A 57671-nucleotide genomic window follows, 5' to 3' on the forward strand; every position below is an offset into this window, starting at 1 on the left:
GGTGCTTTGGTGGTCTTCTATGGACGGACCCAAAGCCATACCAGGAAAATACAAAGTTGCCCTGATCACAGAGGATGCAGAAATAGAAAAGGAATTCAGCATTTTAAAAGATCCGCGTTCCACGGCAACCGAGGAAGATCTGATAGCCCAATTTGACTTTTTACAGTCGCTGGTAGATAAGATCAGTGAGACCCATAACGCCATTGAAGACCTGCGCACCACAAAAAGCCAGATCACTGAAGTGCTTGAACAGATAGAAGATGTTGAAAATGCTGAAAAAGTGAAAGAGCTCGGAAAGAGCATAAAGGAGAATCTTACCGCAGTTGAAGAACGCCTGTACCAGACCAAGAACAGGAGTAGGCAGGATCCTTTGAACTACCCCATTAGACTGAACAATAAACTCGCTCACCTGAATTCCCTGATGGCGGTTGGCGATTTTAGCCCTACAGATTCTGCTTTGAAGTTTCGCGATGAGATCTCAGAAGAGATCGATGAGGAACTGAACAAAATAAGGAAGATATACCAGGAGCAGGTTCCGGAGTTCAACGAGATGGTGAAAAACCTGGACTGGAACCCGGTAGAAGTTCAGGCCCTGCCTTAGGAAATTTAAATTAAAAAAAAGAGGCTGCAATTAAGCAGCCTCTTTTTGTTTTCTAAACGGTACTTCCGGCTTCTGTCTGTGGCACTTTCAATGCCAACTGCGCCTGCTGTAGATGCCGCTGGTTGTGGTAAATGACCACACGAAAAGCATCGCCCAGCTTGAGCCTTATAAATTTAGAAATACTTGTTGGCACCTTAGTCTTTACGAGATCCACTTTTTCCGCCGCCCGTAGCAGTTCCAGCATTTGATGTTGTTGTTTTATGAATTCCGAGATCACCTCAGAATCCAGATCTGCACCAATGGGATCCTTGTCGGCAAAGGTTTTCATCCTGTTCAGTTTTTCCTTCGGCAGCATGCTCTCAGCGAAATAATTCCCCAAAAATCGGCTTTTGAACAGTGCCTGGGGAGGATAGTCGCTTTTCCTGATCTGCTTTTCGATTTCGGGAAGATAAAATTCCCCGTAAAGATTGAGATGCTCGAGACACTCCAGCGCATTCCAGCTACCGGGTGTCGGCCGTTGTATAAGGTCTGTGTAGGATCTTTTATTCAGCTCTTCGGCAATGGCAATATGTTGCCGGGTACGGGATGTGAGATCTCCAAGGAGCTCCAGAGATGATATTTTCATAATTAGAAAGACCGTTTAAGTATCGGTCTCCTTTTTTTCATAAGAAACTGCCCAGTTTACCCCGTATTTATCGGTGCACATTCCGTAGTAACTGCCCCAGAACACATCTCCTATCTGCAAAATGATCTTTCCTTCTCCTGAGAGCGTTTCAAAAAAGCGGTCTGCATCTTCCTTTGTCTTTGCAGTGATAGAAAGAGTTATGTTATTACCGGCAACCAAAGCCGGGCTCCAGTCATCGTCTGAATCGCTTCCCATAAGAATGGTCTGTTCACCAATGGGCAAAGCAATGTGAGTGATCTTGTTCATCTTATATTCAGGTACGATCACTCCTTCATCAGATTGCATGTCAGAGAACCTGCCAACTGACAGGAACTCTCCTCCAAAAACTGATCTATAGAAGTTAAAAGCTTCCTCGCAATTTCCTGGAAAAGTCAAGTAGGGATTTAATTTTTCCATTTTTAACTGAATTTCAATTCTTTACATCCTATCTAATTTACATTTTAAATTGAATTAGCGGAAAAAATTCAGAAAAAAAATGAAGAAAATTTCGTGCAACAAAAAACCCTCCGCCAGGCGAAGGGTTCATTTATTCTATTATCAAATCCCAGATCAGGAAACCGCCTTTAATCGCTTGATACCGGATTTATCCAGTTTCTCTTCGGCATATTCCCTGGTAACCTCCAGGCTGTTGCTCTTGCTCTCTGGCATTTCGAACATCGCATCGGTAAGGATGGCTTCACACAAGGAACGCAGTCCTCTTGCCCCCAGTTTGTACTCTATCGCCTTCTCCACGATATAATCCAAAGCCTCATCGGTAATGGTGAAGTCAATATCGTCCATCTCGAACAGTTTTTGATACTGCTTGATAATGGCATTTTTGGGCTCGGTAAGTATAGAGCGTAGGGTTTTCTTGTCAAGCGGGTTCATATGGGTTAGCACCGGAAGACGCCCAATGATCTCGGGGATCAATCCAAAGTCCTTAAGATCTTTTGGAATGATATACTTGAGAAGGTTCTCTCTCTCAATGGCATCATCGCTTTTAGAAGCGCTAAACCCAACGGCCTGCATGTTCAGTCTTTTACTGATATTTCTTTCGATGCCGTCAAAAGCCCCTCCGGTCACGAAAAGTATATTTTCGGTATCCACTTCTATGAACTTCTGGTCGGGATGCTTTCTACCTCCTTTGGGCGGTACGTTCACCGTGGTTCCTTCCAGAAGCTTTAGCAATGCCTGCTGCACCCCTTCTCCCGAAACATCCCGGGTAATGGAAGGATTGTCGCTCTTACGTGCGATCTTGTCTATTTCGTCAATGAACACGATCCCGTGCTGAGCCTTTTCCAGGTTGTAGTCGGCTGCCTGAAGTAAACGGGTAAGGATGCTTTCCACATCTTCTCCCACGTAACCGGCTTCGGTCAAAACGGTAGCATCCACGATCGCCAAAGGAACGTTCAGCATCTTGGCGATGGTCTTTGCCATGAGGGTCTTCCCGGTTCCGGTCTCCCCCACCATAATGATGTTACTCTTCTGGATCTCGATATCCTCATCGCTAACGGGCTGCAGCAGCCTTTTGTAGTGATTATAGACCGCCACCGAAAGCACTTTTTTGGTGTGCTCCTGCCCAATCACGTACTGGTCCAAAAAGGCCTTTATCGCCTGTGGCTTCCGCAGTTTTAATTCTGAAGAGAGCTCACTAGTACCTTCCTGTTTTGACTCTTCGATAACGATACCATGAGCCTGTTCAATGCAGCGGTCGCAAATATGCGCGTCCAGCCCGGCGATGAGCAGGTTGGTTTCAGGTTTTTTCCTTCCACAAAAGGAACATTCTAATTCTTCTTTTGCCATAACTTTTTTATTGTTGTCTCCCTTAGGAGACTATCTCTTTCATTCTTTAAAAAGGCTCTTTAGGACCTCGTTAAAATTTCATCTATCATTCCGTATTCCAAAGCCTTATCTGCCTTCATCCAGTAATCACGGTCACTATCTTCCTCGATCTTCTCATAAGGCTGACCCGAGTGCTTGGCGATGATCTCATACAGTTCCTTTTTTAGGGTAAGGATCTCACGGGCTGTGATCTCAATGTCACTGGCCTGGCCCTGAGCTCCGCCTAAAGGCTGGTGGATCATCACTCTTGAATGCGGCAGACCGCTTCTTTTTCCTTTTTCACCGGCACACAAAAGAACGGCTCCCATAGAGGCGGCCATCCCTGTACAAATAGTGGCAACATCGGGTTTTATGAACTGCATGGTATCATAGATCCCGAGACCTGCGTAAACGCTTCCTCCCGGTGAGTTGATATATATCTGGATGTCTTTGGAGGCATCTGTGCTTTCTAAAAACAACAACTGTGCCTGAATAATATTGGCTACCTGATCGTTAATGGCCGTTCCCAGGAAGATGATACGGTCCATCATCAATCTTGAGAAAACATCAAAAATAGCAATGTTCATCTGCCTTTCTTCAATGATGTTGGGGGTCATTCCCAGCGGGTTCATGCTGCTAATTATCTGGTTGTAATAATTGGAGTTGATCCCGTGATGCTTGGTAGCATATTTTTCGAATTCTTTTCCGTAATCCATTTAAAAAATGTTTTTCTGTTTTTTGTTGTTCATGCCGCTTTCAGGCAGCTGTTTTAATTGCCAAAAAAGGCGTTATTCCTGTAGAACCGGAATAACGCCCTTAAAGATAACTATTAATTTAGAAAAGTTCTATTGATAAACCTCTTTAACAAATTCTTCATACGTTACCTCTTTCTCCTTAAGGTTTACCTTCTCCTTATAGAGCTCAAGTAACTTCTGGTTCATCAATTGCTCAGACAAACGCTTCACTTCATCCTGACGGGACAAAATACGTGCTGCGATATCGTCAAGCTCTTTATCATCAGGGTTCATCTGGCCAAACTGCGCCATTTGCTCCTTGATCCTTTCTTTAGCGAAAGCTTTAAGATCTTCGAATTTCACCTGCAGGTCATGCTCGGCGATCAGTTTTCCTTCGATCAACTGGAAACGAAGCCCTTTTTCGCTTTTTTCATATTCTTCTTTAGCCTCTTCTGCGGAAAGTTCTTTTTCTCCGGCAGTCTGGATCCACTTCTGAAGGAATTCCTTCGGAAGGTCAAAAGAGGTGTTTTCGATCAACATTTCGGTCACATCGTTAAGCAACTGCTGGTCGCTTTGCTGCTCGAACTGCTTGGCCGCATCTTCCTTGATCTTTTCCTTAAGTTCGGTAACCGAAGTAACTTCTCCTTTTCCGAAGAGCTTATCGAACAATTCCTGGTCAAGGTCTGCCAATTCTTGCTGATTCACTTCAGAAACAGTGAATTCAACCTCAACATCAAGGTCATGCGCCTTGTCATGCTCCACTTGAAGGAACTCCATAAGATCGTGCTCGTCCTCAAAAAGACCTTTGGTCTTGAGTTTGATCACGTCTCCGGCTTTTGCCCCAATGAACTTGTCTTTGTTCTTCTTTCCTTTGATCTTATCTAGCGGAAGGGTTGCTCTGGCATCGATCCCTTCTTCTTCATTTTTGAAAGTACCGGTCACCTGGTCACCTTCTTCGGCAGTTTCTTTGGAAACCAGTTTCCCGTACTGCTTTTGAATGGTCTTAACCTGGTTCTCGATCATCTCATCACCGGCCACGATCTTGTAATGGGTGATAGGTTCTTTGTTATCAAGGCTTACTTCGAATTGCGGAGAAAGCCCAAGTTCGAATTCGAAGGTATAGGTTTCGCTATCCCAGTCGAAGTTTTCCTGCTCTTTAGGTAACGGATTTCCAAGAACATCCAGTTTTTCTTCGGTAAGGTACTTATTAAGGGCATCCTGAAGCAACTTGTTCACTTCGTCTACCAATACTGCCTTTCCGTACTGCTTCTTCACCATCCCCATAGGCACGTGCCCTTTCCTGAAACCGGGAATATTGGCATTCTTCCGGTAGTCTTTTAAAACCTTTTCAACTTTGCTGCTGTAGTCTTCTTTGGCTATGTCAACCTTTACTACCGCATTAAGTTCATCAATGTTCTCTCTCGTTATATTCATTATAAACTCTTATAAAAATTGGTTTGCAAAAGTACAACTTTTTTAAGAGCAAGCAAAGTTTCAATTTCCTGAAATTCAGAAGGCTTTATTTCCTTTCAGCCAAAGAGAAAAGAAGAGATTGGAAAATGGACAGCAGAATACTGAACAACACCGCGATCCAGAATCCCGATACATCAAATCCGTCCACAAAGGCATCTGCCAGGAGGATGATAATGGCATTGATAACAATGAGAAAAAGACCGAAAGTGAGAATGGTAACCGGCAGGGTGAAAAGAATAAGAATTGGCTTAACAATAAGGTTGAGCAAAGCCAGCACCAGGGCCACAATAATGGCGGTAAGATAACCGGCAACTGTCACACCGGGTAGGAATTTGGCCAGGAAAACCACTACTACAGCGGTAAGGAGTATGCGAAGAATAAAGATCATTTTGGTTAGATTTTAACCCTAAGATACACTTTCAAAATAAAAACGCCGGAAAAAATTTCCGGCGTTTTCTAATTTCAATTTTGTAGGAACCTACTGGGCAACATTGTTACTCACAGTAATTGTTCCGTAGTTGCTAATATTAACTTTAGGCACAGTGGCACCATAAGTTTCATTGATCGCATCGATCATGCGGTTAGCAAGCAATGCTGAAGCCCGCGGAGTAAGGTGGATCCCGTCAAGAGAAAAAGCACCTCCAGTCGCAAATTCTGCGGTAAGCGTACCTTCATCATATGGAATTCCTCCAGAAGCAAGCTCCTGGATGATCTCATTCACATCTACATAAGCCAATCCTTTTGATTGGGCTATTCCCTGAATCGCAGTGTTGAATTGAGTGCGAGCAGTATTTAAGATCTCCACTTCATCAGTAGTAAGCACATACCGGTCGGCCATAGGAAGGGTAATACCCCTAACAGATAATTGTCCAGCTTCTTCCTGTGACAATCCTACAGCCATCCATGCTGCTAAGACTTCCATATCTATTTCTGAAATTGCACTGGCACTGGTTAACAGAACACGATCTCCTGGAGTCGCCTGCCGAACCTGACCATATTGCTGACCATACTGCTCAGCAACAGCTTCTGGATAACCAGCCTGCATCAAAGCGCCCTTGATCTGGGCTGATATGTCAGTTAAAGACTCATCCTTTATCACTAATGGACTTGCTCCTGCCGGATCAAATTCTATAGTGAACTCAGTATCAGCGATCTTATTCCCTTCTGCGTCGAACTCTTGAGTATTTCTTACTGCTGAAATGATCTGATTAAGACCTGCAAAAGAAGCATTCAAAGTTGGGATCATAGGTCCAAACTCAGGATTTGTGGGATCTAATGGTGCATAGGGCACACGGGTAAAGAATGGCGCAACAGTAACATCGGGTACAGCATTCACCACGCCTTCTTCGGCACCGGCAGCTATAAGAGCATCTACAACCTGAGAATATACTCCTGCGAACAACTGTGAGTCTGTAATATCATCAGAATCGTAAGAAGAAGCATCTAAATTTCCTGTTTGAGCAATTCCTGTACCTCCAGAAGTAGCAAAACTCAAGATATCGTTCTTTCCTATCCATAGACTGAAGAAGGTTGGGTTTTGTGCCACGGCATCTCCAAGGATAGTGGCATTAGGAGCAGAAGCGAAACGAACGAAATATGGGTTTGCAGTTCCTGCTTCCAGATTGGCGGCATTTCCATAACCTTCAGCAAATAAATGAAAACTCTTCATCCCAGGCACCCCCATATTATTAAAGGGACCCGAAAGTACGTTTGTAATTTCAGTTGTGGGAGTTTCATTAAGATTTTTAGGCATTGGATTTCCCTCGTTGTCGAAGGCTAAAACCAATCGGGTATTGGCTCTTTGTTCACCCGCAATTAAAAATCCTCCATAGTTATCGGCCATTAAAGGCTGGGTGAAATCTCCCCCACCAACTTTAGCGAATTGCTGTGCCATGATGTTGGGATAAGATGCTTCTTGTGCACTTATGTACAAAGCATTGTCTGCATACCCTGAGGTAATGGAATTCCCTATTGCCACAAAATTAGAGAAATCTGCTTCCCCGCTTGTATACGCGTCATTCGCGTCTACCGGATTTTCGAATTCCGGCTCACAGGCAACCATTCCCAAAGCAAGAATTCCGATGTATTTTATATAATTTTTCATTGTATAGAAATCTTTTATTAAAGTTTATAAGTCACACCCAGGCCAGGAATAAAGGCCACAGATTTATAGGTTCCACCAAAAGGAGCACCCTGATATTCGGGAAACTCCTGTGGATCTGGGCTGTAAGTAGCATCAACCTCATCAAATCTTATATATGCGAATGAAGCATCTATGGCCAGTTTTGAGGTGACATCCAGAGAAAGTCCGCCGGTGAAGCCCATGGAATCATTTCTTGGAGTTTCAGGGGCAAAATACCCTTCCTGTACAGGTGATTCATCATAATAATACCCTGCTCTTAATACCAGTTTATCGGTCGCAGTATACTGTGCTCCAAATCTCCAGGTATTGGAATCTTTGTAATTACGTGGGTTTTTGGAATCCGGGATATTCGGATCTGCAAAATCAAGATCTAAGGACCTATAGACTTCCCAGAAAGTACGATTAAAATCAAATGCAAAAAGCCATTTATCATCAAACTGATAAGAGGCACCAACGGTCAATTCTGCCGGCAAAGGCAAAGAGGCGTCAAACGTGGTATCACGGAACGGAGTCATTGGAGAGTTTGGAATGTTTTCAAAATCTGCACTACCGCCTTCAGCATTCATCATGATCTCTGAACGATAGTTAACCCCAAACTTAAGATCATCACTAGCCACGAACATGGCACTCGCACTCCAACCCCATTCATTCACTCCCGAAGCATCTACAGTTACGTTTGAACGATTTCCCTCCTCATCGGTAAGGGTTCTGGTAAGGTTACGGTTAAAGTTAACGGCACCGGTCACGAAGATAGGACCACCTCCAAGGCTAAGGAAGTCGGTCACTTTTACAGAAACCAAAGGCTGTACATAAATTGCCTGTAACTCTATATTATTTACGAGGTGTGATCCTGGCCAGTCTTGCTCCCACTCAACCGTACTACCGTAAGGAGTGTAAACACTAAGACCAACAGAGACCCAGTCTCTTAATTTGTAAGACGCATTGATGTAGAAAGGAGTACCAACAGGGTTGTCTGTGCGGGCTATATCCCCGGTTTCCTGATTTTGCCAGGCCACATCGGAAAAAATAGCACTGGCCCCTGCCGATATTGTAAGTTTATTCTCAAGGTAGACTAACCCGGACGGGTTAAAGAATCCTAATTCGGCACTGTTAACGACCGCCACCCCTGTGTGTCCCATCGCCAGGGCTCGCTGCCCCTGAACACTTACGCGGTAACCGCCGGCATAAGTCACGGCACTTGCCAAAGCAAATACCGCCAGAAATAAAAATTTTCTCATAATTGCAATTGTAGATTAAAGTATGGATAATGGGTCAAAAATAGCATAAAATGGGGATTACGCAAGAATAAAGCGATTTTTATTATGCGTGCACAATAAATTGCCGGTTTATTTACAGGAACTGCATTACAGCTGTGAAAAACGCCTTTTTATCCTCAGCATGTACCCAGTGTCCGGTATTGGGAATGGAGACTATTTCCGCTACGGGAAAATGACTCAAAATATCTTTTTCATCTTCTGCCGTGATGTAGTTAGACCTCTCCCCTTTGATGATTAAAGTAGGTTTAGAATAAGTAGCATCATTGGGTAGAGCCTGCCCTACTTCTTCGATATTTTTCACCAGAGACTCAAGATTCATTCTTAAAGCCAGTTGTCCTTTGGTCTTCCAATAGAGGTTCTTCAGCAGAAAAAGCCGAACTCCCTCCTCTTTCACATATTTTGCAAGCAGATCCTCTGCGTCTCCCCGGGAAGGAAGGTGAGCTTCATCTACAGCCTGCAGACCTTCCAGGATCTGCTGATGATGCGGCGCATAATATTTTGGAGCAATATCTACCACTATCAGCTTCTCGATAATATGAGGAAACAGGGAAGCCGCCAACATGGCCACCTTCCCACCCATGGAATGACCCAGCAGGACGCAATCCTTTAGCTGATGCGAATCGCAATATTCTTTTACATCGCGAGCCAGCAGCAGGTAATTAAACTCATCACTGTGCGGGCTCCTCCCATGGTTGCGCTGATCTATCAAATGCACCTGGTATCCTTCTTCGGCAAACTGCCGACCAAGAGTCTTCCAGTTATCGCTCATGCCCAGGAATCCGTGAAGGATCAACATGGGCTTTCCTTCTCCTAATATGGTAGAGTGTAACTTCATGAATCCTTTAACAATTTTAAATATCGTTGTATCACATTTTCCAGCCCCAGGTAAATTGATTCTGCTATTAGGGCATGCCCAATAGAAACTTCAAGAAGACCGGAAATAGACCTCTTGAAGAACTCTATGTTCTCAAGCGAAAGATCATGGCCCGCATTAATACCTAATCCCAATTTATTGGCCAGTTCAGCGCATTCCACGTAAGGACGTACCGCTTCTTTATTGCCCTTGGCAAATTGACTGGCATATTCTTCGGTATACAACTCTATCCTGTCTGTACCAGTCTCCACAGCTCCCTCGATCATTTTGGGCACAGGGTCTACAAAAATGGAGGTTCGAATGTTATTTCTCTTAAATTCAGAGATCACTTCCTTTAAAAAATCGCGGTTCTTGATCGTGTCCCAGCCGGCGTTGGAAGTTATCGCATCTTCAGCATCGGGCACCAGGGTCACCTGTTCGGGCTGCGCCTTTAAAACAAGGTCAATAAATTGCTTTATAGGATTTCCTTCTATATTGAATTCAGTATATACCACCGGCCTCAGATCGAATACATCCTGATACCTGATGTGCCGTTCATCGGGCCTTGGATGGACGGTTATGCCCTGCCCCCCAAACTTTTGCACATCTTTGGCCACCTGCACCACATTGGGAACATCTCCCCCGCGTGAGTTTCTCAGGGTTGCGATCTTATTAATATTTACGCTTAATTTTGTCATTTTTAGCAAGATTTTCAAACAAAAATACAAAGTTGAAGATGCAAAAAAGTACTTTATTTTAATTAATTTGCAGGAAAAAGGAGGAGCCATGAACATTGAGCCGTATATCATTAATGACATTAAAATGCCTGGAGTTACCGACAGCATCGGGGAAATTCAGTCGCTTTTTAGTGAGCTCACCTACTCCCATATCCCTATACAGCATGACGGCCAGTATATTGGATGTATTTCTGAAAACGACATCCGCTCCTTTGACCCAGAAAAACCCGTTGAAGAATATCAATATGCGCTGGAAGGTTTCTTCGCCCGCGCACATGACAACTGGCTGGATACATTGCATGCCTTCGCAAAGAATGATACCAATCTCTTACCAGTCCTGGATGAGGAGAACAACTACCTGGGTTACGTGGAACTTCATGATATCATGAATATTTTTACCGAAGCTCCTTTTCTGAACAATCCGGGCGGAATCCTTATCATTGAAAAAGGTTATAAAGATTACTCTTTTAGCGAGATCAGCCAGATCGTGGAATCAAACGGCGCTCACCTGTTGGGGGCATTCGTGTCCGGTATGGACAATGACATGACTCAGATAACACTCAAAATAGGACAATCACCGCTCAACGCCATTCTGCAATCCTTCCGGAGATATGGCTATAAAGTGGTCTCTACTCATGAAGAAGACAGTTTTTCAACAGATCTACGAGACCGCTCCCGCTACCTCGATAAATATTTAAACATATAATGCCAGGATGAGGAAAGTAGGGATTTACGGGCAGTTCTACCACGCCAATTCAGAACTTTACATTGAAGAACTTTTGAATGTACTGGACAGGAAAGATGTCGAAGTGTGCATTGAAAAAGAATTTCTGCAGCTCATTGACGAGAACAAGTCCATTGAAAAAGAGTTTACTCAGTTCAGTACCTTTCAGGAGCTGGATGAGTCTTTTGATCTTTTTATAAGCGTTGGAGGTGACGGTACTATTCTCAAATCGGTAAACTTTATTCGCGACCTTGACATTCCTATCGTCGGGATCAACACAGGAAGGCTTGGGTTCCTAGCAACCGTGAACAAGGAAGAGATCCGCAGCACGATCGAACGGATACTGAACAATGAATACAGCATTTCTGAACGCTCCTTGCTGTGCATCAAAACCGAACCGGAGGAAAAAGATCTCTGCGACAACAACTTTGCCCTCAATGAGATCGCCGTCAGCCGAAAGAACACCACCTCGATGATCACTATCGAAACCTGGCTGGATGATGAATACCTCACCGCCTACTGGGCAGACGGACTCATTGTCTCCACCCCTACCGGCTCAACCGGCTACTCCCTGAGCTGCGGCGGACCAGTGATCACCCCCTCTACCAAGGCCCTGGCCATTACGCCTATAGCGCCTCACAACCTCAACGCCCGCCCCCTTATCATTAAAGACAACACCAAGATCGTTCTAAAAGTTTCGGGAAGAGAAGATGACTACCTGGTTTCCATGGACTCCCGCATCGCTTCCCTAAAGAACAATACTACCGTCATTATTGAGAAAGCCCCCTTCAAAATAAAAATGATAGAATTCACCGGAGACACTTTTTTACGCACGCTTCGCAAAAAGCTTCTATGGGGAGAAGACAGGCGCAATTAAACAATAAAAAACCTCTTAATCTGTTAATGAAGAACGCAGCAGGCTAATTTATTAAAGAGCAAACATATTTGCTATATTTGCAAACTTTCGACCCCATGAGGTATACAGTTGTTATGGTTTTACTATTTTTTTGCGGAAACCAGGCATATTCCCAGAATTTCGAAATAGGCCCCTTTGCAGGAGGCGCTAACTATGTTGGGGATGTGGGCAACTCTACCTATATAAATCCGAACACCACAGTCTTTGGCGGCATCTTCAAATGGAATCGCAGTCACCGCCACACCCTCAGGTTCTCTGTTATGTATGCTGAGATCAAGGCCGATGACGCCAAGTCTCACGACACCAGAAGGCAGCAAAGAGGCTACTCTTTTGTCAACAATATTACCGAAGCATCTTTGGGGCTGGAATTCACTTTTTGGGACTGGGACCTACATTCTGATAAATATCAAGCCACACCTTACCTTTACACGGGAATAAATTATTACTTTGCCAACCATTTTATGCTAAGGAATAATGCTTATACCAATCCGGCCAACAATGAATTGCTGGAAGCGGGGAACAATTGGGAATTTTCCATTCCCATGGTCTTTGGGTACAAACAGACCCTCAACTCGTTTTTGGCAGCAGGTGTTGAAATTGGTGCAAGGTACACCTTTACAGACAACCTGGATGGCAGCCAGCCATCTGAAGTTGACGGCAGCTACGGCTCCAAGGATTTTGGGAACAGCAACACGACCGATTGGTACATCTTTACGGGTGTTTACCTGACATTGAATTTTGGACCCAAATCATGTTACAACGAATATTAGAATGAATTTTAAAGAAAAGATTGATCCCAAAAACCTCCCCCAACACATTGCCATTATCATGGACGGCAATGGAAGGTGGGCAAAGAAGCAGGGATTGATGCGGGCTGTGGGGCACGAAAAAGGAACCAAGGCCGTAAGAGAAGTAGTGGAAGGCTGCAGTGAAATAGGGGTGAAAAATCTCACTTTGTATGCCTTTTCTACAGAGAACTGGAACCGCCCTAAACTGGAGGTGGATACTTTGATGAAGCTTCTGGTATCCAGCCTTAAGAAGGAGATCAAGACCCTTCAGGACAACAACATCAGGCTGAATGCCATTGGCCGCCTGGAGAATCTTCCGAAAAAAGCTTACAGCGAACTTTCCGAAGTGATCAAAAAAACCAGCAACAATGACCGTATGACCCTCACCCTGGCTTTAAGCTACGGATCAAGGGAAGAACTCACCCATATGGTCAGGGAAATTTCAGAAAAAGTAAAAAACAACGAGATTTCATCAAAAGCTATTGATGAATCGGTTATAAATGAGCATCTTTACACCCGAAATTTGCCAGACGTGGATCTTTTGATAAGAACCAGCGGCGAACAGCGCATAAGCAATTTCCTTTTGTGGCAAATAGCTTATGCCGAATTATATTTTTCAGAATTACTATGGCCAGATTATCGCAAAGACGATCTATTTGAAGCCATCTATAATTATCAAAACAGAGAACGAAGATTTGGAAAAACAAGTGAGCAACTTAGCTAGTGCAATTACAACAAAACACATTATAGCACTTTTGGCCTTCTGCCTTTTTTATAGTTTCCCCACCACAGCCCAGGATCTGCCGCTTGCAAATGGCAAAGAATACACGATAGGAGACATAGATGTCACCGGCACGGTTTCCTACAATGAACAGACGGTGATCGCGTTCACCGGGTTAAAAAAAGGAGAAAAGATCTACATTCCGGGAGACCGGATAAGTAAGGTCCTTAAAAAACTCTGGGACCTTGGCCTTTTTAGCGACATCAATATCTACGTGACCAGCATTGAAGGCGACACCGCCAACCTTGAACTGGAGATACAGGAAGTTCCTACCATGGCCCAGGTGAAGTTTCAAGGTATAAAAAAGAAGGCCCAGGAAGAGTTCATCAAGGAAAACAAGCTCACCCCGGGAGCCAAGGTTACCGAAAACCTGCTTACCACCACCAAAAATTATATCGAAAACACTTACCGTGAAGATGGTTACCTGAATACCAAGGTGCACATAAACACTATTCCCGTTGAAGATACAGTGGCCTCTAACCAGGTGAACATGGTGGTTAACATTGACAAGGGAGAACGCGTGAAGGTAGAAGATATTGAGATCGTAGGAAACGAAGCTATTTCTGACGCTAAATTGCGTCGGAAGATGAAGAACACCAAAGAGGAGAACTTCTTCCGGTTCTGGAAAAGGTCTAAATACATTCCAGAAGATTACGAAGAAGACAAGCAGAACATCCTGAAGGCCTACAAGAAAGAAGGATATCGCGATGCCCGAATTGTGTCCGATACATTAATAAAAAAGGATGCTGATGATGTTGCCCTTCGGATAAACATTGAAGAAGGAAACCAGTATTATTTTGGTAATATCGACTTCATAGGAAACAGTGTGTATACTGATGCTCAGCTTGCACGAGTACTGGGGATCAACAAAGGCGATGTTTATAATGGAGTATTGCTTGAAAAGCAGATCGCAGACGCCACCAAGCCCGATGCCAACGATCTTACCAACCTTTACCAGAACAATGGGTACCTGTTCTCGACTATCAACCCGGTAGAAACAAGGGTGTACAATGACACTATTGACTTTGAAATTAGGATAAGAGAAGGAAAGATAGCTTACTTCAATGAGATCAATGTCATTGGAAACGACAAGACCAAAGATCACGTGATCTACCGTGAAATGAGAACCAAGCCCGGGAACAAATACAGCAAACAGGATGTGGTAAGAACCATTAGGGAATTGGGGCAATTAGGATATTTTGATGCCGAGAACCTACAGCCTGAGTTCAAGAACGTGGACCCTAATAGCGGAACTCTTGATCTTGAATATTCTGTGGTAGAAAGTGGCGCGAGCCAGATCGAACTTCAGGGAGGTTACGGTGGTGGAGGTTTCGTAGGAACCTTGGGACTTTCCTTTAACAACTTCTCCCTCGCTGGAATTTTTGACAAGGAAGCCTATAAGCCATTGCCAATGGGAGACGGTCAAACTCTTTCTTTGAGAGCTCAGGCCAGTACTTACTATCAAACCTACAGCCTTTCCTTTTCTGAACCCTGGTGGGGCGGTGTGAAGCCGGTGAGATTATCTACTTCCTTCCAGCACACTGAGCAATATTTCTATGACTACAGAAGACGTGAGGCCGATAAGGACAGGAAGTTCTCTATCACCGGAGTTACTTTGGGACTTGCAAAAAGATTAACTGTGCCTGATGACTTTTTCACCCTGTCTCATGCTGTGGCTTTTCAGCACTACAACCTGAGCAATTATAATACAGGGCTTTTCACATTTGGGGATGGATATTCCAACAACCTGTCTTATACAGTAGGACTTACACGGGACAACACCTTCACAAACCCGATCTTCCCACTGGGAGGCTCCAAGTTTGAGATCATTGCCAAGTTAACCCCTCCATATTCCTTATTTAACGATACAGACTATGGGAATCTTGGTAACCAGAGAGAGTTCCAGTTGCAAAACGATGCTGGAATCCTGATCAATCGCCAGGGAAGACCATTGCGTGCCGGGGAAGATCCTGTACCCGATCAATCAAAGATCGATCAGGAGAAATTTAAATGGCTTGAATTCTACAAGATCAAATTCAACGGTACCTGGTATGAAAACCTTTATGATAAATTAGTAATGAGAGCCCATACGGAATTCGGATTCCTGGGAGCTTATAACAATGAGCGTGGAGTTCCTCCTTTTGAAAGATTCTATCTTGGAGGTGACGGGCTAGGAACCTATAGCCTTGACGGAAGGGAAGCGATCGCCTTAAGAGGATATCCAAACCAATCGCTTATTCCTGTTGACCGCGGAACATTAAGTACGGCAACAGACAATGACGGGGCAACAATTTATAACAAATATTCGTTAGAGTTAAGATACCCCATCACATTAAAACCTACTGCCTCTATTTATGCGCTTACCTTTGTTGAAGGAGGTGCGTCTTTTGACGGGTTCAAGAATTTCAACCCGTTTCAGCTGAACCGATCTGCCGGCGCAGGGATTCGTATCTTTATGCCAGCCTTCGGATTATTAGGGATAGACTTTGGTTATGGATTTGACCCTGTACCGGGTGAGACACAGGCTAACGGCTGGGAGACTCACTTCATTATAGGACAGCAATTCTAATTTGGCATGGTATTTTCTATAAACACTTGAGATATGAAAAAATCAATTCTTGTAGCCCTCGCTTTAATTTTTGCCGGTTCCACCGCAAAGGCACAGCAAACGGTGAGAATTGGTTATGTAGACATGGAGTACATCCTGGAAAACGTTCCGGAGTACCAGGAAGCATCAGCTCAATTGGACAAGAAAGTACTGCAATGGAAACAGGAGATCGAAACCGAGCTTAGCCGGATAGATCAGATGAAAAAAGACCTGGCAAACGAAAAACCACTTTTGACCAGTGAGCTCATTGAAGAACGGGAAGAAGAGATCGCTTTTGAAGAACAAAAGATCCTGGACTACCAGCAAAAAAGGTTTGGTCCAAAAGGAGACCTGATGATCCAAAAAATGCAGCTGGTAAAGCCGATCCAGGACCAGGTTTTTGTAGCGGTTCAGGAAATAGCAAAGAACAGGGACTATGACCTGATCTTTGATAAGTCGGCAGATGTGATCACCCTATACGCGGCAGATCGTCTGGATGTGAGCGATCAGGTATTGCGCAGCATCACCAGGGCCTCAAAAAGAGAGCAACTGGAGACCCGCAAAGAAAAGCAGGAACTGATAAGAGATGAGGAAAAGACCGTGGAACAAAGCGAAGCGGTAACCGAAAGGGAAAAGATACAGGAGGCTAAAAAGCAGGAAAGAGAAGCCCTTTTAAAGGAAAGAATGAGAGTGAGGGATTCCATCAGAACGGCCAAGCAAAAGGCTTATGAAGAAAGAAGGGCCAAGATCCTGGAAGAAAGACAACGTAAAAAAGATTCGATAGCCAAGGCAAGAGAACAGAAAAAAGACGACAATTAAAATCAGCCGGATATACGGCACCCCATAAATCAGGAATTATAAATCAACAATTAATACTTTAACAATGAAACAATTCAAGACCCTTTTAATAGCTGTAGCCTTAATTTTAGGAGCAACTTCATTTACTAACGCCCAAACCAAAGTGGCACACATCGCCACCCAGGAGTTGATCGAGCAAATGCCTTCCTATAAAGCAGCTATGAATCAGTTGGAGAAACTACAGAAGACGTATGATACTGAGATAAAGGATATGGTTACCGAAGCACAGAGTACCATGAAGAGATATGAAGCTGAAGCGCAAACTAAAACTGACGAAGAGAACGCTAAAAGAGCAACCGAACTTCAGCAGACCCAAAGAACAATTGGAGAGTACCGTCAAAACGCGATGCAGGAACTTCAGAAGAAAGAAATGGAGCTTTTAAAGCCTGTATTGGAGAAAGCACGTACTACCATTCAAAAAGTGGCTCGTGCAAAAGGTTACGACTACGTTCTTGATTCTACTACCGGAACCGGAGTGATCATGGCCGACGGGTATGACCTAATGCCAGACGTCAAGAAGGAATTGGGAATCTAAGAACCCAACTTTAGAAAATAATTTCAGGAAACTGCGCATCATTGATGCGCAGTTTTTATTTTTACACCAATGAGCAAAGACAGTCCCATTGGTATATTTGATTCCGGCGTGGGCGGAACTTCCATCTGGAAAGAGGTGCATAGCCTGCTCCCCCTGGAGCACACCATCTACCTTGCCGATAGCGCGAACGCCCCTTATGGTGAAAAATCACCGGAAGAGATAACCAGGCTCAGCATAAAGAACACCGAGAAATTGTTGAATATGGGCTGCAAGCTTATCATAGTGGCCTGCAATACTGCGACCACCAACTCCATCCAGACCCTTAGATCGACCTACGACGTTCCTTTTATCGGGATAGAACCCGCCATAAAGCCGGCTGCGCTTCAGACAAAAACAAAAAGCATAGGTATCCTGGCAACAAAAGGAACCCTCTCCAGTGCCCTTTTTGCCAGGACATCAGATCTTTATTCAAAAGATATAAAGGTCATTGAAGTAGTAGGAAAAGGACTGGTGCAGGAAATTGAACGCGGCAACAAAGATTCGGTCCAGGTGGAAGCCATGCTGGCCGAATTGCTCCGACCCATGCTCGATGCCGGAATCGATTACCTGGTGCTGGGCTGCAGCCATTATCCTTACCTCATTCCTAGTCTGAAAAAAATCCTCCCTAATCACGTAAGCATTATCGACTCGGGAATGGCGGTGGCAAAACAAACAAAGCTGGTGCTTCAGAGCCTCGATCTTTTGACCGAAAGCCAACAGGCCGCACCGGAATTCTTCACTAATGCCGACCCTATAATTCTTAAAAATCTTCTTTCGGAAACCGGTGAAAACCTTAAGGTTTCTTACCTGAATTTCTAACAGGTAAGAATCGTTCTAAATATCCGACTGAAAACCATCTGATTTTGTAATTTTGCAAAAAATTTGATATGTCTGAATTCACTATATCCATACAGCCCACCACCAAACCTACCATAGTTAAGTTTGAGGCCAATAAATTCCTGACCCAACACGAAAGTTTTGAGTTCCATAACATTGAAGAAGCGGCAAGGTCACCCCTCGCCCAACAGCTTTTTCATCTGCCGTTCGTAAAAACGGTTTACATCGCTCAGAATTTCGTGGCCCTGGAAAAATATAACATCGTGCACTGGAAAGACGTGCAGCAGGAAATAGCTGACACCATACAGGATTTCCTCAACAAAGGCGGTGTCGTGGTAACTCCTTCTGAAAAGGAGAACCAAAAGGTGCCGGTAACGGTTTATGCGGAAAGCACCCCGAATCCCACTGTAATGAAGTTCGTCGCCAACAAGAAGCTCGTACTTCAGTCGGTGGAATTCAAAAATATTGATGAAGCCAAGAACGCCCCCCTGGCAAAAGCCCTTTTCCATTTCCCTTTTGTGAAGGAAGTTTTTATGGATGATAATTACATTTCCATTTCAAAATATGATATAGCCGAATGGGGAGAGATCACTTCGGAATTAAGAGAGTTCATCAGAGAATATTTGGAGCAGGGAAAAGAAGTGATCACAGATGATCATGTGAATTCCTCTTCCGCAGCAGCTTCAGAAAAAGTCGAGATCAAAGAAGTTCAGCTGGATGATACTTCACAAGAGATCGTCGCCATTCTCGATGAGTATATTAAACCGGCTGTGGCCAGCGACGGCGGAAACATTCAGTTCGAGTCTTATGATGCCAATGAGAAGCTGGTGAAAGTGATCTTACAGGGCGCCTGCAGCGGATGTCCTTCTTCTACCTTTACGCTGAAGAACGGGATCGAAAACATGCTGAAAGAGATGATGCAGGGCCGCGTGGAAAAAGTAGAAGCCATCAACGGATAAACCTCCTAAAATCTAATTTTTAAGGCTGAAGAGATCGCAGGATCTTTTCAGCCTTTCTTTTTTGCATTCGCCTGAAAACTAAGGTTTAACAGTTTCTTAAAAAACATCCAGGCTTTCATTTTGTAACTTGATAATAAGCAAGTTAACCGCATTAAAAACACCAAAAACATCCAATTATGGCTACAATGAAAGTTTTAGAGATAATGGCAAACTCCGACCAGAGTTGGGAGCAGGCCGTTAAAAATGCTGTGAAGACGGCAGCCAAATCAGTTAAAAATATTCGTTCGGTCTATGTGAAAGATCAGACCGCGAATGTATCAGGCGACAGCATAACCGATTACAGGGTGATCGTAAAGATCACATTTGAGGTAGAAGCCTGATCCAAATTAATTTAATTAGTTAGCTTAAAGCTCCTGCGATTCAGGAGCTTTTTTTATCTTACGCTTTTCAGAAAAATCCTTCTAAAATGACCTTTTCAGAAGGGTTTTTATTTGTGGAAACATTTAAAATTCAAAAAAACTCTATGGAAGAATTTAACAACTTGAAAGATGTTACGGAAGAATATATCGGGCAGTTCATCAGTTTTTTACCCGATCTTTTACTGGCAATACTTTACCTGGTCATTGGCTGGTGGCTCATCAAGATGTTGATCAAATACATGAAAAAGTTCTTTGTAAAGAAGGATTATGACCCGGCTCTTTCCAACTTCCTGGCAACCATCTCAAAATGGGCTTTAGTCATACTCTTGCTGGTAAGTGTTGTGGAGACCCTTGGAGTTGAAACAACTTCTTTCATCGCTGTATTGGGTGCTGCCGGTCTTGCCATTGGTCTTGCCTTACAGGGATCCCTTTCAAACTTCGCGGGAGGAGTGCTCATTATTGGACTCAAACCCTTCAAAATTGGAGACTGGATCGAAGTGAACGGAATTTCGGGCAGTGTAAAAGAGATCTCCCTGTTCTATACCAAATTGAACACTTTCGGAAATCAACTCGCTGTCATTCCAAACGGGGAACTTTCCAACTCCAACGTGGTGAATTATTCAGGCGAAGCCACAAGAAGGGACGCGATCACCATTGGGATCTCCTATGAAAGCAATATTAAGGTTGCCAAACAAACCTTGCTGGACCTGCTTCAGGAACAGGAAGACATCTTAAAAGATCCTGCCCCCGCGGTTGTGGTGACCGAACTTGCCGACAGTTCTGTAAATCTCTCAGTTCGATTCTGGGCCCGTAATGAGGTTTTCTGGGACAGACACTGGTACACCATAGAAGAAGGAAAAAGAAGGCTGGAGGCCGCCGGTATATCCATTCCGTTCCCGCAACGGGATGTGCATTTCTTTGATCACAGCAAAGAAAAGGCGACTACGGAAAAATCGGTTTAATAGACAATTTGATAAATATAAAAGCGCCGGCCTCAAAGATATGAAGCCGGCGCTTTTTGGTATTATTCAGTTTCAGGAGTTATCCTGCCATAAAATCTTTCAGATAATACGGCTCGAAGTAAGCCACATCTTCAAATTCTTTTTTCGCGAACTTTTCCGAAGCGATAACTACCATTTCGGCAGCCGAAGGTAATTTCCCATCGACAAAGCTGGCATTTTTATGGCTACAGATTTTTTTGAACTTTTCTACCCCGTTACCAATAAAGGTCACTTTGCCTTTTTCAAGGTACTCCAGAAAAGAAGTATCATCAAGCACCTGCGCCCGGGTCTCAAAAACAGCTTCCATTCCTGAAGTGAATCCGGCAGTGTAGACTTCCATTCTGCGGGCATCTAATAGCGGGATGATGAAATCTCCCGCATTTTTATCAACCTGCAAAGCCAAAGAGGTTAAAGTAGGAATGGAAATAAGCGGAAGGTCCAGGGAAAAACACAATCCCTTTGCCGCCGAAACCCCAATGCGAAGACCGGTATAGGAACCGGGCCCTTTGCTTACAGCCACCGCGGAAAGATCGCCGGGAGTTAGGCCACTCTCTTTTAGAATTTCGTCAATATATTTATGCAGCCGCTCTGCATGCGAATAGTTATTGTTATAGTCTTCTTTTAAAGCCAGTAATTTTCCTTCTTTTCCCAAAGCTACCGAACAGTTCGTGGTAGCCGTCTCAATACTCAATATTACGTCCAAAATGCTTCTTTTTTATTCTGTTTCTTCCTTCCCGGTCACTTCAACCTTATCACCCGGTTTAAGGGTTTTGGTCACGGTATTGTAAGGACCGGTGATCACCTCTTCTCCTACTTCAAGGCCAGAGGTTATCTCAATCCTGGCATCATCCTGTATCCCCGTTTTTACAACGCGCAATTTAGCCTCTTCTCCTTTCTTAACGAAGACAGTTTCAAACTTTTTATCTGTAGCTACGGCTTTTTCCTCCACTTTTTTCTTGCCTGCAGTGGCCGAAGTATCGCTTTTCACCACGATCGAGCTGATAGGAACTGCGATGACATCATCTTTCCTGTTGGTGATGATATCAACAGTGGCCGTCATTCCTGGTCTGAAAGGAGAGTAATTTTCCGGCTTTCCTTCCAGCAGGTGCTCGTAAGATTCTTCAAGGATCCTCACCTTCACTTTGAAGTTGGTCACCTGGTCTGCAGTTTGCGCGGTATTGGCAGAATTGCTGATCTCTGTTACCAGCCCTTTGAACTGCTGCTTGAGGTAAGCATCCACTTCCACTATAGTCGAATCGCCTATAGATACCTTCACAATATCATTTTCGTTCACGTCTACCTCAACCTCCATGTTCGAAAGATCGGCCACACGAAGAATTTCTGTTCCCGCCATTTGCTGGGTCCCCACTACCCTTTCTCCCAACTCAGCACTCAAAGAGGAAATGGTTCCAGACATAGGCGCGAAAATGGTAGTTCTTCCCAGGTTTTCCTGAGCTTCGTTCACACTGGCAGCAGCGCTCTGCACATTGTAGTAAGCCGATTGCCTTCCGGCCTTCGCCACTTCATAAGCTGATACGATACGGTCCCACTCTGCCTTTGAGATGATGCCTTTTTCAAAAAGCGATCTATTCCTTTCATAATTTGACACAGCCTCTTTCAGGTTAGCTTCGGCCTGGGCCAACCCGGCACGAATGTTCTGCAGTCCGGCGCGGGAACGTTCCAGGTTTGACTGGTAAATTTCAGGATTAACCCTCACCAAAAGATCACCTTTTTCCACCTGCTGTCCTTCAACAACGGGCAGTTCTATGATCTCTCCGGAAACTTCCGAAGAGAGCTTTACCTCCACCTCCGGCTGAATTTTTCCGGTAGCCGATACGGTCTCTATAAGATCTGTCTTCTCAACCTGGGTGATCTCCACTTCTTTATAATTTCCCGATTTACCGAACCATCCGGCCTTTTTACCCACTATCAGCAGGACGATCAAAACAAGCGCGACTCCAACAATTATGAAAAGGGTCTTTTTTTTCATTCTTTAGAATTTAAGTTCGGTTACGGGAACTCCAAAGTACAGCTCCAGAACTTTTAGATTAAAAATATACTCGTACTTGGTTCTTACCACCTCGCTCTGAGCGTTCTCAAAGTTGAATTTCGCCTGACTAAAATCAAAGGCATTGGTAAGACCCACATTATATCTTTCGGTCGCATAATCATAGGCCAGCGATTGCGCCTCCAGGGCGACAAGGGCAGCTTCATATGCTTTAAGAGCACCTTTGGCATCTACGTAAGCCTGATAAACATCAGATTCCAGGTCAAGCTTGGTTTGTTCCAGCTGATATTCTGACCGCAATACATTCACTTCGCGACGCTTAACTGCGTTGCGGGTAGAAAAGCCGTTAAAAATGGGAATATCAAGCTGTACCCCGTAAGTGATACCATCATTATTTTGAAGCTGCTCAAAAAACGGCAATGGGTTGCCAATTTCTGTTACCATGTTCGGCGCTACCACGATCTCCTCGGTGCTTTCCACAAATCCGATCTGCCTGTATGGTTCATCCGGATCAAGACCTCCTGAAATGATCCTTCCGGCACCAGATTCCCTGGTATTGTAATTGAAGAATGCGGCAAGGCTTGGCCAGTAAGCTGCTTTCGCGATCTCGGTTTCTTTCTGAGCCATCTCAAGGTTCGCCTGGGCCACTTTCACCTCGTAACGCTCTTCCTTCGCGTTTTCGATAACTTCAGAAACAGGCATTTCCATCACCTCACTGCCAAAGATCTCGTAATCACGTTCGGCGATATCAAAGTTTTCATAGTCTTTGATCAAAAGCGTCTGCGCAAGCGCTATCAGAGAAACCTTCACGTTGTTTGCGGCAACGATCATTCTTTGCTCTTCATTGGCCGCTGTCGCTTTGATCTCCAGGAGGTCTCCCCTGGGCAACGAACCCGCCTCTACAAGTTCCTGAACGCGCTCCAGCTGTTCAAGGGTGATCTCATGCTGCGCCTCGATCACTTTTAGGCTTTCTTTGTTAAAAAGCACCTGCAGGTAAGCATTGGCCACGAACAAGGCAATGTCATCTTTCATCTGCTCCAGGGAATACTCGCTGGCCAATTGAGAAAGTTTAGCCAGCTGCAACCTTTTCCAGTTGCTTAAGCCTGAAGACAGGTTGGCGCTTGCCGTAGCTCCTGCGGAAAAGTTTCGGGTGGTCTGAGTTTGCAGGATCCCGGTGGTAACGTTTTGGGTTAGTCCCGTATTCCATGAGTTGGAAGCCGAAGCATTCAGCCTTGGCAGGAAGTTCCCGACAGCCTCAGCACGGTCTATCTCGGCGAGCTCCACCTCCAGCTCTGACTGTTTTATCGAGATGTTATTTTCAAGGGCGTAAGCTACGCACTCCTCAAGTGTCCATTCTTTATTTTGTGCATTTACATTAATTCCGAAGAAAAGAAAAAGTACAGGTAATAAAAGTTTTTTCATAATTGAGATTGTAAATGATAAGTCTTCCTTATCTGAAAGATGTTACAGTAGTTAATTAGCGGTAAATCCTGCAGGTTTGATCTGGTTCCACACCTTGATCTTGTCATCTTTGGAAATTCCTTCTTTCACCTCAACATATATCCCATCGCTTATTCCCAATTCCAGGTCCTGCCGCTCGAATTCCTGATCACCTTTTTCCACTTCTACATAAGGCTGCTTGGTTTTGTCATCAAACTGTACTAGGGCCTCTTTTATAGCCAGCACCTCATTGGCCCTGTCCAAAATAATGGACGCATTGGCACTCAGTCCTGCCCTGATAAAGGTGGTATCGGCCTTGTTCAGGCTTCCTTTTATATTGAACTGAATGGCCCCGTTCTCTTCCACTCCTTTTGGCGCTATATAATCAAGCACCGCGTCAAAGGTCTTGTTCTCAATGGCACCCACTGTCACCTCAAGAGGCAGGTCTTCTTTGATCTTTCCAACTTCGCTTTCATCCACCTTTCCGTCGAAGATCATCTTGTTCACATCGGCAAGAACAGCAAGGGTAGTCCCGTCATTGAAGTTGTTACTCTCTATCACCTGGTTACCTTCTTTCACCGGGACATCGAGCACCATGCCCTCAACCGTAGAACGGATAAGGGTATTGGCAGAACTTTCAAGCCCGCTGGTAGTACCTGTTTTCACGATCTCATAGTTCTCGCGTGCAGAAGTGTAATTCTGCTCCACCCTCTTGTAGGCCACTTCGGCATTGTCAAACTCATTCGCCGAGATCACCCCTTTTTCAAAAAGACTTTTTTGTCTCTCAAAGTTCTTTTTCTCATTGTCAAGATTGATCTTCGCAGTAGCCACTGCATCTTTCGCGCTTTGCAAGGCAGAAACGTTCGGGATCACCCTGATCTTGGCGATAAGATCTCCGGCCTTCACCTTGTTCCCCGCCTCTATGTAGATCTCTTCAATGATTCCTGAAATATTCGGTTTTATAAGCACCTCTTCTTTTGGCACAATATTACCCGTGGCCACTGTTTTCTTGACAATGGTTTGCGTGGAGGCTTGTTCGGTCTCATACACAACCGGGTCTTCCTGGTTCTTCTGGTACAGGTAGTAAAGGGCTCCTGCAAATCCCAGGACAATGCCTACTATGATCACGATGGTTACAACTCTTTTCATGCTGATATTTATTAAACTTTGATTTTTAATTTATTCTGTTCTTAATGCATCAACCGGTTTTACCCTTATGGCATTCTGCGCCGGAATGAGTCCCGCCAGCAATCCTGATATCACCAGAATGGCCAGGGCGGTCATCACCACCTGCAGGTCAACGCTTGGGTTGGCAAACATCATTTCTGAAGTATCCATGCCCTGCATCATGTAATTTATACCGGCAATGATCAGCGTTGCCAGAACGATCCCTGCCATTCCCGAAATGATAGTAAGGAAAACCGATTCGGTAAGCACCTGCCCTCTTATTTTCCAGGGTCCCGCTCCCAGGGCACGGCGTATGCCAATTTCGTTCGTACGTTCCTTTACAACAATAAGCATGATGTTGCTTATTCCAATGATCCCGGAGAGCAACACCAGCACTCCCACGAAATAAGCCACGCCCTTAAGTGCCACGAAAAGTCCGTTGATCTTGCTGAATTCTTCATAAAGGTCAAAATGGCCTACTGCCCTGTCGTCTTCGGGGTGAATGGAATGCCTCGATTTGATCACATCCATAATAGAGCCTTTAAGTTCGGTTATTGAAGAACCGTCATTGGCAGTTATTGCCATCCAGCCCACGTCTTCTCCACGATTAAAAGCCTGGGAAAAGGCAGTGAAAGGCACATATATCTGTTTCTGGGCCTCTTCCATATTACCGTTGTTGCCTTTCTTTTTATAAGTACCTATTACCATGAAGTTCACCCCGTTGATCTTAATATAAGATCCAAGCACTTCCTCTCCCTGGTCATACATTTCCCTGCGCACTCCGTCTCCTATGACCGCGACCTTTCGTTTCTCGTTTATATCGGAATAATTGACGAACCTGCCAGAAGTGATATCCATAGGCTCCTGCTGAATGATCTCGGGGTAATCGCCATAGACATTATAGGCTCCGGTATTTAATCCTCTCACCACGTTATTGGTTCCGCCGAAGCCTCCCAGCTGATTTCGGGGAGAAACGAAGCGAAGATCGGGGACCGCCTCTTTAATGGCAGCCACATCACTTATTTTAAAACTATACCGCCTTCCTTTGGGCAAACCTTTATAAGGCCTGGAAGCCGTTTGGGTCCACATGAACATGGAATTGGTAGCTATCCCTCCAAAACCCTGTTTCACACCGTTCTCCAAGCCTTTCCCGGCGGCCAGGAGGATCACCAGGATAAAGATCCCCCATAACACGCCAAAGGCCGTTAAGGTGGTCCTGAACCAGTTGGAGCTTAAAGCTTCTATTATTTCGTTCCAGTTATCTCTGCTGAACATGGCTATTCATCTCTAAGTGCGACAATTGGTTTGATCCTGGCTGCTCTCCAGGCAGGGAAAAAGCCTGCAACGGCTCCGGCGATGATCAGGATAAAAACGGTGCTAAGGGCAACATTGAAATTCACTGAAGGATTAGCTATGTACTGGGTCTCTATCATTGGGCCCACAAGCTCAAGAAGGGCAAGGCTTCCTATTAGTCCGACAAAACCCGCAATAGCCGTTACAAAAATAGATTCGTGCAGCACCATCATTACAATGGACCAGGGCCGCGCTCCCAAAGCTTTTCTCACCCCAATCTCACGCGTTCTTTCTTTTACTATGATCAACATGATATTGCTTACTCCCACGATCCCAGCGATGATGGTACATATTCCCACCCCCCAGAAAAAGAATTTGATCATATCCATGAGGTCATAGAACCTTTTGGCATTTTCAAGGGAATTATTGACCACTACGGCCCGGGTATCTTCGGGCGCTATGGTATGCTGTTCTTTTAGGAATTGCTGAAGTTGTTCTGAAAACCTGGTGGAAGCTGCAAGGGCCGCTTCAAAACTTTCCTCCTTTTCAAGAGTGAAAGCCATGTTGTTGATGTTGTTCGACCCGTTAAAGACTCGCTGCGCTGTAGAAAGGGGAACATACACCCGGGTTTCTTCCCGTTCTCCTCCGGGATCTGTAAATACTCCGATAACCTTAAAATTGATTCCGGAGATCTCTATGTATTCCCCTACGGCTTGCTTGCCTTTGAAAAGATCATCATTCACACGTTTTCCAATGACCGCTACCTTTTCATAACCGGAATGATCATTATGATTAATGAATCTCCCGCTCATCATCCCGCTGTTCTCCAGGAACTGGTAGTCGGGTAGCACGCCTTCAACTCTGTAAGAACCCGATTCCTTGTTATAATTGACCACTCCATTCCAAATGCGGAACATGGAGGATTTATATTCGAGCTCATCCTGGTGCTTCTGCACTGCAAAATCATAATCGGCGTTCTTCATCTGAATGCGCCGTCCGGGATTCATCCCTTTATAACCCACCGAAGTAGATCCAGTCCACACATAGAGGATATTGGCGGCGTCCTGCTCGAACTCCCTCGAAATACCGTTTCGCATGCCTTCACCAATCCCCAGCAGGATCACGAGAATAAAAATACCAGAGGCCACAGACAAACTGGTAAGAAAGGTGCGAAGTTTATTCTTACTTATCGTCTCAAAGATCTCCTCCCAACGTTCCAGATCAAACATACTGCTGCGCTTTAACCTGATCTACTAAAGTATCGTCTATGATCACACCGTCCTTGAGATTAACGATGCGCTTGGTCATCTGGGCAATGTCGTGCTCGTGGGTAACGATTAGAATGGTACGGCCTTCTTCGTTTATTTCCTGGATAAGATCCATTACCTCGTAGGAAGTCTTACTGTCAAGGGCTCCCGTAGGCTCATCGGCAAGCAGCACTTTCGGGTCACTGGCCAGGGCACGGGCAATCGCCACCCTTTGTTTTTGTCCACCTGAAAGTTCATTGGGAAGATGCGAAGACCAGTCCTTAAGCCCTACTTTTTCCAGGTAATTCATGGCACTCTCCATTCTCTCCTTCCGCTTCACCCCTTGATAGTACAGAGGCAGGGCCACGTTATCAAGAGCCGATTTATAGGAAATAAGATTAAAGGACTGAAAAATGAATCCCAGGAACTTGTTCCGGTAGCGGGCCGCCACTGTTTCATTCAGGTTCTTTATAGGAACTCCGTCAAGGGTATAGGTTCCTTCATCGGCCTCATCCAACATGCCCAGAATATTGAGCAAAGTAGATTTACCTGACCCCGAGGAACCCATAATGGATACCAGCTCTCCTTCAGCAACACTGAAATTGATCCCCTTAAGCACATGAAGGGAAGAACCTCCTGTCTTATAGGACTTGTGTAAGTCTTTTATCTCTATCATAATCCTGGAAAATCTAATTCGGGTTCAAACTCACCCATTAGACTATCCAAATCATGAAATGTTACATTCTAAGGAAAATTCCGCAGAAAAATTTCAGCTTACTGCTGCTGATCAGGATCGATCTGCTTGTCTTTTTTACGGGAGCGCCACACCATATAAGCCACTCCTCCCATCAGAAGATAGGGGAATACCATGAGGTACATGATCCCGTCATTGATGCCTTTTGCGGCAGACTGGTCACTTTCACTCTCCAATACGGCACGACACATGGCGCACTGAGCCTCAACCTCAAAAGAGAAGAGCAGCAGCAACAATAGGATAAAAACGGTCTTAGTTCTCATATTTTTAATAATAAGGAGCCATAAAGATATAAACCAGCACTCCGGTCACAGCTACATAAAGCCAAACCGGAAAAGTGTAGCGGGCGACCTTTCGGTGTTTCTCGACTTCACCCGTAAGCCCTCTGTACATCGTGAACAGAACGAGCGGAACAATTATGGCCGATAACAGGATATGGGTTATCAGCACAAAGAAGTAGACAGGCCTTAGAATTCCCTCGCCACCGTAAGGCACAGGATCATTACTGATCTTGGAGACCACATAACTCACAAGGAAAATAGCCGAGAGGAAAAATGCCCCGATCATTAAATTTCGGTGCCAGGTCAATTCTTTCATCCTCATGGAAAAATATCCGGCGATCAATAAAAGGGCAGTGCAAAAATTAAGCACGGCATGAAAGAAGGGGAAGGTTCCCATTTCTATCCCGGTGAAGTTATACCGTTCTGGCAGGTACATCAATATAAGCACCAACACGGGCACTAAGATCGATAGCCCTACAATGGTCGGCACCATCACCCTGTCTCTGTTCTTAAGCATCATCATTCAATAAATTCTTAACGTCCTGTATCAAAATATCAATTTGCGGCTCTTCCTGACCCGCTCCCACGACTTTATCCCTTTCTACGGAACCCCTGTAATAAATGATCGGGTTTCCGAACTTGTCTTTCCTGGACCTGATGTATCCCTCTTTATCTATCAAAGCGAAATACCCCGAATGCTCGAATCCGCCCTCAGCTTCGGGATTTTGCCCCGCATAGATATTAAAGCCGGAATTGGCCAGTTCATAGATATCTTCCCTTGAACCTGTCAATAAATGCCAGTTTTCATGCTCAATTCCGTTAAGCTCTGCATATTCTTTGAGTACAGCGGGAGTGTCATGAATGGGGTCTATGCTGTAAGAGGCAATTCCAAAATCGTCATTACTCTTGAATTCATTTTGCACCGCTACCAGATTATCCTTCATGATAGGACAAATGGTTGGACAGGTAGAAAAGAAGAATTCTGCGATGAACACCTTGCCTTCATAATCTTTATTGCTGATGGTATCACCATGCTGGTCTACAAATTCAAAAGCAGGGATCCTTTTCTTTTCCCCGTTTACCAAAATATAGGACAAAGGCTCTGCTGAAGCCATACGCTCTTCCTGACCGTCTGAACGGCTGGAACTAACCACTTTTTCGGCTCCAACCCTGTCAATGATCTCAGGGATCACAATGATCCCGAAAATAAGGATCACCAGGGAAATTCCTATGTATGAATAGTTCTTCATATTTACTTTTTACGCTTCTCGTTGTACTTCTTTAGCTCCAGCCTGTACTCGGCCAGGATCACCTTCACATCGTCATTCATTTTATTGTTGAGCACAGCAATGGAATTGGTGTCATATCCGTATAATTTTCCAACATCTTCATCATCCTTCCGGCCCCGCAGCTTGGCATCCTTGTCAATGATAAAAACATTAGGTGTAGAAAGATCTTCAGACAGCTCAAGATTCGATCCAAGACTTTCAAAAAGCTGTTTCACCTCTTCTTCGGAAGCGGTAACGAATTTCCATTTTTTGAGGCCGATCACCGTTGAAAGTTCCTTCTTCAACTTTTCAATTTCTTCTTCATTCCCCTCTGGGACTACAGACACAAAGTGAAAGTCTTTGAACTCGGAATAAGGATCATAGATCTTTTCGGCCAGGTGATAGGCATTGGTAAGGTAGTCCATTGGCTTACTTCCGGGAAATCCAAGAATGGTGATATGGTTCTCAAAGCTTACAGTATCGCCTTCAATAGACTCAAATTCTTCGAGCGGCTGTATTTCAGAATTAAGGACAGGCAAACGTGCAAAATTGTTCACTCCCGATGCAAAGAAAAGATAGGCAACCAGCGGCAGGGCGAACAAAACGGTTATTACAAAAAACTTCTTCATTTCCGTGTTTAGAAATAGTGCACAAAAATAAAAAAAGGCGGTCTTAAAACCGCCTTTCCAATATCATTTAACTTTTAGAAGTCCCAGGCGACATGTCCCCTGTTCATGACCTCATGAACATAATCCCCTTCGGTCAATAGAATGAACACCAGGTATACGATAAGGAAACCGGCGGTCCACACTACAGAGCGTCTAAGACCTTTTGTCTCGCCCTCCATGTGCATGAAGGCCCAGGTAATATAATATGCTTTCCAGATGGTAAGGATAATGAATATCCAGTTCAATAATTTAAGACTAATAAAGTACGTATGTACCAGGAAATCTGGTTTAATGATTCCAAGTATCACCTCCACCAGGGTGATGGCAGAAAGAATAATGAATACTGTCCAGATCCTTTTTGAATTCGATTCGTGTGCTGTATCGTGTGCCATTGTTATGCTCGTTTATTATACCAGATAAAAGAAAGTAAATACAAATACCCATACCAGATCCACAAAGTGCCAGTACAGTCCAACTTTTTCGACCATCTCATAGCTTCCTCTTCTTTCATAGGTTCCTAAAAGAACGTTGAAGAAGATGATGATATTGATCAAGACCCCTGTGAATACGTGGAATCCGTGGAATCCTGTAATGAAGAAGAAGAAATCTGCGAAAAGCGGGTTTCCGTACTCATTGCTTACCAGGTTGGCTCCTTCTATCACTCCTGTTGCTTCATCCTTAAGCTTGGCCAGAGATTCCTGGCGGGTAAGCACCACTTTCTCCCCTCTTTCGGTCAATTCCTGAGTTCTTATCAATAAGCCAGAATTAGCTTCAAAGCTATTAATCACATCCTGCACATCGTAAGCAGGGATGGTAGGCTCATCTACGAACCATAATCCATTAGATCTTTCGTGCTGCAATCTTTCCTTTGGAGTTGAAGTTACAAAATCGGCGATAGCTACTCTGTGTCCTTCATCATCAACCACCTGCAGAATGTTTCCACCTTCGGTTTGGATCGCACCATAAGTACCTGTAATGAAGTTTTTCCACTCCCACGCCTGAGACCCAAGGAAGATCAAACCTCCAATAATGGTCAAAAGCATATACAAGGTCACTTTGGCCTTCTTCATCTGGTGCCCGGCATCTACTGCCAATACCATGGTCACAGAAGAAAAGATAAGAATAAAGGTCATTAAGGCCACGTAATACATGGGAGCATCTACTCCATGCAAGAACGGGAAGTGATTGAACACCTCATCTGCGATCGGCCAGCTGTTGGAAAATTTATATCTTGCAAAACCGTAAGAGGCCAAAAAGCCCGAAAAGGTAAGCGCATCGGACAAGATGAAGAACCACATCATCATTTTTCCGTAGCTAACCCTTAATGGCTCATTTCCGCCGCCCCAGGTTTTTCCTTCGGTACCTGTTCTGGTAACAGTAGCTTCCATAGAAAGAATTTGAAATTTAAGTATTCCGCAAAAATACAGTTTTTTATTATCTAAAGAAATATAAAAAGAAAAACAGGTAGATCCAGAGGGCATCTACAAAGTGCCAATAGGTCGCACCGAGTTCTAATCCAAGGGTTTGCCCCGGCCGGTACTTCTGTTTAAAATGGTTATAAATTAAGACCAAAAGGACCACAATACCCCCTGCCAGGTGGGCAAGGTGAGCCAGAACAACCACATAAATAAAAGAGGTGGTAACGGTACTCTCACTTCCGGTGAAGTAATACCCTTCAGAAATAAGAGCGCTAAAACTTTGAAACTGGAGGAAAATAAAAACAGCCGCAAGTCCCAATGTCGCCCATAGCAAACCTGTCGCCGCACCGCGATTATCTTTCTTGACAGCTTTTTCAGCTAAATAAATAGTGATGCTGCTCAGAAAAATAACAATGGTACTCCAGTAGAAGGCATCGGGCAACTGCAGGTCTGAGAGCCAGTCCGGGCGATTCTTGCTCACCACGTAAGCACTCGTTAACCCGGCAAACATCATAGCCATACTTATGATACCAAACCATAACATCATTTTCTTGGCTCTTCCGGCCTTATGCTGATGACTTCCTTGTGTTAAATCCATGTACGAATCAATTTATCTAAAACATATATTATTTGAAGCAAAGTAATATAGGAAACACTTGCCAGCATTAATTTCTTGGCCGACCTTTCATCACGGTCACGGTACAATTTTACCGCATAATACAGCATTCCCAATCCTAACAGCAGAACAATTACTACGGAAAACGGCGTTATGTACAGTTTGCCCGTAAGACCAAAAACAGGGATCAGGGAAACCACAACCGTCCAGATGGTGTACAGCACGATCTGCACCGCTGTACCTTTGTCTTTCTTCCCCGTAGGCAGCATGAAAAAACCTCCTTTTTCGTAGTCATTGTACAACCACCAGCCAAGGGCCCAAAAGTGAGGGAACTGCCAAAAGAATTGAATCATGAACAAAGTACCGGGCTCGATCCCAAAGTTACCCGTAGCGGCTACCCATCCGAGCATAAAAGGGATAGCACCCGGAATGGCACCTACAAATACCGATAACGGAGTCTTCGTCTTTAGCGGAGTGTATACGCTCACGTAAAGGAAAATACTTATAGCCCCGAACATGGCAGTCCTGGGGTTGATAAGGTACAGGATCACCAACCCAAGAATGGTAAGCGAACTGGCGATCACAAAAGCGGTGTTGACCGACATTCTTCCTGAAGGCACCGGGCGGTTTCGGGTTCTGTCCATCAACAGGTCGAGGTCTTTTTCAATGATCTGGTTGTAAGCGTTCGAAGCACCTACAAGACAATAACCCCCAATAGAAAGCATCACTACCGTTAAAAGGTCTACGGAATCTGCCCCGAGAAAATATCCGGCAACAGAAGAAAAGACCACGCTTATAGCGAGCCTCATCTTGGTAATCTCTTTAAGATCTGATATTACGGAAACCTGGGAAGTATGTACGCGGGTATTCTCCAAAAAGGTAGTTCTTTAGTGGCGCAAAGATACTCCTTAATTGCTTTTTAGCAAGGAGTTGAAAACGTTAATTTTTTCACACTTCAAAAAACCAGAATTTGATAATCAGCTTTTTAAGCCATCAATAATCGAAGTACCAGTTAAGAATGTCGGTTCTTAGGCCGATGTTGATCCAGTAAGTGGAATTATCAAAAGTACTGGCAGTATTAACCTCTGCGTCAAAATTCCGGAAGATGAAACTTCCGAAGAATTTAAGATTAGTAGCAGGATTGACGATGTAGCCCACCTCGGCTTCGGTAAAAAAGGAATTTACCGTATTTCCCTGGCCTATCGAAGCAGTTTCACCCGCCCTATCCTCTTCGGTGCGGTAAATATCGCCTCCGTAATTGGCCATATCTTCGGGAGTATTATAATCAAATCCGCGCTCGCCATAAATGACTTTGAACATTCCGTAGTAACGGCCCTTGCGATAGCGGGCAATTCCTAAGAGCTCCCTAAAATTAGCACCCCAAAAGTGAGCCATAGACTGGTTATTGTGCCCGTAGTTAAGAGTGATAGTGTTATGGGAGTAAGTGTAAGGCCGCACCTGGTTGTATTCCAGCTGCAGGTAAAGTTCGGGAATATTGAAAGCGTTAAAATATTTCGTACCCAACTGGAAGCCGTGCTTGTTCTTCCAACTGCCTTCCCCGCCAAAGACATCTACCGAAGAAAACTCATCGATCAACCACTGCCCATAAGTAAGGAAATGATCGTTCCACTTGAATTTTCCTGTGAGCCCCATGATGGCGTTCCCTGCCTGGTGGCCTGTAGAATATTCAATGGCGCGATAAAAGATGATCGGGTTTAGATAATTGAGATCAAAGCCCCGGTTATTGTCGTTCTCCCACATCACCGATTCAAAAAAGCCAATATTAAGCCTCTTTGTGACATTATAACTTAGGTAGTGATTGGCCATGAATTTTGTGCGGAAAGAATCTTCTCCGGTAACCTCGGGCCTCACATCGCGCAGAGACATCCAGGTGTTCGTGTACTTGATCTTCCAGAAAGTGGTGTTCAGCTTAAAGAACGGGTAAGGGGAAGCATTGTCACTCATGAATAACGATCGGTAACCATCACCAATAAAATTCTTGCTGTGCCCGAACTGAAGGTTGAAGAATTTCGCCGGACTAAAGGAAAGATAACCTTCAGCTACAGGATAATCATAGGCCTGCCCCATAAAACTCTTGGCCACGCCCCTTGCCGGAATAATGGCAGCACCTTCGGTGCCGGGCCTGATAGATTCAGCATAACGATTGATATAGTCGGCGAACCTGCCCTGGCTTTCATAGACCACCGAGTAGAAATTGAATTTCTTCCCCAAACCTCCCTGGAAAATGGCTGCCCGGGTGTTGTTGTAAGTAACATCAAGATCACTGTCAAGATCTTTCCCCACCTGCAGGTCAAGCCCAAAATCCACCGTGAACCAGTAATCGGGCCCCTGGAACCTAAACAGATACTCATTCCACACCTTTCGACCCAGCCAGGAATCAACCGGTTTTAGGAGTTGGTTGGTTTGTTTTTCAAAATCATAATAAGACTGAACTTCAGCATATAAAAAGGGCTTTGAAGCGGTGTGAAAATTAGTGCCCACCCGGTTCACCTCATCATCAAACCTGCTGTACAGTTCATGAGAAAAGGGAATATTCAGGTCACTTGACGCCCGCTGGTTGGTAATAGGTAGTGTCTTTATTTGATCGTATTCCTGCGTTACCGAATCCTGAACCGCACCATTTTTATCTATATCTTCAAATTTTTGAACCGATGCCGTTTTCCAGGAATTCTTATCAAGCGGAACTTTCACCGGCATTCTGAACTGCATATCAATAGGACGGCTGTTATACTCTGCCGGCTTTACCTGCGGCAGGTTGTTAAAAACACGGTTCACCTCTTCTTTCAGCTCTTCAAAAGGCGCGTCCACATATATGATCTCAAAGCTGCCTTCACGGGTCACCTCGAACAGGATCACCATCTCTCCTTTAAATTCATCTTTGACCACTGCCTGTGGTAATTCGAATTCCTGCAGGACATTCGCCTTTAAAGTACTGATAAAGCATGCTTCTTCCCGGTCATAGGTCACGTAGCGACATTCATCAAAAGTCGGGTAACGCTCACGATCTCCTGGTGTAGATTGGGGGAAGGAAATAAAGGGGATAAAGAAAAACAGCAGCGGATAAAACTTCCTCATACTTTAGGTTGAATTAGCTGCCTGAAAGATACATTTTTTTAAAGAAGTGAACCTCTCCACTGGAAAAAACCCTTCCGGAGCAGAATATTAAAAAGCCTTAGATCTAAAGCAAAAAAATCCCGCACCAAAGTGCGGGATCTTCTATATCATATTTAGACTTGTTTAGTCTTGAACTCTAAAGGTGATTGGCAGAGAGTAAAGTACCCCAACGGCTTTTCCACGCTGTTTACCAGGTTGCATTTTAGGCAGCATGTTCACAACACGCTCTGCCTCCTGCTTTAGACGAGGGTGCGGTGCACGGGCCCCAAGAACCGTAACATCACCATTCTTCTCGATCCTAAACTGCACGTAGATCCTGTTAATACCCGTCAATCCAAGATCACTGCCCAGTCCGGTGTCGAATCTGCGGTTCACAAATTCGTTGATCTTTTCACTCATACAGTCTTTACGTTCCTGGTTGTTCCTTTTGCTTTCACAACCCGGAAAGATTGGCACATCTTCAATTACTGCAAACGGAACATCCCCAATCTCTTCTTCTTCCTCTACAACCTCAACTTCTTCAACCTCCACGATCTCCTCCTGACTTGTCTCGGTAGACTCGATAATGGTCTCCTCCACTTCTTCTTCATCTTCCACAACCTCGATCACTTCGGGAGCTGGCGGTGGCGGCGGTGGCGGTGGCGGCGGGGTATTTTGAAGTTCGGTGATTGGCACATCTTCCTCTTCAAAAGCATCCATATCTACCATTCCGGTATCTATGGCTTCTTTGTCATAGGTTTTCCACTCAATTGCCCTCCATGTTATAAAAAGCATCAAAATCATTCCAATCTGAAAGAAGAGAATGCTTCTCCTGGACAAATCAGCTTTTGGGTTTTTCTTGGGTTTCATAAATCCGTTTTAATTATAGGTTGGCTAAAATAATTATTTTTTAATAAAAAATAAATTAATCTTAGCTTTTAACCTGATTAGAGAATCCTTTAGGAGCCACACTATAATTCCCGCGCTTACCACTCCAATGCTATTGGCTAAAACATCATAGAGATCGAGTTGGCGATAAGTGGTCAATCTATCCTGAAGAACCTCAATAAAAATGCCAAAAACGATCGCAGCTAGCGAGATCACTAGTATTTTTGCCAAAAACCTGTTATTCTTATAGTTAAAGATCACAAAGAACATCCAAAGAAGGTTGAGCCCAAAATAAGCCCCTCCATGCATGACCTTGTCACTCATCCCCAGCTCTTTCACAGGCGTGTCGGCCAGGTTTATAAGAGATAAATACAAAATGCCGATCGTATAAACGATCGCGGGAATTAAAAACAGGTATCTAGCCTTCAACAACTTCAGTGTACTCTTCGGCGCTCAACAGGTCATCTACTTCAGAAGCATCGCTGAACCTTATCTTCACCATCCAACCTTCTCCGTAAGGATCTGTATTCACTTTTTCAGGTTCGTCTTCAAGACTTTCATTGAACTCAATGATCTCTCCCGATAGCGGCGCAAAAAGATCAGATACTGTTTTCACAGCTTCAACAGTACCAAAAACCTCTTCTCTCTCAAGAGTCTCATCAACCGTTTCAACTTCTACATATACGATATCACCCAATTCACCCTGGGCAAAATCTGTAATCCCTACTGTGGCTACATCGCCTTCAATTTTCACCCACTCGTGATCATTGGTGTACTTTAAATCTTTTGGAATCTTCATTGGTTAGCTATTATTTATGGTTACAAAGTTAATTTTTTAATCGTTCTGTTCAAGAGCCAAGTGTTAATTTCCGAAGTTATAGCGCAAAGTTATCCCAGACCTGATGGTGGTTTGCGGAAAAGCGGTGGAAATGGCATACTCCGAAAAACTGTGGTCATAATAGACCAGCGCAGTAAGGTTTTTTGAAAGGGCATAATCTGCCGTGAAATTGATGGCCCAAATATCCTGTCCTGCCGTTACCTGACTGTTTTCCACATCAAGGTACCTGATGATGGTCTCGTTGTGACGATAAGAAACATCTGCCTTGAAGTTAAGATCACTGCTCAAAATGCGTTGTCTACCGCCCACCGTGGTGGTGAACTTGAGGTCTTTTATTCTGTAACCCAGCCCCACGGTGTATTGATTTCCGCTGATCTCGGTCAACAGGTTGTTGTCAAAACTCAGGGAAAGTGCCCTGTCCTTTTGCACGTCGGCCAGGATTTTTACAGAATTGTTCATTTCCATGTCTATCCTCACTAACGGACTGAACTGTTCTGTTAGGTTTACATTCGAGTAAAGCAGCTCGCTTTTATAATTCCCTGCCTGGTCAACATCTGTCGGGTTCTCAGGGTCGTAATCAAGGTTGGTCTGGAACTGGTTGATGGTATATCCCGCAGTATAACCATGGTTCACAGAAAATCGTTTGAATTTCTTCTGAAACCATGGGATCCGCATAAATCCGGTGTATTTCAGGTTCCAGTTAGGCAAAGGAAAATCCCTGAAGGCTCCCAGCGAAATCTCACCAGCATCCTTACCCGAATAAGCCGCAAGGAAGGCCGGCAAGAGCACATCCTGACTGGTCTTTCCGAAGCCTACAGGATATCCTTCCGCATCTGTATTATTGGGGTTGAATCCGCGTTCAACTGCCAGCCTTCGAGCAACCTCCAGCCTGTTGTCCCTGAACTCCTGGAAAGTGGCAGAAGATTCCGCAGTGCTTTCATTGAATGCCGTTCCCAGAAGTATGGTAGAAATATTGAAGTTTCCGAAGGTTACCGGGGTGAGCGGCATGTACTGGCCGCCAACGACACGGTAGTTTTCAGAAAAAGTTTCTGAATACATTCTGCCTGCAGATAGCTCTATTGTCAGATCGGGAAGCAGGGAAGCGCTGGCATTTATGCCCAGTTGTTCGTTCTCCACCTCTGAATACTGCTGATTGAAATCCTGGTAAAGCGTGAGCCAGCCTTTTCTTGCCGCCAGGTAGCGTACCTCTTCCTGGCTGCCCAAAGTGAACCCAAAAGTAGGTTTCCAGGTTCCCAAAAAACCGATGTCATTGGTGTAACCCGGAAGGTAGATCCCGTTGTTTTCCTGATAATTCACCTGTATCTTTTTGATCGCAGTGATCAAACCAACAAAGGTATTATAGGTCTTGTCACCTCCACTTAGGCGATTATCGTCTTCCCCGCCTTCCTCCTGAGCGCCTTCGGGCTTAAGTGTAGGCACATTTCGGCTTCTCTCTTCAATGGTCGTGCCTGCAGCCTGTGCGGTCCTTTTCTTCAGCCCCACATAGTCATAAAGCGTTTGCATCTCAAGGTTCGCATTGATCTTGTGTGAATTCGAGTTCTGAACCGAATTCCCCAGATCGGGAATTTCATCCAGGAACCTGAACATTTCTGAACCTCTTTCCCACTGGAAGTTCCCGGTGTAAGAATAGGTGGTATTGATGAATTCCAGAACAGGGATCTTCGAGAACGGTAGTTCATAGTTCACCTGAAGGGACTGGAAATGCTGATTGGGAATACCCGTGTTAAAAAACCCATCCCAGATATCAGTTGTTGTATCTGGTCTGTTCTCTTCATCCAGGTAATTGCGAATGATCCTGTTTGTAGAAGAGTTAAAATTAAGACTCAGACTTTTGGTGAAATTATAATTGATAGTGTACTGCCAGTCAAAAAGGAAGTTTCTCTGATAAAGGGTGGGTATTCCATTCAGGAAACCGGGAGGTAAATTGATCTCCCTGAAGGTTTGCTCATTGTACTGCCTAAAAATGGTAGAACTCGCCGAAATAGTAGAGGGAAAAACATTAAAATTGATATCCTTGAGGAGCGCAAAATAAGCGCTGCTATCAAGAACCGCTACATTCTTCAACGGCTCTATTGAAAGCGGCGCGAAGGTATAGTCATAGGTCGCTCCCAGCCTCACATTTTGATCAAAAGCATCCTCGATCTCAAAATCGCGGTGATCTATCTGATTGTAACTGGCTGAAACGGTTAGGTTCTCCACATCATAAGGCATAGGCTTACTCTCTCCTACCCTGTCTTTTCTAAGACCGATCACGTTTATGCTTTGTCGTTTTGTATAACTCTCTGCCCTTTCCTTAAGGTCTTCACGTACCTCGGGAGTGGCAGCATTATCCAGAACGGTTTCCAGTTCAAGATCCAGAAACTCAGGATCATATTTTGGGGTCACCAGCTCTTCACCAATGCTATAGCTCACAGGTATTTTTATACCCCATTTCTTCGGAAGCAGCTGCCCCATGTTCACATTGCTCACCACATCATACTGCTGCAGGTCTTCACGACTTCTCTGATTGGGACCGTATTCCAGAGCCCCGAAACCCACTGTACTTCTTCTTCCGGTAGCTGAAAGATTTGCAAAATCGGCCACATTAGCATCCATGTTTACAATGGCCGCCCATCCGCCTTCGTTCTTAAGGTCGGTCAGCCGCAGCTCGTTGAACCAAACCTCCCCGCACAGGTCCCTCGAATTGCCTTCGGGAAGGCCATTTTTGACACCCAGCATCAGCATACGTATGTTCCCGAAACTTGGATTTCCCTTGATCCCTATGCGAAGGTCCCCCACTTCATATGGCGTGTTTGCATCAACAGGAGTGAGATCTTCAGAATAAAACTTCAGTTCTGTGGCATCTAATGTCGGCTCCCCAATTTGTTTGGCCTTTACCTCCTGAAGCAGGTCGAGGGGCAGGCTCAAAAAGTTCTCCTCAGGCCATATTTCTGAGGCACTTGCCGCGCCAAAATCTGTTGGTTTCAGCGGCACTTCGATCTGGTAGAAGTTATTGGTGAAATCTGTTCCTATCCTGATAAAGGCCACGAGCTCTCCCTCGCTCCACTTAAGACGATCTACCAGGGCTTCGGCATGAATGTACATCTCCAGGTTCTTGTACTGCCTCATGTCTATCTGGAAATTCTTGTACACCGCACGCGCATCCTGAGGCTCCAGTTCGCATACCGAAAGCGAAAGGGACTGTTCGTTTTGGCGGATGCGGGTATTGTTGTTCATCAGCTCTTCCCGATCCACTCCCGGAGGAAGCACATACGGAATTGGCTGCCGGTTCTCATTCTCTTCAATGCTCACTGCAGCCACCTGAAAGGAGGTCTCCTCATTGGCAGGATCAGACTTGTCCGGATCAAGGGTTTGGGTATAGCGTCTGTAATCTCCCCGCACCAGATCCATAGTTCCAAATCTTAGAACAGTTGGATCCTCAAAATTAGTTAGGTACATTCTCATGAACCTGATAGACCTGAAGTCGCCTATCCCTCCAATAGCTTCGGTGGGCTCATATATTGGCACCTTGAACTGCAACCATCTCACCGGCATCTCCTGCCCGTTGGCGAGAGTTGTATTGAACTGCTTCACATCTGTAATGTATTGACTGTTGTCAATGTTCATTCCCGGGAATAGCGGCACCTCGTATTCAAAATAACTGTCTACCGTGTTCATAGTATTATCACGGTTGATATCTTCAACAGTGGGCAGGGTAGTATTCCCCCTGTCGGTATTGGTTACGGTTGGAGGAGAATTCCCCTCGATACCGTTATAATCAAAGTAGCGGTTTAAAATACTACCTTCAGCACTGAGGAAATATGAGTAGTTATCGGCCGCGGGATCGGGCAAATTGGCAAAGTTTCCGAATTCGGCTGCCTCTTCTGCATCGCTCAATCCGTCAAAACCAATGTCCTGGTTCAGCCTTTGTTCCCCTTCAGTATTAAACGCATAAATGAGGGATTGGTTTGAAGGCACTTTACCAAAGACGGTTTCTGTAGTGTTAAGATCTCCTCCGTTTTCAGGAAGACCGTTCTCATATTGCTTTCGGCCGTCCTTTAAGACGTCTTCGGAAATATTCCCCAGGTTGAAAACCAGAGTACCCCCGCTATTTCCGGCATTCTCCGAATAGATGAATGGATCCATCATCCAGAATTCGATATACTCAACATTGCTTTGCTCAAAGTTGGTGGAGTTCAGGGCCCGGGTGATCCCTCCAAAATTGCTCGCGGGATCCTGAAGTTCGTTCGTTCCCGCAGCTGACGGGTTGTAGTTGTAGGGGCCTCTAATTCCGGGGTAATAAGCAAGATCCATAGTGTATAGCACCTGAGACTGTCCCTGCACTACATCCACGTTAGGGAAGATCTCATCTAGAAACACCCTTCTGGTGGCGTAACTGGAAAGGTCGGCATCTGTGATCCCGTCGGGGCGGCTGCTTCCGTAGAAAATAGGGTCAATGCTGTACCAGGCCAGTTTTGCCCTTTTGTAGCCCGTGGCCAGGTCTCCGTTGCCCAGCTCCCCTCCGAAACCTATTGGCACACTTGAAAGTTCCCAGCCCAATGGGTTATCAATGGAGATCGAGGTTTGAGCCGCTTCAAAATCATCTATATAGGTGGTAGCTTTGCCGTCAAATTCATTCCCTTTGGGCGCCCCGGGCAGAAGGTAAGCCACCTCCCCTCTCAGCGACAGGTTGGAAACCACATCTGTATCAATGTTGGGAAGTTTGTTGACCATGCGGGTCAAAAAGGGCACTTCGGTGGAATAATTCAGGTTAAGCCCAAAGATCGTATTGTTGATGGGTTCGTAGCTGTAATTGGATTTTTGGGTAAGAGGCCGCTCGTTCAGATTAAGGTAAGTGGCGCCCACCAGGAAATTCTCTGTGAACATATGCTCCACATTGATCCCGGTGAACCGTTTGGTCTGCTGCCCAAAAAGGGCGTTATTTTCGGTCGATACCTGGATAGGAATATTGGAAGCCAGGAGCGCCTCATCCAGTATCTGCACTCGCCCAAACTGATAGTTCACCACGTAATCCACCCCTTCCTGCAACACCCTTCCGCCGGCAGTCACCGTCACCGATCCCTGCGGCACGTTAAAAGCGCCAATGGGAATTCCTTCCACATTCGAGGTTTTGTAACGCCCGCGTAACTGGAACTTGTTCTTATCGGCCTGCAGCTGCTCTGCCTGTGTTTTGGTGGTATTGTAAAGCGCGCTGAAAACGTATTTTTCCTGGTTCGCGTTATAGGTTTCCGGAAATTCGTAATCTTCGGGGCCAGTGTTCGGATTGGGATCAAGCTTGTCAAAAAGGTATTTTCCGAAGGGCTCTACCGAGGTGAAAATAATGTTCCCCGTTTGCGGATCAACCGTTATTCCGGGAACAAAATCAAAGAATCCGTCCCCGCCAATTATGGGATCTCCGTTTATTGTAAGATTGTCAAGGTTGAAAACCTTCAAAAGTGTGGTCTCTTCAACATCTTCGGGCAGCGGCACCCCGTCAACCCCGGTAATGTAATTGAGGGGCTGCGGATCTGTATAAACGATGTTCATCCTGAAATCCTCCCTTTCCAGCTGAAGGGCTCCTAGATTATAGATGTTCTTCATCATGAGGTCCCACACCGGCTCGTTCACGTTGGTGACCGAACTTTTTAAGAGTTTCACTACCAGGTTCTGTGAAATAGCAGCCTCTCCCGTTCCTCCCGAAGCATCTATTCCGTCATTGGCGAATTCCCCTACCTGGTACACCTCACCCCCCACGGTATACTGAAAGGCCACGGCCAGTATCTCGTCACCGGCAAGCCGTTGGTTCAAAGAAATATACCCCAGTCTGCTGTTGAGGGTATATTCAGTACGTCTTAATTGTCTCGCATTCTCCAGTTTCACGTAATCGGTACCCTCCGCCACCTGCAGGGGGCCGAATCCGCTTTCTACCGTGGCTATATCCCGAATGGCCGGAGTAAGCACGGATTCCTGTGGGCCGGTAATGCCAAAAGGGTTCAGGTCGTTGTTGGTGTTATCGGCGTAAGCTCCCGGAGGCGCATTAAAAAATCCGGCAGGCGGATTCTCCAAACCAATATTACCTTCTACCGGTGACTCCCCCAGGTCCTGAATTGCCACAATATTTCGAGAATCGGTGAGATTTTGGACGCTGTTGCTGCGATTGGTCACCCACACCTGTACCCGGGTGATCTGCACATTGGAGTTTATAAAAGGGTAATTTTCCAGCGCTTCATCGTAATGGTCCCGAAAGTAATGCGCCAAAAAGAAGTGACGATTCTCGTCGTATTCTATGGCGAACTTTTCGAATTCCTGCACCGTGGCACCACCTTCCACGTTCACCGTGCGTCGCTCTGATTTCTGCTCAGAAAACACCCCGGTGATCCGCGTTTTTCCGAACTGCAGCTCGGTCTTGACCCCAAACAGGCTTTGCGCACCCTGGATGAGGGCAGAATTGAGCGGCATGTTGATGTTCCCCACCTCGATCTTGCGCACGATATCATCTTCGGTGGGGGTGTATTCCAGCTTTAACTGATTCTGAAAGTCGAAAGTGGATTCGGTGTCGTAATTGGCGGTAACCCTCAGCCTTTCCCCGATATTTCCGAGCAAACTCAGCTGAATCCGCTGATCAAAATCAAAGGTGAACGTACGGCGGTTTCGGGGCGAAAAAGCCGGATTATCGCGCTTGGAGTACAGGATCCCTAAATCTAAGGCCACAGATCCCTGCGGAATGAGCTCGATCTCTCCCCCTCCAAAAATGTTCTGAAAGAAATCTGAATTCACATAGAACCCGGGCAAAAGATCTTTTTGCTCCTCTTCGGTTCCTTCTTTTCTTCCGGAAAGCGCATCTATCTTCTGCTGGAAGTAATTCTTCATTTCCTCCTGCATCACCAGTTCCTCATACTCTTCAGGAGTAAGGATGAGCGGGGCTGAAATATTAAAATTTCCGAGGGTCTCTTTATAAACATACCGGTCTATCACCGGATCATATTCATAAGAAGCTACAATGCTGTTAGGACGGGGCAGTTCAATGCGCCCCAGAGAATAACCTGTTTTAGTGGTATCCTGCTGGGTTTCGGTTTCCTGGGCCAAGGCAGAAAAAGGAAATGCCATTACACAAAGAAGCGCAAAGGCAAGTGAAAGCGGAAACCGATGATTGTAGTTCTGCCTCAAGACATTTATAATTTTTTAAGTGCAAGCTTAATCAATGACTCTACAGTGGCATCGGGGGCCTCCTTCACAATTCTGTCTACTACCTTCTCAGATTGCTTACGGGTGTAACCAAGTGTCTCTAATGCAGATAACGCTTCTTCGCGGTTAGTATTGCTCGCAGGGGCCGAAAGTTCATCAAATCCGAACACTTTTATGATCTTATCCTTAAGGTCCAGGATCACCCGCTGGGCGGTCTTGGCACCAATGCCTTTTATGCTCTGAATGGTTCCCACATCGCCGGCCGCGATCGCCTCGCTAATCTGCTTTGGCTCCAGCGATGACAACATGGTACGTGCGGTACTTGCCCCCACGCCCGAAACCGAGATCAACAGTCTGAAGATCTCCCTCTCACTCTGTTCCCAAAAACCGAAGAGGGTGTGAGAGTCTTCCTTTACCTGTAGATGGGTGTACAGGCGCACTGCTTCCGAACTCGGAATAAGCGCATAGGTATGAAGTGAGATGTGGATAAAATAGCCAACGCCGTTACAGTCGACCACTACATTCGTTGGATTCTTTTCAACGAGTTGGCCTTTAATCGAGTGGATCATGTGTTTAGGAAATCTTAATGAATCAAATGTAGTAAAATAAACGGGACGAGAAAAAACTAATCTTTTGCCGTAAATACCTTCTGAAAATGGGCTTTTCGAAAGATTTTCCAGCAGCGCCTGAAAATAAAAAAGCTGTTAAAGAAAATCCTTAACAGCCTTTTAAATTTCACATTTTATTTATCCTTACATTCCGTCTTTCCTGGCCTTACGCTCCTTTTCCTGGGCGTCGACCACGGCCACGGCTGTCATGTTCACGATTTCTTCCACGCTCGCACCCAGCTGCAGCACGTGAACGGGTTTGTTCATCCCCATTAGAATTGGACCTACGGACTCCGTCTTGTTGAGCTCCTTGATGAGCTTGTAAGTACTGTTACCCGAGTCAAGGTTAGGGAAAATAAGCGTGTTCACTTTCATTCCTGCCAGCTTTGAGAACGGAAATTTCTTCTGAAGCATTTCCTTGTTCAGAGCAAAGTCGGTCTGCATCTCGCCATCCACCACAAGATCCGGGTAGAAACGGTGCAGGTAAGCCACGGCTTCTTTGACCTTTTCGGCATTCTCGTTCCTCGAAGAACCGAAGTTGGCGTAAGAGATCATTGCCATTACCGGCTCCAGACCAAAAAGCCTCACAGTTCTCGCTGTCATTTGCGCGATCTTGGCCAGTTCTTTGGCCGAAGGATCAATGTTCACCGAAGTATCACTCAAAAACAGCGGCCCGCGGGAGGTATTCATCAGGTTGGTCGCCGCTACTTTTGAAACTCCCTTTGCCTTTCCTATCAGCTCCAACATCGGTTTTAAAACAGTTGGATAAGAACGGGAATAGCCTGATAACAATGCATCGGCATCGCCGGCGTTCACCATCATGGCCGCGAAATAGTTTCGCTGGCGCATCAACAGCTCCGCATCATATTTAGTAACCCCTTTTCTTTTTCTTGTCTGCCAGTAAACTTCAGCATAACGAATGCGGCGCTCGTTCTCGTCATCAGATTTGGAATCGATGATAGCCACATCGTCTGCCTGGAAATCGATCTCGTGCATCAGTTCTTTGATCACATCCCTTCTTCCCAAAAGAATAGGAATGGCGATACCTTCGTCATGAACGATCTGGGCAGCCTTCAGCACATCCAGGTGATCTGCTTCGGCGAAAACCACTCGCTTGGGATCCATTTTCGCGCGGTTCATCAGCAGTCGGGTGATCTTATTATCGTTCCCCATTCGCTCGAGCAGTTCATCTTCGTACCTGTCCCAGTCCAGGATCGGACTTTTGGCCACACCGGTTTCCATTGCGGCTTTGGCAACTGCCGGCGGCACTTCGGTTATAAGCCTTGGATCAAAGGGTTTCGGAATGATATAATCCCTTCCGAAGTTAAGGCGGGTCTCCCCATAAGCGATGTTCACCTGCTCGGGCACCGGCTCTTTGGTCAGTCTGGCAAGCGCTTTTACCGCCGCCATTTTCATCTCCTCATTGATCTTGGTGGCACGCACATCAAGTGCTCCCCTAAAGATGAAAGGGAATCCAAGCACGTTGTTCACCTGGTTAGGATGATCACTGCGGCCGGTGGCCATAATGATATCCTTGCGGGTAGAAACGGCCAGGTTATAATCTATTTCAGGATTTGGATTGGCCATGGCAAAAACGATCGGGTTTTTGGCCATTTTCTTCAGCATTTCGGGAGAGACGATGTTCCCTACCGAAAGTCCGAGGAAAACATCGGCCTTTTCCATGGCTTCTGCCAGGTTCTTATATTGTTTCTTCACGGCAAATTTCTGCTGTAGCTCAGACAGATCAGTTCTGCCGGTATGCAACACGCCGTTAACATCAAACATTACGATGTTACTGAGTTTTACTCCGAGAGCCACGTAAAGGTTCGCGCAGGCGATAGCAGCCGATCCCGCCCCGGAGATCACCACCTTCACCTTTCCGATCTTTTTCCCGGCAAGCTCCAAAGCATTCAGCAACGCAGCCGAGGAGATGATCGCCGTACCGTGCTGGTCATCGTGCATCACAGGAATATCCAGCTCTTCTTTAAGCCTTCTTTCGATCTCAAAAGCTTCGGGAGCCGCGATGTCTTCAAGGTTGATCCCGCCAAAGGTAGGCGCGATGTTCTTAACCGTATCAACAAACTTATCTACATCTTTTGCGTCAACTTCTATGTCAAAAACGTCAATATCTGCAAAGATCTTGAATAGAAGCCCTTTTCCTTCCATTACCGGTTTTGAAGCTTCGGGACCAATATCTCCCAGACCCAGAACAGCGGTTCCGTTAGAGATCACCGCCACAAGGTTGCCCTTGGTGGTATATTTGTATGCGTTTTCTTTGTCTTTGTGGATCTCCAGGCAGGGTTCTGCAACACCGGGGGAATAAGCAAGGGAAAGATCTCGTTGTGTGGAATATTTTTTAGTGGGCACCACCTGTATCTTACCGGGGTGCGGCTTGGCGTGGTAGACCAGGGCCTCCCGCCTTTTGCGTTCGTTACTCATAGTTCCCGTATTTTTTCAGGACATAACAAAGGTAGGTTTTTCTACATTAAATGGTAAAATTTTCGTGAAAAGGATAGGCGGTTTCCGCTGTTAAAATAGCGCTTCAGGCCGGACCACTTTGTCCAGTTTCTCCCGATATTCTTCCGGCAGCAATTCGAGGCCCAGCTGGTAGGAAGCGTTCATCCAGCCAAAGCCCGAGGTAGTGATATAGTCGAACTCGGTTCCCACGTTTCCGTATTCGGCGTAGACCTTATGGGTGGTATTCACCACATCATATTTTTCGGGAATGGTACCGTTGTAGTCTGCCGCATTTTTGGTGATCATCCACAACCAGCGGTAAATGAGCTCGTGCGCCTCTTTTTCATAGCCGTAGTTGAGCAACCCCTCCCACAACAGCATCTGGTGCGGAGCCCAGCCATAGGGGTAGTCCCACTGCCGCTGCACCTCATTGGTCGCCGTCTTTTCTGCGGAAGATTTGGCACTCGCCAGGATGCCGCCCCTGGCTTTGAGATCCTGCAGCAGGTTAGGAACCATCCTTTGTACCTGCTCTTCTGAAGCCATTTTTGCCCACAAAGGATAGAAGTTGGTAGCGGAAATATATCCTGTCTGTTCCCCTTTTTGAAAGTCGTAATCAAAGAAGCTTCCCTTCTCTTCGTCCCAGAGATAGCGGTTCATCAGATCTTTTCGTTTTTCGGCTTTTTCGGCCCAATATGCATCAGAATATCCTTTCCCTGAAGAATGCGTAAAACTTCCGCCGAAATATTCAGAAATGAGATACAGAAAATCCTTTTCATACTTGTACAAGAGCGAATTGAGATCAACCGTGTTGAGATGCGCGGCCCGATTCTCCAACCTCCATGAGGTGTCGTGCCCGCTTTCCCTCACACTGCGGTCATGCCTGAAATATTCATCCAGGTCCTTGTCTTCTATTTCTTCTGACTTGTATTTTTCTTCAAATTCAGCCGCAGGAAGACCATGCTTTGCGGCGTATTCCTTTAGCACCGCTTCAAAATGCCCTTTTTCGGTCTCGGGCGGAATACCTATCCCCTGCGCAAAATATCTGTTAAGGCCATTTTCGGTCAGTCTTTCTCCTTCTTCCATCCAAACTTGTTCGTATTCGGTGATGGCTGCATCAAGAGCTTTCCGCAGCCACACGGTATCTTTTTCTTCGGAAGCTTCAAAGACCTCCCGAACAAATGAAGACATGAACGGCGGCTGGGTGCGGGTGAGGTAATAGGAACGATTGGCGTTGAGGATCTTTCCGTAGTGGTTGATCTGGTAGATGAAATTATCGACCATAGCCTTTGCGAGGTCAACCCGGCCGTCAATGATGAGACCCACGCCTTCAAAATAACTGTCCCAGCCGTACATCTCATTGAAGCGCCCCCCGGGCACCACGAACGGCACCCCTTTTCCGTTCTCGATTTTCAAGGCAAGTAATCCCGGCTCATCGTTAATCGACTTCACGTAATCCGGAGTGATCTTCTGCGGAAGCACCACCACTTCAAAATCCGGATATTCTCTTTCAAGATTCTTGAAATATTCCAGCCCCACAGTATCGTTTGGGGGAACGTACAAACGCTGCACATCTCCCGATGCTTTGGTGTCCCGAAGAATCTTTTTCAGACCTTTTTTGTCAATGGTTCGGGTAAGGTCATCCCAGAAATAGTTTTTGATCCTTCGGGAAATGCGCTGCGAGGGCGGCTCTTTGATCTCTGAAAGGGATATTTTCAAAGTGTCCTCGCCTTTCTCCCTGGCCTGGGCAAGCTCCTGAAGAAGGTTGGACAGGTAATAGACCTCATTTATTGCTATAGAATCCCCGGCAATAGTGGCAGCCAAAAATGGCATTTTTGGCGAGTCTTCAATTGTGATCTTTTTGTCATTATCTGTGTCTGCAGATAGTAGCAGGCGCTGCATGTTCGGCTGCACCTCCAAAGCAAAATCAGGGGTTTGCGCAAAGATGACCCCTGTAAAGACGGACAATAAAGCAGTAATAATCCCCTTTTTCAGATCCATGGTAAAGATTTACCGAAGAAGTTACGAAAAATGGCAAAAAAGAGGAAGCTTAGTCTTCCTTCAGAAAATCAATATTCCGGGTAAGCCCTGAAAATTTGGTCCTTTTCACGGCTGACTTTTTAAATACTTTTCGGAAAGTGTCTTCGGTGATCTCCTCCCAGTCTTTTTTGGACATGCTGAGCAGATCGGGGTGAGGATCGAACAGGGGCTCGTTATGGGGTTTTGAAAAACGGTTCCAGGGACAAACATCCTGGCACACATCACAACCGAACATCCACTCATCAAATTTACCTTTCATCTCCTGCGGCAGCTGATCTTTCAGTTCAATAGTAAAATAAGAAATACACTTGCTGCCATCCACCTTGTAAGGTTCTATAATGGCATTAGTGGGGCAGGCGTCAATGCAGGCAGTGCAGCTTCCGCAGTGATCGGTCACCGGGGTATCGTATTCCAGGTCCAGATCCACAATAAGTTCAGCTACAAAAAAGAAAGAGCCGGTCTGCTTGGAAAGCAGGTTGCTATTCTTCCCGATCCAGCCGAGTCCGCTCTTTGCCGCCCAGGCCTTATCCAGCACGGGGGCAGAATCCACAAAAGCCCTTCCTTCCACCTCACCTATTTCTTCCTGAATAAACCTTAAAAGATCCTTCAGCTTGTCCTTGATCACGAAATGATAGTCTGTTCCGTAAGCGTACTTGCTGATCTTATAAGAATCTTCTCGCTGCCTTTCTTCAGGGTAATAATTAAGGAGCAGTGAAATCACGCTTTTCGAACCTTCTACCAATTTGGTAGGATCCAGGCGCTTGTCGAAATGATTTTCCATGTATTTCATTTCGCCGTGCATGTTCTTCTTCAGGTAGTTTTCAAGCCGAGGCGCTTCCTCTTCAAGAAATTCCGCCTTGGAAATTCCGCAGGAGAGAAACCCAAGGCTTTTCGCCTCGGCTTTGATCATTTCTGAATATTTGGACCTGTTGGAAAGATTCACCTGTTGTTCTTTATTTAGCGTGCGTCAAATTTCAAAAACGCATTCTTCGGCTTCAGGGTGATGAGCGGCTGTATCTCGATCTCGTCTTTAACCCCTGAAATTTGATATTTGGATACCAGTCCGGCAATGGTAAGCACCATCTCATACATTGCAAAATTGTTGCCAATACATTTGCGCGGACCAGCCCCAAAAGGGTAATAATGAGAAGTCTTTGCTTCTGAAAAACGCCGGGGCCGGAATTCTTCAGGTGCCTCCCAGTATTTCGGATGCCTGTGGATCTCATAGATATTGAATAGCAGGCTCGAACCTTTAGGATAAGTCTTTCCCTCGAATTCGTCATCTTCCAGGTTCACCCTGTCAATGAAATAAGCCGGCGGGTAGAGCCTCATGGCCTCCTCGATCACCATTTGGGTGTAGCTGCACTTCCGAAGAAATTCATATAAAGAATCGGTCTCCTGTTTTGCAGCCATGACTTCAGCGAAGATCTTTTCCTGCTCGTGCGGATGCCTGGCCAGCAATTCACAGGTAAAGGTAAGCGCATTCGAGGTGGTTTCATGGCCAGCCGTGAAAAGGATAAGGATCTCATCTATCAGCTGCTCTTCGGTCATGGCGGTTCCGTCTTCGTACCGGGAGTCGAGAAGCATGTCCAGCAGGTCATCTTCTTTTTTACCTGACTTCTTTCTTTCTTCAATAATGGCTTTGAGAATCTCCCTTGCCTCCTGTGTTAACGCCAGGTGCTCCTTTATGCTACCGCTTAGTTTGAACCACCAGGTGAGGTATGGCTGCCGCAGTTCGCGCACCAACATCTTCTGGGCCGCTTCTGTAATGTATTGCAACCTGTCTATTTCCTTTTGCCCAACCGCCTCGCTAAAAAGCGATTTTACAACGGTTTGAAATGCGAGATCATTGAATACCGGGAAAATATCCATAGGAGCATCTGTGCGGATCTTTTTCAACTCCTCTAAAATGGCCTCATGCATACTCCCCAGTAGGCTAACAAGTTGCTTTTTATGGAAGGCCGGCTGGATCAATTTACGTTGCTTTTTCCAGTGTTCCCCTTCCGCGGTGAGTAATCCATGGCCAAGGTATTTAGCCATATCCCGGGTCTGGATCTCGGACTTTTTATAGTTCTTCTGGTTCTTCTGAAGTACGTATTCGGCAAAACCCGAATCTCTTGAAAAGATGATCTTGCGGTTAAAACCCAGGTTCAGCCTGAAGGTATCCCCTACCTTTTCAAATTTTTCATGATGAAACGGCAACGGATTTTCAAGTATGCGTTTGGCGCTGGTATAGAACCGGAAACGGGAAACGGTGGGTATGCCTTTGGTTTCTTTCATTTGAAAATCATCTCAGACCTCCCAGGTTTTGAAAACCTGGGAGGTCTAATTCGGGATCTAAAATAATCCTCCCTGCACCCCACCACGTTCACGCCCCAAATGCTTGTATGCGGCTTCGGTGACCTCGCGCCCGCGGGGAGTTCTTTGAATGAACCCCTGCTGAATGAGAAACGGCTCGTATACTTCTTCGATGGTTTCGGCACTTTCACTCACGGCAGTCGCCAAGGTAGTTATTCCCACAGGTCCGCCCTTGAACTTGTCTATAATGGTAGTAAGGATCTTGTTATCCATCTCATCCAGCCCATGCGCATCTACATTTAGAGCCTTCAAACTAAACTTCGCGATCTCGATATCGATCTTTCCATTGCCTTTGATCTGGGCAAAATCTCTCACCCTTCTTAAAAGGGCGTTGGCAATACGCGGTGTACCCCGGCTGCGGCCGGCGATCTCAATGGCGGCTTCCATGGTAATCGGTACCTTGAGGATCTGGGCGCTTCGCTGAACAATATCTGAAAGTAGTTCTGTACTATAATATTCCAGCCTGCTGGAGATCCCAAAACGCGCTCTCATAGGCGCGGTGAGCAATCCGCTGCGGGTGGTGGCGCCAATAAGGGTGAACTGGTTGAGATGTATCTGCACAGAACGGGCATTAGGCCCGGTCTCTATCATAATATCGATCTTAAAATCTTCCATGGCCGAATAGAGGTATTCCTCAACAACGGCACTAAGACGGTGTATCTCATCAATGAACAACACATCACGCTCTTCAAGATTGGTGAGCAGGCCGGCAAGATCTCCGGGTTTATCCAATACAGGCCCCGAGGTCACCTTTATACCCACTCCCAGCTCGTTGGCCAGGATGTGGGCCAAAGTGGTCTTACCAAGTCCCGGAGGACCGTGGAAAAGGGTATGATCAAGAGCTTCACCCCTCATATTGGCTGCTTCAACAAAAACCTTCAGGTTTTCAAGCACCTGATCCTGTCCGGTAAAATCATCAAATTCCAGGGGCCGCAAAGCTCTTTCTATATCCATTTCTTCGGAAGAAAAATGCTCTCCTGTAGGATCAAGGTGTTCGTTCATTGCCAGATTTTTAAGTTCAACAAAGATAAAAGAAAAAGCCTTTTCCGAAGAAAAGGCTTTGTAGAATATACTTTCTGAAAAGACTCTTAGTGATTCAGTTCTTCTTCGTCTTTTAGAAGCGGCACTGTTTGGGGTGCAAAATCCTGCCCCGGAATCACGTATTCTCCTTTTTCATTGGTTTTACTATAGTCATATGCCCAACGGTAAACAGTTGGCAGTTCTCCAGGCCAGTTTCCATGGATAGGCTCTACAGGAGTGGTCCACTCCAAAGAGTTCGAGTTCCATGGGTTGGCTGTTGCCTTCTTTCCGTAGAAAATAGAATGGATGAAGTTGTAAAGGAACACCAACTGCACCAATGCTGTGATGATAGCAAAGATCGTGATCAACACGTTGATGTCTGCAAGGTCATCAAAGTATGGGAAGGCAGTGTTGTCATAGTACCTTCTTGGCAGCCCGGCCATTCCCACAAAGTGCATCGGGAAGAACACCCCATAGGCACCAATAATGGTGATCCAGAAGTGGATGTAACCCATGTTCTTGTTCATCATTCTTCCGAACATCTTAGGGAACCAGTGATAGATCCCGGCAAACATTCCATAAAGGGCAGAAATACCCATTACCAGGTGGAAGTGAGCCACCACGAAGTATGTATCGTGTACGTTGATATCAAGAGTACTGTCTCCAAGAACGATCCCGGTCAAACCACCAGTGATGAAGGTTGAAACGAAACCAATAGAAAAAAGCATTGACGGGTTCAATTGCAGGTTACCTTTCCAGATGGTCGTGATCCAGTTAAACGCTTTTACTGCGGAAGGGATCGCGATCAATAAGGTGGTAAAGGTAAATACCGATCCAAGGAACGGGTTCATACCAGAAACGAACATGTGGTGTCCCCAAACAATAGTCGAAAGAAACGCGATACCAAGGATAGACGCGATCATGGCACGGTAACCAAAAATAGGTTTTCTGGCGTTGGTTGCAAGAATTTCTGAAGCGATACCCATCGCCGGAAGGATCACAATATAAACCTCCGGGTGACCAAGGAACCAGAACAGGTGTTCAAAAAGTACAGGAGAACCTCCCTGGTAGTGTAATACTTCACCTTTGATATAAATATCACTCAGGAAGAAAGATGTTCCAAAGCTTCTGTCCATGATCAACATTAAGGCTGCCGATAAAAGAACCGGGAAAGAAACCACCCCAATGATGGCAGTCACGAAAAGAGCCCAGATGGTCAATGGCAAACGGGTCATTGACATCCCCTTGGTTCTAAGGTTGATCACGGTAACAATATAGTTAAGCGATCCAAGCAAGGAAGAGGCAATAAAGATGGCCATGGAAGTAAGCCAAAGCGTCATACCCAAACCTGATCCTCCGATAGCCTGCGGTAGCGCACTTAGCGGCGGATAGATGGTCCATCCTGCCGAAGCAGGTCCTGCTTCAACGAACAAAGATCCTAACATTATGATACAGGAAATAAAGAACAGCCAGTAAGAAAGCATGTTCATGAATCCTGAAGCCATGTCTCTCGCCCCGATTTGAAGCGGGATAAGCAGGTTACTGAATGTACCACTCAAGCCCTGTGTCAATACAAAGAATACCATGATGGTACCGTGAATGGTCACAAGAGCAAGGTAGATCTCCGGAGACATTACTCCGTCTGGAGCCCATTTTCCAAGGAAGATCTCAAATATCTTAAAAGATTCAGCCGGCCAGGCGATCTGCATACGGAAGAAAACAGACATGGCGATCCCAATCGTTCCCATAATAAGCGCCGTGAAAAGGTATTGCTTGGCAATTACCTTATGGTCCATGCTAAAAATATACTTCGTTATGAAAGTACCCTCATGATGGTGGTCATCGTGAGTGTGATCATTAACCGGTGCGTGTCCTACTGCTGACATATTTCTTTAATCTTAACTTTTAATAATTTTTACCTGTGTTCCTTCAGCTACCTATTCTACAGATGCAGTTTGCTGATCTACGGGTTCAACTGTTTCAATGAATTCTTGCTGTTCTGCCATCCAGGCATCAAATTCTTCCTGCGTCTCAACGACGATCTTCATTTGCATGTTGTAGTGGGCCACCCCACAAATCTTGTTACACAACAGGTAGTAGTCAAAGTCGGCATATTCGGTAAGAGGCTCCTCCCCGTTAGCCATTAGTTCTTCGCTATTCGTTTTTCTTATTTCCTGGATTCTCGCCACTTTCTCCCTCATGTACTCGGTACCTCTGATCTCTTCGGTAGTTACAGTTGGAGTAAAGCTGAACTGTGTGATCATACCCGGCACAACGTTCATCTGCGCCCTAAAGTGCGGGAAGTAAGCCGAGTGGAGCACATCCTGAGACCTGAACTTGAAAAGAACCGGACGGTCTACAGGAAGGTGCAGCTCCCCGGTAAGTACATCATCATGCGCGTAAGAGTCACTCGCGTCAACTCCTAAAGTGTTGGCTCCTTCAATGAACCTAACGTTTGCTTTTCCAAGAACATTATCTTTCCCTGCATATCTCGCATGCCAGCTAAATTGCTTGGCATAAAGCTCGATCACGATAGGATCTTTCTCTTCTTCCACGTCCATAATGTCTGACCAGGTGAAAAGTCCGTAGATGATAAGACCAGCCAAAACGATCACCGGAATAATGGTCCAAACGAATTCAAGTTTGTCATTATCGGCAAAGAATAGAGCTTTTGTACCTTTCTTTCCTTTGTATTTAAAAGCGAAGTAATGAAGTAAGCCCTGGGTGATCACCTGCACGAACATGATCACAGCCATGGTGATCAAAAGCAGGTTATCATAATCAGATCCATGTTCAGAAGAAGCAGCAGGCAAAGCCCTGTCGCCAAAACTCCAGAAGTTGTAGATCATGAAGATGTAAAAAGCTATACCAAAAGCGAGCATGAGGTTACCCTGCATCCTGTTGTCCTTATCACTTGCGATCTCAGAGGACTCCAGGCTCTCAGTACTTCTTGACAATTGAAAGATCTTGTTCAATTGCCAAACAGTTATCGCGAAAAGCGCTATTACTATTATGATTAAAAATACCGTCATTTTATAATTTCTTCTTTAAACAATCTTATTAATAGTGATAATGCTCACTCTCTTTTCTAAATGGGTTGCGCTTCACAAGTAGCGGAGCTTTGGTCAATGAATTGAATACCACAAAAATAAACAATCCGCCAAACAGAGCTAAGGCACTCAGTTCAGAAATTCCTATGAACCAGGATTCTCCAACTGTTGCAGGCATTACCATTACAAACACATCAAGGTAATGTCCAAATAGGATGATAATTCCGGTCATTACCACGAACCAGTTCACTCGTTTGAAGTCACTGTTCATCAAGAGCAGTAATGGGAAAATAAAGTTCAAGGCTACCATTCCGAAGAAAACAAGGCCATAGTCCTCTATACGGGTTACAAAATAGGTCACCTCTTCAGGAATGTTAGAGTACCAGATCAACAGGAACTGAGAGAACCACAGGTAGGTCCAGAAAATACTGATCCCGAACATGAACTTTGCAAGGTCATGTATGTGGCTGTCGTTCACATATGGAAGATATCCGCGAGATTTCAGGTAAATGCTGACTAATGCGATCACAGTGATACCAGACACGAACATACTTGAGAACACATACCATCCAAAAAGCGTACTGAACCAGTGCGGATCAAAGCTCATGATCCAGTCCCACGCCATCATAGATTCGGTCACTATGAAGAATACAAGGAATCCGGCGGCCAGCTTAAAGTTCTTTTTGTAAAAAACATTATCGGTCGCGTCATCCTGCTTCAATGAGTTCTTCTTCATAAAATATCTGAAGATATTCCATCCAGCGATGTAGATCGCAGCCCTGATAAGGAAGAAGGTCACATTTAGGTACCCAGATTTATTCTGAATAATTTCGTCATGCGCAACTACTTCAGGATCCATCCATACAAAAAGGTGGTTTATATGGAATCCTGAAAGGGCAAGAAGAATGAACATAATGATACTTCCGGGAAGTAAATAGGCGGTAATTCCTTCCATCACCCTGAAAAGTACGGGTGACCATCCTGCCTGGGCAGCATACTGCACTGCATAGAATGCCATCACACCAAGCGCGATCATAAAAAAGAAGAACGCGGCTACATAAACAGCAGCCCATGGTTTATTTTGCAACTGGTGAAGAACGTGCTCCAGGTGCACCAGCTCGGCATCTTCGGCCATTGAATGAACCTCCTCATCGGTACGTTCGGTCTCCACCTGATGCTCAGAAGGAACATAGTCGAATCCTTTTGCAT

At 45.3% G+C, this 57671-nt stretch carries 51 protein-coding genes (2 of these 51 cut by a window edge); 12 read left to right on the forward strand and 39 right to left on the reverse strand.

Features of this window, described 5'->3' with window-relative positions; all coding sequences use genetic code 11:
* On the forward strand, positions 1–601 hold the 3' end of the coding sequence (locus BLS64_RS00265; protein WP_093110592.1) for a WD40/YVTN/BNR-like repeat-containing protein. The gene continues 2525 nt to the left of window position 1, outside the view; 601 of the gene's 3126 nt are visible here — the last part of the coding sequence; its start codon lies off the left edge, out of view; it ends in the stop codon at positions 599–601.
* A gap of 52 nt (positions 602–653) precedes the next feature.
* Here BLS64_RS00265 and BLS64_RS00270 read toward each other — a convergent pair whose 3' ends face one another.
* From BLS64_RS00270 to BLS64_RS00315, 10 genes are all read right to left on the reverse strand, one after another.
* Positions 654–1226, reverse strand: a complete 573-nt coding sequence (locus BLS64_RS00270) for a DinB family protein (RefSeq protein ID WP_093110594.1) — start codon at positions 1224–1226, stop codon at positions 654–656.
* Between the two features lie 15 nt (positions 1227–1241).
* A complete protein-coding gene (locus BLS64_RS00275; protein WP_093110596.1) occupies positions 1242–1682 on the reverse strand; it encodes a VOC family protein in 441 nt (146 codons plus the stop codon).
* A gap of 153 nt (positions 1683–1835) precedes the next feature.
* Entirely contained in the window at positions 1836–3068 is a 1233-nt protein-coding gene (gene clpX, locus BLS64_RS00280) for an ATP-dependent Clp protease ATP-binding subunit ClpX (RefSeq protein WP_093110598.1), read from the reverse strand.
* 59 nt (positions 3069–3127) lie between these two features.
* Entirely contained in the window at positions 3128–3802 is a 675-nt protein-coding gene (gene clpP / locus BLS64_RS00285; RefSeq protein ID WP_093110600.1) for an ATP-dependent Clp endopeptidase proteolytic subunit ClpP, read from the reverse strand.
* A gap of 129 nt (positions 3803–3931) precedes the next feature.
* Entirely contained in the window at positions 3932–5254 is a 1323-nt protein-coding gene (gene tig, locus BLS64_RS00290; protein WP_093110602.1) for a trigger factor, read from the reverse strand.
* A gap of 85 nt (positions 5255–5339) precedes the next feature.
* Complete coding sequence (locus BLS64_RS00295; RefSeq protein WP_093110604.1) at positions 5340–5681, reverse strand: phage holin family protein; 342 nt, start codon at positions 5679–5681, stop codon at positions 5340–5342.
* A gap of 90 nt (positions 5682–5771) precedes the next feature.
* Positions 5772–7397: an SGNH/GDSL hydrolase family protein gene (locus tag BLS64_RS00300; RefSeq protein ID WP_093110606.1), complete on the reverse strand. Its 1626-nt coding sequence runs from the start codon at positions 7395–7397 to the stop codon at positions 5772–5774.
* Positions 7398–7414: 17 nt separating this feature from the next.
* On the reverse strand, positions 7415–8674 hold the full coding sequence (locus BLS64_RS00305; protein ID WP_093110608.1) for an OmpP1/FadL family transporter: 1260 nt from the start codon (positions 8672–8674) through the stop codon (positions 7415–7417).
* A gap of 112 nt (positions 8675–8786) precedes the next feature.
* Complete coding sequence (locus BLS64_RS00310; protein WP_093110610.1) at positions 8787–9548, reverse strand: alpha/beta fold hydrolase; 762 nt, start codon at positions 9546–9548, stop codon at positions 8787–8789.
* Complete coding sequence (locus BLS64_RS00315; RefSeq protein WP_093110612.1) at positions 9545–10264, reverse strand: pyridoxine 5'-phosphate synthase; 720 nt, start codon at positions 10262–10264, stop codon at positions 9545–9547. The genes BLS64_RS00310 and BLS64_RS00315 overlap by 4 nt, the downstream gene beginning before the upstream one ends.
* A gap of 88 nt (positions 10265–10352) precedes the next feature.
* On the opposite strand from BLS64_RS00315, the gene BLS64_RS00320 reads away from it, so the two are divergent.
* The 11 genes from BLS64_RS00320 (at position 10353) to BLS64_RS00370 (ending at position 20708) form a co-directional block, all read left to right on the forward strand.
* Positions 10353–11009: a CBS domain-containing protein gene (locus BLS64_RS00320; protein ID WP_093112181.1), complete on the forward strand. Its 657-nt coding sequence runs from the start codon at positions 10353–10355 to the stop codon at positions 11007–11009.
* Positions 11010–11016: 7 nt separating this feature from the next.
* The gene (locus BLS64_RS00325; protein ID WP_093110614.1) at positions 11017–11904 is read left to right on the forward strand and encodes an NAD kinase; all 888 of its coding nucleotides are present in this window, start codon (positions 11017–11019) and stop codon (positions 11902–11904) included.
* A 95-nt stretch (positions 11905–11999) separates the two neighbouring features.
* Positions 12000–12713 carry a type IX secretion system protein PorG gene (gene porG, locus BLS64_RS00330; protein ID WP_093110616.1) on the forward strand — a complete coding sequence of 238 codons (714 nt, stop codon included), beginning with the start codon at positions 12000–12002 and terminating at the stop codon, positions 12711–12713.
* Between the two features lies 1 nt (position 12714).
* Entirely contained in the window at positions 12715–13455 is a 741-nt protein-coding gene (locus tag BLS64_RS00335; protein WP_093110618.1) for an isoprenyl transferase, read from the forward strand.
* Positions 13427–16081, forward strand: coding sequence for an outer membrane protein assembly factor BamA (bamA, locus tag BLS64_RS00340; protein ID WP_245693345.1), 2655 nt, complete (start codon positions 13427–13429; stop codon positions 16079–16081). Before BLS64_RS00335 ends, bamA begins: the two co-directional genes overlap by 29 nt.
* A gap of 33 nt (positions 16082–16114) precedes the next feature.
* Entirely contained in the window at positions 16115–16918 is an 804-nt protein-coding gene (locus BLS64_RS00345; RefSeq protein ID WP_093110620.1) for an OmpH family outer membrane protein, read from the forward strand.
* 64 nt (positions 16919–16982) lie between these two features.
* The gene (locus tag BLS64_RS00350) at positions 16983–17492 is read left to right on the forward strand and encodes an OmpH family outer membrane protein (protein ID WP_093110622.1); all 510 of its coding nucleotides are present in this window, start codon (positions 16983–16985) and stop codon (positions 17490–17492) included.
* Between the two features lie 69 nt (positions 17493–17561).
* Entirely contained in the window at positions 17562–18350 is a 789-nt protein-coding gene (gene murI, locus BLS64_RS00355) for a glutamate racemase (RefSeq protein ID WP_093110624.1), read from the forward strand.
* A 68-nt stretch (positions 18351–18418) separates the two neighbouring features.
* Complete coding sequence (locus BLS64_RS00360) at positions 18419–19327, forward strand: NifU family protein (protein ID WP_093110626.1); 909 nt, start codon at positions 18419–18421, stop codon at positions 19325–19327.
* A 176-nt stretch (positions 19328–19503) separates the two neighbouring features.
* Positions 19504–19707, forward strand: a complete 204-nt coding sequence (locus BLS64_RS00365) for a dodecin family protein (protein ID WP_093110628.1) — start codon at positions 19504–19506, stop codon at positions 19705–19707.
* Between the two features lie 143 nt (positions 19708–19850).
* A complete protein-coding gene (locus BLS64_RS00370) occupies positions 19851–20708 on the forward strand; it encodes a mechanosensitive ion channel family protein (RefSeq protein ID WP_093112185.1) in 858 nt (285 codons plus the stop codon).
* 79 nt (positions 20709–20787) lie between these two features.
* On the opposite strand, the gene tsaB is transcribed toward BLS64_RS00370, so the two are convergent.
* The 29 genes from tsaB to BLS64_RS00515 all read right to left on the reverse strand — a co-directional run.
* The gene (gene tsaB / locus BLS64_RS00375; protein ID WP_093110630.1) at positions 20788–21450 is read right to left on the reverse strand and encodes a tRNA (adenosine(37)-N6)-threonylcarbamoyltransferase complex dimerization subunit type 1 TsaB; all 663 of its coding nucleotides are present in this window, start codon (positions 21448–21450) and stop codon (positions 20788–20790) included.
* A gap of 12 nt (positions 21451–21462) precedes the next feature.
* The gene (locus BLS64_RS00380) at positions 21463–22737 is read right to left on the reverse strand and encodes an efflux RND transporter periplasmic adaptor subunit (protein ID WP_093110632.1); all 1275 of its coding nucleotides are present in this window, start codon (positions 22735–22737) and stop codon (positions 21463–21465) included.
* Between the two features lie 3 nt (positions 22738–22740).
* The gene (locus BLS64_RS00385; RefSeq protein WP_093110634.1) at positions 22741–24177 is read right to left on the reverse strand and encodes a TolC family protein; all 1437 of its coding nucleotides are present in this window, start codon (positions 24175–24177) and stop codon (positions 22741–22743) included.
* Positions 24178–24228: 51 nt separating this feature from the next.
* Complete coding sequence (locus BLS64_RS00390; RefSeq protein WP_093110636.1) at positions 24229–25344, reverse strand: efflux RND transporter periplasmic adaptor subunit; 1116 nt, start codon at positions 25342–25344, stop codon at positions 24229–24231.
* Positions 25345–25374: 30 nt separating this feature from the next.
* Positions 25375–26637 carry an ABC transporter permease gene (locus BLS64_RS00395; RefSeq protein WP_093110638.1) on the reverse strand — a complete coding sequence of 421 codons (1263 nt, stop codon included), beginning with the start codon at positions 26635–26637 and terminating at the stop codon, positions 25375–25377.
* A gap of 2 nt (positions 26638–26639) precedes the next feature.
* Positions 26640–27884: an ABC transporter permease gene (locus tag BLS64_RS00400; RefSeq protein ID WP_093110640.1), complete on the reverse strand. Its 1245-nt coding sequence runs from the start codon at positions 27882–27884 to the stop codon at positions 26640–26642.
* On the reverse strand, positions 27877–28578 hold the full coding sequence (locus BLS64_RS00405; protein ID WP_093110642.1) for an ABC transporter ATP-binding protein: 702 nt from the start codon (positions 28576–28578) through the stop codon (positions 27877–27879). The genes BLS64_RS00400 and BLS64_RS00405 overlap by 8 nt, the downstream gene beginning before the upstream one ends.
* A gap of 98 nt (positions 28579–28676) precedes the next feature.
* On the reverse strand, positions 28677–28919 hold the full coding sequence (locus tag BLS64_RS00410) for a hypothetical protein (RefSeq protein ID WP_093110644.1): 243 nt from the start codon (positions 28917–28919) through the stop codon (positions 28677–28679).
* 4 nt (positions 28920–28923) lie between these two features.
* Positions 28924–29454 (reverse strand): DUF420 domain-containing protein, encoded by a 531-nt coding sequence (locus BLS64_RS00415; protein ID WP_407690092.1) that lies wholly within the window; start codon positions 29452–29454, stop codon positions 28924–28926.
* Complete coding sequence (locus BLS64_RS00420; protein ID WP_093110646.1) at positions 29447–30187, reverse strand: SCO family protein; 741 nt, start codon at positions 30185–30187, stop codon at positions 29447–29449. The genes BLS64_RS00415 and BLS64_RS00420 overlap by 8 nt, the downstream gene beginning before the upstream one ends.
* A gap of 2 nt (positions 30188–30189) precedes the next feature.
* Positions 30190–30834, reverse strand: a complete 645-nt coding sequence (locus BLS64_RS00425; protein ID WP_093110648.1) for a hypothetical protein — start codon at positions 30832–30834, stop codon at positions 30190–30192.
* A gap of 74 nt (positions 30835–30908) precedes the next feature.
* On the reverse strand, positions 30909–31265 hold the full coding sequence (locus BLS64_RS00430) for a cytochrome C oxidase subunit IV family protein (protein WP_093110650.1): 357 nt from the start codon (positions 31263–31265) through the stop codon (positions 30909–30911).
* A 15-nt stretch (positions 31266–31280) separates the two neighbouring features.
* Positions 31281–32261 carry a cytochrome c oxidase subunit 3 gene (locus BLS64_RS00435; RefSeq protein WP_093110652.1) on the reverse strand — a complete coding sequence of 327 codons (981 nt, stop codon included), beginning with the start codon at positions 32259–32261 and terminating at the stop codon, positions 31281–31283.
* Positions 32262–32307: 46 nt separating this feature from the next.
* The gene (locus tag BLS64_RS00440) at positions 32308–32889 is read right to left on the reverse strand and encodes a cytochrome c oxidase subunit 3 (RefSeq protein ID WP_093110654.1); all 582 of its coding nucleotides are present in this window, start codon (positions 32887–32889) and stop codon (positions 32308–32310) included.
* Positions 32880–33782 (reverse strand): heme o synthase, encoded by a 903-nt coding sequence (gene cyoE, locus BLS64_RS00445; protein ID WP_093110656.1) that lies wholly within the window; start codon positions 33780–33782, stop codon positions 32880–32882. Before cyoE ends, BLS64_RS00440 begins: the two co-directional genes overlap by 10 nt.
* 118 nt (positions 33783–33900) lie before the next feature.
* Positions 33901–36003 (reverse strand): gliding motility protein RemB, encoded by a 2103-nt coding sequence (locus BLS64_RS00450; RefSeq protein ID WP_093110658.1) that lies wholly within the window; start codon positions 36001–36003, stop codon positions 33901–33903.
* Between the two features lie 162 nt (positions 36004–36165).
* Entirely contained in the window at positions 36166–36891 is a 726-nt protein-coding gene (locus BLS64_RS00455) for an energy transducer TonB (RefSeq protein ID WP_093110660.1), read from the reverse strand.
* A gap of 33 nt (positions 36892–36924) precedes the next feature.
* Positions 36925–37338: a VanZ family protein gene (locus BLS64_RS00460; RefSeq protein WP_245693346.1), complete on the reverse strand. Its 414-nt coding sequence runs from the start codon at positions 37336–37338 to the stop codon at positions 36925–36927.
* Positions 37328–37708: a glycine cleavage system protein GcvH gene (gene gcvH / locus BLS64_RS00465; protein WP_093110662.1), complete on the reverse strand. Its 381-nt coding sequence runs from the start codon at positions 37706–37708 to the stop codon at positions 37328–37330. Before gcvH ends, BLS64_RS00460 begins: the two co-directional genes overlap by 11 nt.
* Before the next feature lie 63 nt (positions 37709–37771).
* A complete protein-coding gene (gene sov / locus BLS64_RS00470) occupies positions 37772–44854 on the reverse strand; it encodes a T9SS outer membrane translocon Sov/SprA (protein ID WP_093110664.1) in 7083 nt (2360 codons plus the stop codon).
* 65 nt (positions 44855–44919) lie between these two features.
* A complete protein-coding gene (ruvA, locus tag BLS64_RS00475; RefSeq protein ID WP_093110666.1) occupies positions 44920–45501 on the reverse strand; it encodes a Holliday junction branch migration protein RuvA in 582 nt (193 codons plus the stop codon).
* Between the two features lie 183 nt (positions 45502–45684).
* On the reverse strand, positions 45685–47979 hold the full coding sequence (locus BLS64_RS00480; RefSeq protein ID WP_093110669.1) for an NADP-dependent malic enzyme: 2295 nt from the start codon (positions 47977–47979) through the stop codon (positions 45685–45687).
* Between the two features lie 90 nt (positions 47980–48069).
* Positions 48070–49995, reverse strand: coding sequence for a trehalase family glycosidase (locus tag BLS64_RS00485; RefSeq protein WP_093110671.1), 1926 nt, complete (start codon positions 49993–49995; stop codon positions 48070–48072).
* A 49-nt stretch (positions 49996–50044) separates the two neighbouring features.
* Entirely contained in the window at positions 50045–50944 is a 900-nt protein-coding gene (gene queG / locus BLS64_RS00490) for a tRNA epoxyqueuosine(34) reductase QueG (protein WP_093112191.1), read from the reverse strand.
* 47 nt (positions 50945–50991) lie between these two features.
* Positions 50992–52314, reverse strand: coding sequence for a cytochrome P450 (locus BLS64_RS00495; RefSeq protein WP_093110673.1), 1323 nt, complete (start codon positions 52312–52314; stop codon positions 50992–50994).
* A 57-nt stretch (positions 52315–52371) separates the two neighbouring features.
* Complete coding sequence (ruvB, locus tag BLS64_RS00500) at positions 52372–53394, reverse strand: Holliday junction branch migration DNA helicase RuvB (RefSeq protein WP_093110675.1); 1023 nt, start codon at positions 53392–53394, stop codon at positions 52372–52374.
* Positions 53395–53480: 86 nt separating this feature from the next.
* Positions 53481–55298 (reverse strand): cytochrome c oxidase subunit I, encoded by a 1818-nt coding sequence (locus BLS64_RS00505; RefSeq protein WP_093110677.1) that lies wholly within the window; start codon positions 55296–55298, stop codon positions 53481–53483.
* A gap of 51 nt (positions 55299–55349) precedes the next feature.
* Positions 55350–56444 carry a cytochrome c oxidase subunit II gene (locus BLS64_RS00510; RefSeq protein ID WP_093110679.1) on the reverse strand — a complete coding sequence of 365 codons (1095 nt, stop codon included), beginning with the start codon at positions 56442–56444 and terminating at the stop codon, positions 55350–55352.
* Between the two features lie 28 nt (positions 56445–56472).
* Positions 56473–57671, reverse strand: partial view of a quinol:cytochrome C oxidoreductase gene (locus tag BLS64_RS00515; protein WP_093110681.1) — the 3' portion only. 193 nt of this gene lie beyond the right edge of the window; only the last 1199 of its 1392 coding nucleotides appear in the window; its start codon lies beyond the right edge, outside the window — the gene reads right to left on this strand; the stop codon is at positions 56473–56475.

Origin of the sequence: Salinimicrobium catena, from assembly GCF_900102915.1 — a bacterium.
Classification (GTDB): domain Bacteria; phylum Bacteroidota; class Bacteroidia; order Flavobacteriales; family Flavobacteriaceae; genus Salinimicrobium; species Salinimicrobium catena.

What these genes read in the sequence shown, in the direction of transcription:
- BLS64_RS00495 (WP_093110673.1), bottom strand. Translation starts at nt 52,314, where the DNA reads ATGAAAGAAACCAAAGGCATACCCACCGTTTCCCGTTTCCGGTTCTAT.
- BLS64_RS00390 (WP_093110636.1), bottom strand. Translation starts at nt 25,344, where the DNA reads ATGAAAAGAGTTGTAACCATCGTGATCATAGTAGGCATTGTCCTGGGA.
- BLS64_RS00435 (WP_093110652.1), bottom strand. Translation starts at nt 32,261, where the DNA reads ATGGAAGCTACTGTTACCAGAACAGGTACCGAAGGAAAAACCTGGGGC.
- BLS64_RS00410 (WP_093110644.1), bottom strand. Translation starts at nt 28,919, where the DNA reads ATGAGAACTAAGACCGTTTTTATCCTATTGTTGCTGCTGCTCTTCTCT.
- BLS64_RS00385 (WP_093110634.1), bottom strand. Translation starts at nt 24,177, where the DNA reads ATGAAAAAACTTTTATTACCTGTACTTTTTCTTTTCTTCGGAATTAAT.
- BLS64_RS00455 (WP_093110660.1), bottom strand. Translation starts at nt 36,891, where the DNA reads ATGAAACCCAAGAAAAACCCAAAAGCTGATTTGTCCAGGAGAAGCATT.
- BLS64_RS00310 (WP_093110610.1), bottom strand. Translation starts at nt 9,548, where the DNA reads ATGAAGTTACACTCTACCATATTAGGAGAAGGAAAGCCCATGTTGATC.
- BLS64_RS00320 (WP_093112181.1), top strand. Translation starts at nt 10,353, where the DNA reads ATGAACATTGAGCCGTATATCATTAATGACATTAAAATGCCTGGAGTT.
- BLS64_RS00325 (WP_093110614.1), top strand. Translation starts at nt 11,017, where the DNA reads ATGAGGAAAGTAGGGATTTACGGGCAGTTCTACCACGCCAATTCAGAA.
- BLS64_RS00420 (WP_093110646.1), bottom strand. Translation starts at nt 30,187, where the DNA reads ATGAAGAACTATTCATACATAGGAATTTCCCTGGTGATCCTTATTTTC.
- BLS64_RS00345 (WP_093110620.1), top strand. Translation starts at nt 16,115, where the DNA reads ATGAAAAAATCAATTCTTGTAGCCCTCGCTTTAATTTTTGCCGGTTCC.
- BLS64_RS00430 (WP_093110650.1), bottom strand. Translation starts at nt 31,265, where the DNA reads ATGGCACACGATACAGCACACGAATCGAATTCAAAAAGGATCTGGACA.
- BLS64_RS00350 (WP_093110622.1), top strand. Translation starts at nt 16,983, where the DNA reads ATGAAACAATTCAAGACCCTTTTAATAGCTGTAGCCTTAATTTTAGGA.
- BLS64_RS00270 (WP_093110594.1), bottom strand. Translation starts at nt 1,226, where the DNA reads ATGAAAATATCATCTCTGGAGCTCCTTGGAGATCTCACATCCCGTACC.
- murI (WP_093110624.1), top strand. Translation starts at nt 17,562, where the DNA reads ATGAGCAAAGACAGTCCCATTGGTATATTTGATTCCGGCGTGGGCGGA.
- BLS64_RS00300 (WP_093110606.1), bottom strand. Translation starts at nt 7,397, where the DNA reads ATGAAAAATTATATAAAATACATCGGAATTCTTGCTTTGGGAATGGTT.
- ruvB (WP_093110675.1), bottom strand. Translation starts at nt 53,394, where the DNA reads ATGAACGAACACCTTGATCCTACAGGAGAGCATTTTTCTTCCGAAGAA.
- BLS64_RS00275 (WP_093110596.1), bottom strand. Translation starts at nt 1,682, where the DNA reads ATGGAAAAATTAAATCCCTACTTGACTTTTCCAGGAAATTGCGAGGAA.
- BLS64_RS00505 (WP_093110677.1), bottom strand. Translation starts at nt 55,298, where the DNA reads ATGTCAGCAGTAGGACACGCACCGGTTAATGATCACACTCACGATGAC.
- gcvH (WP_093110662.1), bottom strand. Translation starts at nt 37,708, where the DNA reads ATGAAGATTCCAAAAGATTTAAAGTACACCAATGATCACGAGTGGGTG.
- ruvA (WP_093110666.1), bottom strand. Translation starts at nt 45,501, where the DNA reads ATGATCCACTCGATTAAAGGCCAACTCGTTGAAAAGAATCCAACGAAT.
- BLS64_RS00335 (WP_093110618.1), top strand. Translation starts at nt 12,715, where the DNA reads ATGAATTTTAAAGAAAAGATTGATCCCAAAAACCTCCCCCAACACATT.
- BLS64_RS00365 (WP_093110628.1), top strand. Translation starts at nt 19,504, where the DNA reads ATGGCTACAATGAAAGTTTTAGAGATAATGGCAAACTCCGACCAGAGT.
- queG (WP_093112191.1), bottom strand. Translation starts at nt 50,944, where the DNA reads ATGATCAAAGCCGAGGCGAAAAGCCTTGGGTTTCTCTCCTGCGGAATT.
- BLS64_RS00295 (WP_093110604.1), bottom strand. Translation starts at nt 5,681, where the DNA reads ATGATCTTTATTCTTCGCATACTCCTTACCGCTGTAGTAGTGGTTTTC.
- clpX (WP_093110598.1), bottom strand. Translation starts at nt 3,068, where the DNA reads ATGGCAAAAGAAGAATTAGAATGTTCCTTTTGTGGAAGGAAAAAACCT.
- BLS64_RS00405 (WP_093110642.1), bottom strand. Translation starts at nt 28,578, where the DNA reads ATGATAGAGATAAAAGACTTACACAAGTCCTATAAGACAGGAGGTTCT.
- BLS64_RS00415 (WP_407690092.1), bottom strand. Translation starts at nt 29,454, where the DNA reads ATGCTTAAGAACAGAGACAGGGTGATGGTGCCGACCATTGTAGGGCTA.
- BLS64_RS00510 (WP_093110679.1), bottom strand. Translation starts at nt 56,444, where the DNA reads ATGACGGTATTTTTAATCATAATAGTAATAGCGCTTTTCGCGATAACT.
- BLS64_RS00305 (WP_093110608.1), bottom strand. Translation starts at nt 8,674, where the DNA reads ATGAGAAAATTTTTATTTCTGGCGGTATTTGCTTTGGCAAGTGCCGTG.
- BLS64_RS00395 (WP_093110638.1), bottom strand. Translation starts at nt 26,637, where the DNA reads ATGTTCAGCAGAGATAACTGGAACGAAATAATAGAAGCTTTAAGCTCC.
- tig (WP_093110602.1), bottom strand. Translation starts at nt 5,254, where the DNA reads ATGAATATAACGAGAGAGAACATTGATGAACTTAATGCGGTAGTAAAG.
- BLS64_RS00400 (WP_093110640.1), bottom strand. Translation starts at nt 27,884, where the DNA reads ATGTTTGATCTGGAACGTTGGGAGGAGATCTTTGAGACGATAAGTAAG.
- porG (WP_093110616.1), top strand. Translation starts at nt 12,000, where the DNA reads ATGAGGTATACAGTTGTTATGGTTTTACTATTTTTTTGCGGAAACCAG.
- BLS64_RS00315 (WP_093110612.1), bottom strand. Translation starts at nt 10,264, where the DNA reads ATGACAAAATTAAGCGTAAATATTAATAAGATCGCAACCCTGAGAAAC.
- clpP (WP_093110600.1), bottom strand. Translation starts at nt 3,802, where the DNA reads ATGGATTACGGAAAAGAATTCGAAAAATATGCTACCAAGCATCACGGG.
- BLS64_RS00370 (WP_093112185.1), top strand. Translation starts at nt 19,851, where the DNA reads ATGGAAGAATTTAACAACTTGAAAGATGTTACGGAAGAATATATCGGG.
- sov (WP_093110664.1), bottom strand. Translation starts at nt 44,854, where the DNA reads ATGGCATTTCCTTTTTCTGCCTTGGCCCAGGAAACCGAAACCCAGCAG.
- BLS64_RS00425 (WP_093110648.1), bottom strand. Translation starts at nt 30,834, where the DNA reads ATGAAGAAGTTTTTTGTAATAACCGTTTTGTTCGCCCTGCCGCTGGTT.
- BLS64_RS00480 (WP_093110669.1), bottom strand. Translation starts at nt 47,979, where the DNA reads ATGAGTAACGAACGCAAAAGGCGGGAGGCCCTGGTCTACCACGCCAAG.
- BLS64_RS00380 (WP_093110632.1), bottom strand. Translation starts at nt 22,737, where the DNA reads ATGAAAAAAAAGACCCTTTTCATAATTGTTGGAGTCGCGCTTGTTTTG.
- BLS64_RS00440 (WP_093110654.1), bottom strand. Translation starts at nt 32,889, where the DNA reads ATGGATTTAACACAAGGAAGTCATCAGCATAAGGCCGGAAGAGCCAAG.
- BLS64_RS00360 (WP_093110626.1), top strand. Translation starts at nt 18,419, where the DNA reads ATGTCTGAATTCACTATATCCATACAGCCCACCACCAAACCTACCATA.
- BLS64_RS00485 (WP_093110671.1), bottom strand. Translation starts at nt 49,995, where the DNA reads ATGGATCTGAAAAAGGGGATTATTACTGCTTTATTGTCCGTCTTTACA.
- BLS64_RS00450 (WP_093110658.1), bottom strand. Translation starts at nt 36,003, where the DNA reads ATGAGGAAGTTTTATCCGCTGCTGTTTTTCTTTATCCCCTTTATTTCC.